The sequence below is a fragment of the Cupriavidus sp. SHE genome, from assembly GCF_000812445.1.
Lineage (GTDB): Bacteria > Pseudomonadota > Gammaproteobacteria > Burkholderiales > Burkholderiaceae > Cupriavidus > Cupriavidus metallidurans.
Genome location: NZ_JWMB01000036.1, coordinates 1 through 56606, shown reverse-complemented (window position 1 = coordinate 56606; position 56606 = coordinate 1). Strand labels below are relative to the sequence as shown.

The 56606-nt window shown below is 64.0% G+C and carries 56 protein-coding genes (1 of these 56 running past the window's edge); 24 read left to right on the top strand and 32 right to left on the bottom strand.

What is annotated here, in order from left to right:
- Positions 1-1200 carry the 3' portion of an HDOD domain-containing protein gene (locus tag RN01_RS18125; protein ID WP_024570168.1) on the top strand. Its footprint begins 243 nt before the window's first position, so 1200 of the gene's 1443 nt are visible here — the last part of the coding sequence; its start codon lies beyond the left edge, outside the window; the stop codon is at positions 1198-1200.
- A gap of 19 nt (positions 1201-1219) precedes the next feature.
- Here RN01_RS18125 and RN01_RS18120 read toward each other — a convergent pair whose 3' ends face one another.
- On the bottom strand, positions 1220-1870 hold the full coding sequence (locus RN01_RS18120) for a carbonic anhydrase (protein ID WP_024570169.1): 651 nt from the start codon (positions 1868-1870) through the stop codon (positions 1220-1222).
- 107 nt (positions 1871-1977) lie between these two features.
- Between RN01_RS18120 and cynR the strand changes: the two genes are divergently transcribed.
- Positions 1978-2880 (top strand): transcriptional regulator CynR, encoded by a 903-nt coding sequence (gene cynR / locus RN01_RS18115; RefSeq protein ID WP_017513934.1) that lies wholly within the window; start codon positions 1978-1980, stop codon positions 2878-2880.
- On the opposite strand, the gene RN01_RS18110 is transcribed toward cynR, so the two are convergent.
- Positions 2849-4168 (bottom strand): MFS transporter, encoded by a 1320-nt coding sequence (locus RN01_RS18110; RefSeq protein WP_011520014.1) that lies wholly within the window; start codon positions 4166-4168, stop codon positions 2849-2851. The genes cynR and RN01_RS18110 overlap by 32 nt on opposite strands.
- 149 nt (positions 4169-4317) lie before the next feature.
- Between RN01_RS18110 and cyoA the strand changes: the two genes are divergently transcribed.
- The 4 genes from cyoA to cyoD all read left to right on the top strand — a co-directional run bounded on the left by cyoA (position 4318) and on the right by cyoD (position 8526).
- Positions 4318-5367, top strand: a complete 1050-nt coding sequence (gene cyoA, locus RN01_RS18105; RefSeq protein WP_024570170.1) for a ubiquinol oxidase subunit II — start codon at positions 4318-4320, stop codon at positions 5365-5367.
- Between the two features lie 81 nt (positions 5368-5448).
- Complete coding sequence (gene cyoB, locus RN01_RS18100) at positions 5449-7452, top strand: cytochrome o ubiquinol oxidase subunit I (protein WP_008643182.1); 2004 nt, start codon at positions 5449-5451, stop codon at positions 7450-7452.
- Positions 7445-8101, top strand: coding sequence for a cytochrome o ubiquinol oxidase subunit III (gene cyoC, locus RN01_RS18095; protein WP_008643180.1), 657 nt, complete (start codon positions 7445-7447; stop codon positions 8099-8101). Before cyoB ends, cyoC begins: the two co-directional genes overlap by 8 nt.
- Positions 8098-8526, top strand: a complete 429-nt coding sequence (cyoD, locus tag RN01_RS18090) for a cytochrome o ubiquinol oxidase subunit IV (protein ID WP_008643179.1) — start codon at positions 8098-8100, stop codon at positions 8524-8526. The genes cyoC and cyoD overlap by 4 nt, the downstream gene beginning before the upstream one ends.
- Positions 8527-8552: 26 nt before the next feature.
- On the opposite strand, the gene RN01_RS18085 is transcribed toward cyoD, so the two are convergent.
- From RN01_RS18085 to RN01_RS18065, 5 genes are all read right to left on the bottom strand, one after another.
- Positions 8553-10094 (bottom strand): methyl-accepting chemotaxis protein, encoded by a 1542-nt coding sequence (locus RN01_RS18085; protein ID WP_017511610.1) that lies wholly within the window; start codon positions 10092-10094, stop codon positions 8553-8555.
- 212 nt (positions 10095-10306) lie between these two features.
- Entirely contained in the window at positions 10307-11557 is a 1251-nt protein-coding gene (locus RN01_RS18080; RefSeq protein WP_017511611.1) for an MFS transporter, read from the bottom strand.
- 154 nt (positions 11558-11711) lie between these two features.
- The gene (locus RN01_RS18075) at positions 11712-12482 is read right to left on the bottom strand and encodes a CDP-diacylglycerol diphosphatase (RefSeq protein ID WP_017511612.1); all 771 of its coding nucleotides are present in this window, start codon (positions 12480-12482) and stop codon (positions 11712-11714) included.
- Between the two features lie 21 nt (positions 12483-12503).
- The gene (locus RN01_RS18070) at positions 12504-12737 is read right to left on the bottom strand and encodes a hypothetical protein (protein WP_008643166.1); all 234 of its coding nucleotides are present in this window, start codon (positions 12735-12737) and stop codon (positions 12504-12506) included.
- A 382-nt stretch (positions 12738-13119) separates the two neighbouring features.
- Positions 13120-14109 carry a tripartite tricarboxylate transporter substrate binding protein gene (locus tag RN01_RS18065; protein WP_017511613.1) on the bottom strand — a complete coding sequence of 330 codons (990 nt, stop codon included), beginning with the start codon at positions 14107-14109 and terminating at the stop codon, positions 13120-13122.
- 182 nt (positions 14110-14291) lie between these two features.
- Here RN01_RS18065 and RN01_RS18060 point away from each other — a divergent pair, with 182 nt between their 5' ends.
- A complete protein-coding gene (locus RN01_RS18060) occupies positions 14292-15353 on the top strand; it encodes a phytoene/squalene synthase family protein (protein ID WP_024570171.1) in 1062 nt (353 codons plus the stop codon).
- A 20-nt stretch (positions 15354-15373) separates the two neighbouring features.
- Here the strand turns inward: RN01_RS18060 and RN01_RS18055 are convergent, their stop codons facing one another.
- The 6 genes from RN01_RS18055 to RN01_RS18030 all read right to left on the bottom strand — a co-directional run bounded on the left by RN01_RS18055 (position 15374) and on the right by RN01_RS18030 (position 20521).
- Positions 15374-16444, bottom strand: coding sequence for a glycosyltransferase (locus RN01_RS18055; protein ID WP_017511614.1), 1071 nt, complete (start codon positions 16442-16444; stop codon positions 15374-15376).
- Between the two features lie 128 nt (positions 16445-16572).
- Positions 16573-17877 (bottom strand): collagen-like protein, encoded by a 1305-nt coding sequence (locus tag RN01_RS18050; protein ID WP_024570172.1) that lies wholly within the window; start codon positions 17875-17877, stop codon positions 16573-16575.
- Between the two features lie 711 nt (positions 17878-18588).
- Complete coding sequence (locus tag RN01_RS18045; RefSeq protein ID WP_008643159.1) at positions 18589-18912, bottom strand: hypothetical protein; 324 nt, start codon at positions 18910-18912, stop codon at positions 18589-18591.
- A gap of 139 nt (positions 18913-19051) precedes the next feature.
- The gene (locus RN01_RS34335; protein ID WP_011520027.1) at positions 19052-19189 is read right to left on the bottom strand and encodes a hypothetical protein; all 138 of its coding nucleotides are present in this window, start codon (positions 19187-19189) and stop codon (positions 19052-19054) included.
- Positions 19190-19280: 91 nt separating this feature from the next.
- Positions 19281-20027, bottom strand: a complete 747-nt coding sequence (locus RN01_RS18035) for a sulfite exporter TauE/SafE family protein (protein ID WP_017511616.1) — start codon at positions 20025-20027, stop codon at positions 19281-19283.
- A 98-nt stretch (positions 20028-20125) separates the two neighbouring features.
- Positions 20126-20521, bottom strand: a complete 396-nt coding sequence (locus RN01_RS18030; protein ID WP_008643156.1) for an FKBP-type peptidyl-prolyl cis-trans isomerase — start codon at positions 20519-20521, stop codon at positions 20126-20128.
- Between the two features lie 171 nt (positions 20522-20692).
- Here RN01_RS18030 and RN01_RS18025 point away from each other — a divergent pair, with 171 nt between their 5' ends.
- Positions 20693-21310 carry a hemolysin III family protein gene (locus RN01_RS18025; protein WP_017511617.1) on the top strand — a complete coding sequence of 206 codons (618 nt, stop codon included), beginning with the start codon at positions 20693-20695 and terminating at the stop codon, positions 21308-21310.
- Between the two features lie 16 nt (positions 21311-21326).
- Here RN01_RS18025 and RN01_RS18020 read toward each other — a convergent pair whose 3' ends face one another.
- From RN01_RS18020 to RN01_RS17995, 6 genes are all read right to left on the bottom strand, one after another.
- Positions 21327-22574, bottom strand: a complete 1248-nt coding sequence (locus tag RN01_RS18020) for a CaiB/BaiF CoA-transferase family protein (protein WP_017511618.1) — start codon at positions 22572-22574, stop codon at positions 21327-21329.
- 15 nt (positions 22575-22589) lie between these two features.
- A complete protein-coding gene (locus tag RN01_RS18015; protein ID WP_011520031.1) occupies positions 22590-23387 on the bottom strand; it encodes an enoyl-CoA hydratase/isomerase family protein in 798 nt (265 codons plus the stop codon).
- Positions 23384-24910, bottom strand: a complete 1527-nt coding sequence (locus RN01_RS18010; RefSeq protein WP_008643148.1) for a tripartite tricarboxylate transporter permease — start codon at positions 24908-24910, stop codon at positions 23384-23386. The genes RN01_RS18015 and RN01_RS18010 overlap by 4 nt, the downstream gene beginning before the upstream one ends.
- An 11-nt stretch (positions 24911-24921) precedes the next feature.
- Complete coding sequence (locus RN01_RS18005) at positions 24922-25425, bottom strand: tripartite tricarboxylate transporter TctB family protein (RefSeq protein ID WP_017514743.1); 504 nt, start codon at positions 25423-25425, stop codon at positions 24922-24924.
- 77 nt (positions 25426-25502) lie between these two features.
- Positions 25503-26504, bottom strand: a complete 1002-nt coding sequence (locus RN01_RS18000; RefSeq protein ID WP_008641542.1) for a tripartite tricarboxylate transporter substrate binding protein — start codon at positions 26502-26504, stop codon at positions 25503-25505.
- A gap of 102 nt (positions 26505-26606) precedes the next feature.
- A complete protein-coding gene (locus RN01_RS17995) occupies positions 26607-27812 on the bottom strand; it encodes an alanine--glyoxylate aminotransferase family protein (protein WP_024570173.1) in 1206 nt (401 codons plus the stop codon).
- A 250-nt stretch (positions 27813-28062) separates the two neighbouring features.
- On the opposite strand from RN01_RS17995, the gene RN01_RS17990 reads away from it, so the two are divergent.
- The 4 genes from RN01_RS17990 to RN01_RS17975 all read left to right on the top strand — a co-directional run bounded on the left by RN01_RS17990 (position 28063) and on the right by RN01_RS17975 (position 33468).
- The gene (locus RN01_RS17990) at positions 28063-28752 is read left to right on the top strand and encodes a GntR family transcriptional regulator (protein WP_017512465.1); all 690 of its coding nucleotides are present in this window, start codon (positions 28063-28065) and stop codon (positions 28750-28752) included.
- Between the two features lie 86 nt (positions 28753-28838).
- Positions 28839-31862 carry an FAD-binding and (Fe-S)-binding domain-containing protein gene (locus RN01_RS17985; RefSeq protein ID WP_017512464.1) on the top strand — a complete coding sequence of 1008 codons (3024 nt, stop codon included), beginning with the start codon at positions 28839-28841 and terminating at the stop codon, positions 31860-31862.
- An 86-nt stretch (positions 31863-31948) separates the two neighbouring features.
- Positions 31949-32884: an aromatic amino acid DMT transporter YddG gene (gene yddG / locus RN01_RS17980; RefSeq protein WP_017512463.1), complete on the top strand. Its 936-nt coding sequence runs from the start codon at positions 31949-31951 to the stop codon at positions 32882-32884.
- 248 nt (positions 32885-33132) lie between these two features.
- Positions 33133-33468, top strand: coding sequence for a hypothetical protein (locus RN01_RS17975; protein WP_011520037.1), 336 nt, complete (start codon positions 33133-33135; stop codon positions 33466-33468).
- A 119-nt stretch (positions 33469-33587) separates the two neighbouring features.
- Here RN01_RS17975 and RN01_RS17970 read toward each other — a convergent pair whose 3' ends face one another.
- The 6 genes from RN01_RS17970 to RN01_RS17945 form a co-directional block, all read right to left on the bottom strand.
- Positions 33588-36026, bottom strand: coding sequence for a penicillin acylase family protein (locus RN01_RS17970; RefSeq protein ID WP_017512462.1), 2439 nt, complete (start codon positions 36024-36026; stop codon positions 33588-33590).
- Positions 36027-36153: 127 nt separating this feature from the next.
- A complete protein-coding gene (locus RN01_RS17965) occupies positions 36154-37755 on the bottom strand; it encodes a sulfite reductase flavoprotein subunit alpha (RefSeq protein WP_024570174.1) in 1602 nt (533 codons plus the stop codon).
- Positions 37752-38774 (bottom strand): FAD:protein FMN transferase, encoded by a 1023-nt coding sequence (locus RN01_RS17960; protein WP_017512460.1) that lies wholly within the window; start codon positions 38772-38774, stop codon positions 37752-37754. Before RN01_RS17960 ends, RN01_RS17965 begins: the two co-directional genes overlap by 4 nt.
- A gap of 22 nt (positions 38775-38796) precedes the next feature.
- Positions 38797-39630 (bottom strand): DUF4198 domain-containing protein, encoded by an 834-nt coding sequence (locus RN01_RS17955; protein ID WP_024570175.1) that lies wholly within the window; start codon positions 39628-39630, stop codon positions 38797-38799.
- Between the two features lie 51 nt (positions 39631-39681).
- Positions 39682-40203 (bottom strand): DUF2271 domain-containing protein, encoded by a 522-nt coding sequence (locus RN01_RS17950; protein ID WP_017511773.1) that lies wholly within the window; start codon positions 40201-40203, stop codon positions 39682-39684.
- Positions 40204-40230: 27 nt separating this feature from the next.
- A complete protein-coding gene (locus RN01_RS17945) occupies positions 40231-40902 on the bottom strand; it encodes a PepSY-associated TM helix domain-containing protein (protein ID WP_011520043.1) in 672 nt (223 codons plus the stop codon).
- Positions 40903-40958: 56 nt separating this feature from the next.
- Here RN01_RS17945 and RN01_RS33140 point away from each other — a divergent pair, with 56 nt between their 5' ends.
- Both RN01_RS33140 and RN01_RS17940 read left to right on the top strand, forming a co-directional pair.
- Complete coding sequence (locus RN01_RS33140) at positions 40959-41264, top strand: hypothetical protein (RefSeq protein ID WP_080672827.1); 306 nt, start codon at positions 40959-40961, stop codon at positions 41262-41264.
- Positions 41265-41277: 13 nt separating this feature from the next.
- Complete coding sequence (locus tag RN01_RS17940) at positions 41278-42837, top strand: methyl-accepting chemotaxis protein (RefSeq protein ID WP_017511774.1); 1560 nt, start codon at positions 41278-41280, stop codon at positions 42835-42837.
- A gap of 188 nt (positions 42838-43025) precedes the next feature.
- Here the strand turns inward: RN01_RS17940 and fliD are convergent, their stop codons facing one another.
- The 3 genes from fliD to RN01_RS17925 form a co-directional block, all read right to left on the bottom strand.
- Positions 43026-44489, bottom strand: a complete 1464-nt coding sequence (gene fliD, locus RN01_RS17935) for a flagellar filament capping protein FliD (protein ID WP_017511775.1) — start codon at positions 44487-44489, stop codon at positions 43026-43028.
- A 210-nt stretch (positions 44490-44699) separates the two neighbouring features.
- The gene (locus RN01_RS17930; RefSeq protein WP_011520047.1) at positions 44700-45398 is read right to left on the bottom strand and encodes a TetR/AcrR family transcriptional regulator; all 699 of its coding nucleotides are present in this window, start codon (positions 45396-45398) and stop codon (positions 44700-44702) included.
- Positions 45399-45414: 16 nt separating this feature from the next.
- On the bottom strand, positions 45415-46863 hold the full coding sequence (locus RN01_RS17925) for a carotenoid oxygenase family protein (protein WP_082019913.1): 1449 nt from the start codon (positions 46861-46863) through the stop codon (positions 45415-45417).
- Positions 46864-47075: 212 nt separating this feature from the next.
- Here RN01_RS17925 and RN01_RS17920 point away from each other — a divergent pair, with 212 nt between their 5' ends.
- Both RN01_RS17920 and RN01_RS17915 read left to right on the top strand, forming a co-directional pair.
- Entirely contained in the window at positions 47076-48149 is a 1074-nt protein-coding gene (locus RN01_RS17920; RefSeq protein ID WP_011520049.1) for an NAD(P)-dependent alcohol dehydrogenase, read from the top strand.
- A gap of 192 nt (positions 48150-48341) precedes the next feature.
- On the top strand, positions 48342-49037 hold the full coding sequence (locus RN01_RS17915; RefSeq protein ID WP_008641518.1) for a response regulator transcription factor: 696 nt from the start codon (positions 48342-48344) through the stop codon (positions 49035-49037).
- A gap of 46 nt (positions 49038-49083) precedes the next feature.
- On the opposite strand, the gene RN01_RS17910 is transcribed toward RN01_RS17915, so the two are convergent.
- Positions 49084-49605 (bottom strand): universal stress protein, encoded by a 522-nt coding sequence (locus tag RN01_RS17910; RefSeq protein WP_017511777.1) that lies wholly within the window; start codon positions 49603-49605, stop codon positions 49084-49086.
- A 236-nt stretch (positions 49606-49841) separates the two neighbouring features.
- Here RN01_RS17910 and RN01_RS17905 point away from each other — a divergent pair, with 236 nt between their 5' ends.
- A complete protein-coding gene (locus RN01_RS17905; RefSeq protein WP_008641514.1) occupies positions 49842-50264 on the top strand; it encodes an Lrp/AsnC family transcriptional regulator in 423 nt (140 codons plus the stop codon).
- 19 nt (positions 50265-50283) lie between these two features.
- Here the strand turns inward: RN01_RS17905 and RN01_RS17900 are convergent, their stop codons facing one another.
- A complete protein-coding gene (locus tag RN01_RS17900; protein ID WP_017511778.1) occupies positions 50284-50652 on the bottom strand; it encodes a hypothetical protein in 369 nt (122 codons plus the stop codon).
- A gap of 462 nt (positions 50653-51114) precedes the next feature.
- Here RN01_RS17900 and RN01_RS17895 point away from each other — a divergent pair, with 462 nt between their 5' ends.
- The 6 genes from RN01_RS17895 to RN01_RS17875 all read left to right on the top strand — a co-directional run bounded on the left by RN01_RS17895 (position 51115) and on the right by RN01_RS17875 (position 55286).
- Entirely contained in the window at positions 51115-51420 is a 306-nt protein-coding gene (locus tag RN01_RS17895; protein WP_051068954.1) for a hypothetical protein, read from the top strand.
- Between the two features lie 176 nt (positions 51421-51596).
- Positions 51597-51803 (top strand): DUF1214 domain-containing protein, encoded by a 207-nt coding sequence (locus RN01_RS33135; RefSeq protein WP_080672828.1) that lies wholly within the window; start codon positions 51597-51599, stop codon positions 51801-51803.
- A gap of 444 nt (positions 51804-52247) precedes the next feature.
- Complete coding sequence (locus RN01_RS17890) at positions 52248-52730, top strand: tripartite tricarboxylate transporter TctB family protein (RefSeq protein ID WP_008641504.1); 483 nt, start codon at positions 52248-52250, stop codon at positions 52728-52730.
- A gap of 5 nt (positions 52731-52735) precedes the next feature.
- A complete protein-coding gene (locus RN01_RS17885; RefSeq protein ID WP_017511780.1) occupies positions 52736-54277 on the top strand; it encodes a tripartite tricarboxylate transporter permease in 1542 nt (513 codons plus the stop codon).
- A gap of 184 nt (positions 54278-54461) precedes the next feature.
- A complete protein-coding gene (locus RN01_RS17880) occupies positions 54462-54851 on the top strand; it encodes a nuclear transport factor 2 family protein (RefSeq protein WP_008641502.1) in 390 nt (129 codons plus the stop codon).
- A gap of 102 nt (positions 54852-54953) precedes the next feature.
- Positions 54954-55286, top strand: a complete 333-nt coding sequence (locus RN01_RS17875; protein ID WP_008641501.1) for a hypothetical protein — start codon at positions 54954-54956, stop codon at positions 55284-55286.
- 12 nt (positions 55287-55298) lie between these two features.
- On the opposite strand, the gene RN01_RS17870 is transcribed toward RN01_RS17875, so the two are convergent.
- Positions 55299-55685: a CzcE family metal-binding protein gene (locus RN01_RS17870; protein WP_024570177.1), complete on the bottom strand. Its 387-nt coding sequence runs from the start codon at positions 55683-55685 to the stop codon at positions 55299-55301.
- 208 nt (positions 55686-55893) lie between these two features.
- Positions 55894-56085: a hypothetical protein gene (locus tag RN01_RS17865; RefSeq protein WP_035835413.1), complete on the bottom strand. Its 192-nt coding sequence runs from the start codon at positions 56083-56085 to the stop codon at positions 55894-55896.
- On the opposite strand from RN01_RS17865, the gene RN01_RS17860 reads away from it, so the two are divergent.
- A partial coding sequence (locus tag RN01_RS17860) for an Hsp70 family protein (protein ID WP_039016711.1) occupies positions 56084-56606 on the top strand: 523 nt, incomplete at its 3' end. The two genes, RN01_RS17865 and RN01_RS17860, sit on opposite strands and share 2 nt — an antisense overlap.

Below are 56606 nucleotides of genomic sequence, written 5' to 3'. Positions count from 1 at the left end.
GTGCTGGGCGTGGAGGCGATCAGCCACCTGACGCTCGGCATCCAGCTGCTCGACTACTTCCACGGCGTGGCGCCAAATCGCCCGCAGGCCACGCGCGCGTTGCAACGCGCGCTGGTGGCCGGCGAGATCACGCGGGCGCTGAGCCAGGCACGCGGCATCAACGAGGGCGAGGAAGCCGTCGTCTGCACGCTGATGCACCATATGAGCCGGCTGCTCGTCGTGTTCTATTTCCCCGAAGAATGGGAACGCGTGGAGGCCATGTGCGCCGCGCATCCGATGACGGAGAACGAGGCCTGCCAGGAAGTGCTCGGTGTGTCGATGGTGGAGATCGCCGAGGCGGCCGCGCGCAAATGGCGACTCCCGGGCCTGATCGCGCACGCCATGAAGCCACGCGCGCTGTCCACGGATACCGTACTGGAAACCCATTCCGACTGGCTCGCCGCCATCGCGCAGGTCTCCGCGCAGGCCGCGGCCACGATGGTGCGCGACGGCAATCAGGCATCGGTCGAGGCGTTGCTGCTGTCGCACGCGAAGGTGCTCGGCCTGGACGCCAGCGACGTCTCCGTGGCCGTGCGCCAGGCCGAGGTGCTCAATGCGTCGATTGTCGAATCCGAATCGCCGGCGCAGGATGCCACAACACTTGCCCACGGCGCGCGCCCGGACAACGTCCTGGAGCGACTGCGGCAAGGCATCGCCGAGGTGCAGCGCGAAGGCGCGGGCCGGACAGTATCGCAACTGGCGCCGATGGTGCTGGAATCGTCGATGCGCGCGCTGGACTTCTCGCGCTGTTTCCTGATGATGCTGAACCCCTCGACGCGGCACTTTCACGCGCGGCTGGGCTTCGGCGAGGGAATGCGTGAAAGGCTGTCCGCGCTGTCCTTCGAGGAAGGCTTCGTGCCCGATGTGTTCCACTTTGCCGCGCTGGCGTCCAAGCCGCTGCTGGTGGAGGACACAACGGACGCCGAAGTGGCGCGCCGTCTGCCACGGTGGTATCGCGATGCGATTCCCGACGCGCGGTCGATCCTGCTGGCACCGGTAAGAATCCGCAATCGCTGCATCGCCATGGTCTATGGCGACTGGGGCACCGCCCGCGCGCCCGCCGGCCTGGGCGAGGCCGAGCTCGAGACCGTCGATGAGCTGATGCGCGAAATCGCCGCAGGCGTGCTGCGCGCGGCGCCTGCGCAATCGCCCTCGCGCTGATACCTGCCAATCCCTGGCGTCAGGCAACCCGCTCCAACGTGGCGGTGACATCAGGCTGTTCCCGCAGCGGCACGAACTTCCCCGTACGCCCATCGAGGGCATCGATCTCACCGGTTTCGATGTCATAGACCCAGCCATGCAGGTCGACACGCCCTTCGGCCAGCGCCTGCGCCACCGACGGATGCGTCCGCAGGTGGTCAAGCTGCTCGATCACGTTCTCACGCACCATGTCGTCCACCCGTGCCCGGTCCGATGCGTGCGGACGGGCCAGACTGATCCGCCGGGCGCCGCTGGCATGTTCGAGCCACTCTTCGACGGCGGGCATGTGGTCCAGGCATTGGCAGGTGGCCACGGCCGTCATGGCCCCGCAATCGGAATGGCCACAGATCACGATGTCGCGCACCTTGAGCCCCGCCACCGCGTATTCGACGCTGGCGGACACGCCGCCTGGCTGCACCGCGTAGGCCGGGACGATATTGCCGGCGTTGCGGATCACGAACAGCTCCCCGGGCTCGCATTGTGTCAGCAACGCCGGCACGACGCGGCTGTCCGAACACGCGATGAACAACGTCTTGGGATTCTGCTGCGTGGCCAGGTGCTTGAACAGCGCCGACCGCTTCGGGAATTCTTCCCGCTGGAACTTCAGAATGCCCTGGATCAGATCTTTCACGCCGACGCCCCCATCGTCACTGGATGGCTCCAGCATGGCGGCGAACAGCTATTGGGTCAAAGACCGGTTTATTATCCTCGTCATTGGCAACACCAATAGTTACCACCATGCTGCTGCGCCACGTTCGCTATTTCCTGGCCGTCGCCGACGCCGGCAACTTCACCCGAGCGGCCGAGGCACTCCATGTCTCGCAGCCGACACTGTCGCAGCAGATCCGCCAGCTCGAGGAATCACTCGGCGCGCCGCTGTTCGATCGCAGCGGCCGCACCGTGCGACTGACTGACGCCGGCGAGGCGTACTACGTGCACGCGCGCCGCGCGCTGCAGGACCTCGAAGCAGGGCGACGCGCCATCCATGACGTGGGAGAACTCACGCGCGGCAACCTCCGGCTGGCGATCACGCCGACGTTCACGCCCTATCTGGTGGCGCCGCTGATCGTGGCGTTTAACTCGGCGTATCCGAATATCACGCTGAGTCTGCGCGAAATGCCGCAAGAGCGCGTGGAACCATTGCTGGCCGATGACGAGGTCGATATCGGCATCGCCTTCGACGATATCCATCTGCCCGATCTGGACGCCACACCGTTGATGGAGGAACCGCTGGCCTACATGGTCGGCGCCACACACGCGCTGGCACGCCGACGCACGGCACTGCGCGCCGACGTGCTCGCGGCGCAATCCATGGCCATGCTGACGCGGGAATTTGCCACGCGGGGCTATATCGCCCGCTACTTCGGGGCGCTAGGGATCGAGCCGCGTATCACGTTCGAGGCCAACTCGGTCAGCGCCGTGCTTGACGCCGTGCGCAGCGGACGCCACGCCACGGTGCTGCCGGCGGCCATTGCCGCCGGACATCCGGATCTGTGCGTCCTCAAGCTGGAACTGCCGCTGCCGCCGCGCCGTGCCGCGCTACTGCAACGGCGTGGCGCCTATCGCACTGCCGCGGCGCGCGCGTTCGTGGCATTTGCGCTCGATGAGGTCAATCGTCGGGGGTCCCCAGCGCACGGTTGATCCGCAGCGCCACCAGCGTTCCCACCACCCCTGACAGCAGGTACAGACTAACCGCGACCAGGCCGAACAGCGACGACAGTCCCAGCGCCACCAGTGGCGCAAATGCGGCGCCAAACAGCCACGCGAAATCGGTCGTCAGCGCGGCGCCCGTATAGCGATAGCGGGTCTCGAAGTTCGACGTCACCACGCCGGCCGCCTGCCCGTACGACAAACCCAGCAGGCCGAAGCCGATCAGGATGAACAGGTTCTGGCCAGTCGCGCCGCCATCGAGCAGCCACGGACTGAACAGGCTAAAGATGCCAATCAACACGGCCATTGTCGCCAACGTGGTACGCCGGCCGATGCGGTCGGCAAGCCATCCGGAGATCAACGTGCCGATGAACGCAATGACCGCACCCACGATCTGGACCGCGAGCACGTCTGTGATGTTCTGCGTCTTGTGCAGGCTCACCCATGACAGCGGAAACACGGTGACGAGGTGGAACAGCGCATAGCTGGCCAGTGCCGCGAAGGCGCCGAGGAAGATGTTGAAGCCCTGCGCATTGACCATCTGCAGCGTGCTGATCGGCTCGAGTTCATCCTCCTCGAGCAGTCGGGTGTATTCATGCGTGACCACCAGGCGCAGCCGCGCGAACAGCGCCACCACGTTGATGGCGAAGGCCACATAGAACGGATACCGCCACCCCCAATCGATGAACTCTTCCGGCGTCAGGCTCGAGCGCAGGAACAGGAACAACGCACCCGCCACGATGAAGCCAGTCGGCGCGCCAAGCTGCCCCACCATCGCGTACCACCCGCGCTTGTTTTCCGGCGCATTGAGCGCCAGCAGCGACGGCAGGCCATCCCACGAACCGCCGAAGGCAATGCCCTGCAGGAAGCGGAACAGCGCCAGCAGGTAGATGGCCGAACTGCCGATCGACGCGTATGACGGCAGGAACGCGATACCCACCGTGGCGGTGCCGAGCAGGAACAGCGAGGCCGTCAGCTTGATGCCGCGGCCCCAGCGTCGCTGGATTCGCATGAACAGCGTCGTCCCGAACGGCCGTCCGACGAATGCGAAGGAGAAGATCGCGAAGCTGTAGAGCAGACCAGCCAGCTCGCTCGCAAACGGGAAATAGACCGATGGGAAGACGAGCACCGAGGCGATGCCGTACGTGAAGAAGTCGAAGTACTCGGAGGCGCGCCCGATCACCACGCCTGTAGCGATCTCGGCTGGCGCCACGTCATGATGACCGGGTGCCGGAGGTGCAGTGGGCGACGCGCGATGCTGGTGGGACAGACTGGCCATCGTGGAGTCTCCTTGATGTGCGAGAGGAGGATGTCGTACTGCACTTAAAGTCCCGCAATCACAAGAATAGCGCCTAAACTGCAACTGGAAATCGAAAGATCGTTGGGGCCACCCCAATGCGACGTTAACCAGACGCCACTTCCGAGACCATGCCACGCTTCGATGCAGCAGTGACACCCATCAGGGTGACGGGAAGGTTGCTTTTGCGTTGTACCGCAATCGCGCTATTGGCGAGTCTGGCCGGGTGCAACGCTGTGCTGCTTTCGCCATCCGGCGATATGGCCATGCGCCAGCGTGACCTGATCATCATCGCCACATGTCTGATGCTGCTGATCATCGTCCCGGTGATCTTCCTCACGTTGCTGTTCGCGTGGCGATACCGCGAGAGCGCCCCCGATTCTCCATACAACCCGGAGTGGGACCACTCCACGGTGCTCGAACTGGCGATCTGGGCCGCACCGCTGCTGATCATCATCGCGCTCGGCGCGGTGACCTGGGTCAGCACCCATCAGCTTGATCCCTACCGGCCACTGACACGGCTCGACGAAGGCCGCCCCGTTCCCACCGAGGTGAAGCCGCTCACGGTGGAAGTCGTGGCGCTGGACTGGAAGTGGCTGTTCCTGTATCCCGAACAAGGCATTGCCACGGTGAACGAACTGGCCGCGCCGGTCGATCGCCCGATCGCCTTCCGGATCACCGCCACCTCGGTGATGAACGCCTTCTTCGTGCCTTCGCTGGCCGGCATGGTCTACGCCATGCCTGGCATGGAAACCAAGCTCCATGCGGTGATCAACAAACCCGGCATCTATGACGGCTTCTCGTCCAACTACAGTGGCGCGGGCTTCTCGCATATGCGGTTCAAGTTCCACGGCATGTCGAGCGAGGACTTCGATCGCTGGATCGCGCAGGCCAAGTCATCGGGCAGCACCCTGTCGAAGGACGCCTACCTGAAGCTGGCCCAGCCCAGCGAACGTGAGCCGGTGCAACGCTATGCGAGCGTGGCGCCCGAACTCTACGACCAGATCCTGAACCGTTGCGTGGATGGCGGCGCCTGCATGGCCGACACCATGGCGCTCGATCGCAGCCGCGGCAAGTTCGACCCGTCCGGCGAAATCTGCACGGCAAGCAACACACCGGTCGATTCGCCGCTGTTTGCGCCGGACGTCGTGCTCAACGACGGTAGACGACTGCTGCGGTGAAGCGGGGATTCGCCCCCATTTTTCCGGTTCCCGCCAATCTTCATCGGTCAATTTTGGCCAACACAGGCCCAGGTGACAAACATGCCCGAGCGCTCCGAACTCGCCAACCTGATTTTCGGCCGACTGTCATGGGAGGCCATTCCCTACCATGAGCCGATCCTGATCGCCACCTTCGCCGCCGTGGCGATAGGCGGACTGGCACTGGTGGCGCTGCTGACGTACTTCCGCGCGTGGGGCTATCTCTGGCGAGAGTGGTTCACCAGCATCGACCACAAGAAGATCGGCATCATGTACATCGTGCTGGGCATCGTGATGCTGCTGCGCGGCTTTGCCGACGCGGTCATGATGCGGATGCAGCAGGCCGTAGCATTTGGCGACAACGCCGGGTTCCTGCCGCCTCACCACTACGACCAGATCTTCACCGCGCACGGCGTGATCATGATCTTCTTCGTGGCCATGCCGCTGGTCACCGGGCTGATGAACTTCGTCATGCCGCTGCAGATCGGCGCGCGCGACGTGGCATTCCCGTTCCTCAACAACTTCAGCTTCTGGATGACCACGGGCGGCGCGATTCTGGTCATGATGTCGCTGTTCGTGGGCGAATTCGCGCGCACGGGCTGGCTGGCCTATCCTCCGCTGTCGGGCATCCTCCACAGTCCCGACGTTGGCGTGGATTACTACATATGGGCGCTACAGATAGCAGGGGTGGGGACGCTGTTATCAGGGATCAACCTGCTGGTCACCATCGTCAAGATGCGCGCCCCTGGCATGACGCTGATGCGGATGCCGATCTTCACGTGGACGTCGCTGTGCACGAACGTGCTGATCATCGCCGCCTTCCCGGTGCTGACCGCCGCGCTGGCGCTGCTGGCGCTGGATCGCTACGCCGGCACGAACTTCTTCACAGCCGACCAGGGCGGCAGCGCGATGATGTACGTGAACCTGATCTGGATCTGGGGTCACCCCGAGGTCTACATCCTGGTATTGCCGGTGTTCGGCGTGTTCTCGGAAGTGGTGGCCACGTTCGCGCGCAAGCGCCTGTTCGGCTACGCGTCGATGGTCTATGCGACGGTGGTGATCACCGTGCTCTCCTACCTGGTCTGGCTGCACCACTTCTTCACGATGGGCTCCGGCGCCAGCGTCAATTCGTTCTTCGGGATCACGACGATGATCATCTCGATCCCGACCGGCGCCAAGATCTTCAACTGGCTGTTCACGATGTACCACGGCAAGATCCGCTTCGAGCCACCGATGCTGTGGACAGTCGGCTTCATGGTCACGTTCGTGATCGGCGGCATGACCGGCGTGCTGCTGGCCGTGCCTCCGGCGGACTTCTCGCTGCACAACAGCCTGTTCCTGATCGCCCACTTCCATAACGTGATCATCGGCGGCGTGCTGTTCGGACTGATGGCCGGCATCACGTACTGGTTCCCCAAGGCATTCGGCTATCGCCTGGTGTCATCGTGGGGCAAGGCGTCGTTCTGGTTCTGGTTCGTCGGCTTCTACTTCGCGTTCATGCCGCTGTACTGGCTCGGCCTGCTCGGCGTGACCCGCCGCATGAACCATTTCGACGATCCGTCGCTGCAGATCTGGTTCCAGATCGCCGCGTTCGGCGCGCTGCTGATCGCCATCGGCATCGCCTGCTTCCTGATCCAGCTCGTGGTGAGCTTCATGCGCCGCGAGGAACTTCGCGACACCACCGGCGACCCCTGGGGCGGCCGCACGCTCGAGTGGTCGACCTCGTCGCCGCCGCCTCAGTACAACTTCGCATTCACGCCGGTCGTGCACGACACCGATGCCTGGTGGCACATGAAACACAACGGCTTCCAGCGACCGGAGCAGGGCTTCATCCCGATCCACATGCCGAAGGGCACGGCGGCCGGCATCGTACTGGCCGGGCTCTCCACGATATGCGGCTTCGCGTTGATCTGGCACATCTGGTGGCTGGTCATCGCGTCGTTCGCGGCCACGATCATTACAGCGATCATCCATACCTTCAACTACAAGCGCGACTACTACATTTCGGCAGAGCAGGTGGTCCGGACTGAAGCGGCGCGCACCCAACTGATGGCCGGCCATGGTTGATACGACCCTACCCCTGCACGCGCACGGCACGGCCGATGCGGACCAAGCGCCCCCCGGCGGCTATCAGTTCTACCTGACCGAGGAGGTACATCCTCAGAACGGCACGCTGCTCGGGTTCTGGCTCTACCTGATGAGCGACTGCCTGATATTCGCGTGCCTGTTCGCTGCCTACGGGGTGCTGGGGCGCGAGTACGCGGGGGGACCGAGCGGCGCCGAGCTGTTCGAGCTGCCACTGGTGGCGCTGAACACCTCGTTCCTGCTGATATCGTCGATCACGTATGGCTTCGCCATGCTGCAGATGCAGCAGAACCGCGTCGCCAGCACGCAGATCTGGCTGGCCATCACCGGCGTGTTCGGCGCGGCCTTCCTCACGGTGGAACTCTACGAGTTCGCGCACTTGATCCATGAGGGAGCCGGCCCGCAACGCAGCGCGTTCCTGACATCGTTCTTTTCGCTGGTGGGCACGCACGGGCTGCACGTGACGTTCGGCATCATCTGGCTGATCGTCCTGATGACGCAGGTGGCGCGGCACGGACTGATCACGGCGAACAAGCGCAGGCTGATGTGCCTGTCGATGTTCTGGCACTTTCTCGACGTCGTGTGGATCGGCGTCTTTACCTTTGTCTACCTGATGGGGTCGCTGCCATGAGCGCGCAAGACCACGCGATGGACGGCCACGGGCATGGCCATGAGCACGAAGAGGAAGTGGGGCCGCACGCCACGCTGGGTGGCTATCTGACGGGCTTCGTGCTGTCGGTGTTCCTGACAGCGGTGCCGTTCTGGCTGGTGATGGGCAAGGTGTTCGAAAAGTCGTCCACCACCGCCATCGCCATCCTGCTGATCGGCGCGGTGCAAATCGTGGTGCACATGATCTACTTCCTGCACATGAACGCCAAGTCGGAAGGCGGCTGGAACATGCTTTCCCTGATGTTCACGCTGACACTGGTCGTGATCACGCTGACCGGATCGCTATGGGTGATGTTCCACCTGAACAGCAACATGATGCCGCAGATGCGGCACACGCAGCAGGCAGCGGAATCGGGTGGCACGATCGTGCCACCCAGAACCAAATAGCGAGATACCGAGACAGCCGAGGGACTTCAGGCGGCCAGGCGGAACGTCGCCACCGCTTCCTTGAGCCGCTGGGCCTGCTCTTCGAGCGAGCCCGCGGCCGCCGCAGCCTGTTCCACCAGCGCCGCGTTCTGCTGCGTCACGGTGTCCATCTGCGTCACGGCCTGATTGACCTGCTCGATGCCGGCGCTCTGCTCGACCGACGCCGCGCTGATTTCGCCCATGATGTCGGTTACGCGCTTCACCGCGCTGACGATCTCTTCCATCGTCTGGCCAGCCTGCGCCACCAGTTGCGAACCACGTTCGACGCGATCGGCCGAATCTCCGATCAATGACTTGATCTCCTTGGCCGCCGTCGCGCTGCGCTGCGCGAGGCTGCGCACCTCGCCCGCCACCACGGCAAATCCCCGGCCTTGTTCCCCGGCGCGCGCGGCTTCAACTGCCGCGTTCAGCGCCAGGATGTTGGTCTGGAACGCGATGCCTTCGATCACCGAGATGATCTCGACCACCTTGCGTGAGGCGGCATTGATCTCGTCCATCGTGTGCACCACCTGGCCCACTACCTCGCCGCCCTGCGTGGCCACGTCGGAGGCATTGACCGCCAGGCCGCTGGCCTGCTTCGCGCTGTCGGCGTTCTGGCGCACGATGCTGGTCAGTTCTTCCATGCTCGACGCGGTCTCCTGCAGCGACGACGCCTGCTCTTCCGTCCGTTGCGAAAGGTCGGTATTGCCGGCGGCAATCTGGCTCGTGCCGGTGGCAATCGCCTCGGTGCCTTTGCGCACTTCCTTGACGATGCCAAGGATGTTCTCGTTCATCTCACGCAGCGCCGCCAAGAGCTGGCCGGTTTCGTCGCGGCTGTCCACGTCGATTCGGCCGGTCAGGTCGCCAGCAGCCACGGTCCGGGCAAAGCCAACGGCACGATGCAACGGGCGCGTGATGCCGATGGTGAGCCACCATGCGAATGCCACACCAATTGCCAATGCGATCACGCCAAGCGCGATCAACCCATTGCGCGCGCTCTCGTAGATCCGGTTGATCTCCTCGGCCGTGGCGTCGATGGACGTGCGCTGGATGTCCAGCAGCTTCTGGATCTCAGCCAGGTAGGCATCACCGGCCGGCACGAACTCGTTCTCCAGCACCTTGACGGCATCCTCGGCCTGTCCGTCCTGCTTGAGCTTGGCGATCTTGTCGCGCGACTCGTTGTAGGGATTGCGTACGACCAGAATGCGCTCGAAGGACGCCTTTTCCGCGTCGGACGTCAGCATCGGCTTTATCTTGTCGCGCATCGCGGCAATCGTCTCGGCCGAGGTCTTGGTCTCTGCGGCGAAGAACTGGCCAAGCGAGGGATCGCTGCTGCGCGTGATGGCCGTGGTACGGCGCACGCTGGCGTACATCAGGCGATACCAGTCGCTGACGATGCGCTCCTTGGCGAGCGGCTGCTGCATCATCGCGTGCGTGCGGCCCGCGACATCTTCCAGACGCAGCACGCCCAGAACCGTCATGAATGTGGACAACAGCAAGACCACGCCGAAGCCGATGCCAAGGCGTACACCAATACCAAGATTCTTCATGCCTTCTTCTACCTGATTGACTGGTTGGCGGCTGACTGACCGCACGCGGTGGCGGCCGATCACTGCTTTGCCTGCGGCGCAACTGGGTATGCGCTCGAACGGACATGGGAAAAGCTAACGGCAGTCAGTACAGGAACTTGAGAAAAATCAGGGAAAGTGCGAATTGCGGGCGCTACCCGGATGACGGGCCGCCCGCAAGGACTCTGGCGCGGTCAACGTCGCGGCGCAGGCGCCGAAATGGGGCTGAAGTAGTACGGCACCAGTGAAAGCGCCACCACCACCACGGCGGAGAGAAAGATCGCCGAGTAGGTATGGGCGACAGGCCAGTCGCGCAGATGACCGACGTTGGCAATCAGGCCGAATCCCCACGACGTAAGCGCCGAGCCCAGGAACACGAACGTGTTGAGCAGGCCGAGACCCCGGCCACGCGCAGGCGCGGGAATCAACGCACGCCCTTGCGCCATCACCAGCGGATGAAGCATGCCGATCGTGGACAGCAGCGCCATCATGCCAACGCCGCTGGCCACCCCTGCATCGGGCCAGATCGTCAGCGCGATACCGCCGGCGGTTGCCAGGCATCCCCATATGCCAATCGCCGCCTTGAGCGAACTGCGCCGGACAAGCACGGGCAACGCAAACGCGGTGAGAAAGCCGGCCAGGCTCAGCAGCATCAGCGCCATCCCGCGCGTGCCGGCCTGGAGGCCGAACACGTCGGCCAGATACGGACCGCTCCATGCATTACGAAAACCGGTGCCGGCGGACATCGCCACGCATAGCGGAATCAGCGTCCATAGCGGCCAGTATCCGAGCAGCTTGCCGCTCTCGACCAGCATCGCGCTCATGGGCGCCTGACGCGCCTGCTCGTGACCGTCATCGCGAACAAAACGCCATACGCCGTAGCACGCGACCACCATGCAGACCGCCGCGAGTGCCATGGCGGGGCGCCAGCCGACGTGCTGCGAAGCCCAGCCAAGCGGGGCCGTGGCGCAAAGTGCCCCGATCATGCCCAGCGCATTCGAGCGGCTGCCCACACGCATGTACTGTCGCTCCGAAAGCTGTTCCGACGCATAGTGCAGCAGGCCCATGAACACCGGCGCGCAGGCCAGCCCAAGGCCCATCTGCACCAGCATGGCCATGCCGGCATTGGGCGCGACCACGAAACCGATTGCCGACACGGCGCCGACACCGAGCAGCACGGCCGTGGGGCGGCCTACGCCGTAGCGGTCGAAAGCGATGCCTACAGGGATCTGCGCGACGGCGAAAGCGAGGAAGAAGCAGGAAGATAGCGCGCCGAATCCCGCCGGGGACAGTCCGAAGTCATGCTGCAGTTCGGGCGCGATAACGGCGAGGCAGCTTCGATAGAACTGACTCAGGATGAATGCGAACGTCAGCAGGGCGATGCCTCGCGACGTGTTTGTCTCCGCGGCTGCGGCGGTGCTTTCCTGTTGGAAAGTCGTATTCACTTTTGTCTCTTGCTGGAGGGGCTCGCGGGCTATTCTACGCGGGCACGTCCCTTGTAAGACGTCAGACGAAATGATCGGGGGAAACAAAGCGGCGAATATCGGCCATTTGTGCAACGGTCATCACCGCTACGTTCTGGCAGGCAGAATTTTTCGGCTACCGCCCTGGCTGCGCCCGGCCCAGCTTGCAGCCGCGATCCAGAAAATCGCTGGCATGGCCGTTTGCGCCGCCCGCCTTGTCGACGGGTTCATCGACCACGACGAAGCCGGCCTGTCCCTGCAAGGGACGCACATAGCCCAGGAATACGCCCCGGTCGGCGATCTTGCCGTCGGCGCCGAGGTCCTCGCGCACCACGTCGAACGGATCCACCGCAAGAACCGGATCGTCCGAGGGAATCAGCCTGACACGCACTGGCTTGCCGCGAAACGTCAGGCTGCGCCACTGCCTGTCGAACGCGCCGCTGGCAAGGAAGTCGCGCGCGCTTTCGCTGATGCAGTCCAGATGAATGTGAAGCTGATCCTGGCTGCGCGCCGCCCTCGCGTTGATGGCCAGCCCCAGGAGGGTGTCCGGCAGCGCGCGGCCAATGGCCTTGCCCACGGTGTCGCGCGCGGCCCAGCCAAAGGCCCAGGCATTGTGCTCGCGATCGGACCAGACACGCGCGTCGTCGACGCCGCTGACCGGCCGCACGGGAATGACAAGGTAATGCGAGGCGCCAATCATGTCCTTGTAGAGGACAAAGCCTCGCTGGCGATCAACGATGACGCAATCGGAGTGTGTGGGAGTCGCCGGCGTCAGGCAGCGCTCCTGGACGTTCTTCCAGAGGCTGTCGCGCGAAAATCCGCCGACCATGCGTTCGAGCAGGCCAGCGTCGGCACAAGCCTGCCCCGACGCAATCAGCGCCAGACACCACAGCAGCAGGCGTTTCACGGCGTCATGCGGGCGCTGGAATCAACGCGCGGTGCGTCCACCGTAATACGTGCCGTTGCGGGGATTCGATACCTGATAAGCATGGTTGCGCGCCCAGCGCTGGGCGGCGAGAAATGCTTCGGGTTCACGTTGACTCCACGCACTGACCATCAGCGGCGAGGCATCTTCCTCGGTATTGAGGTAGACCGCCGCGCGATGAAGTGCAGCTCGGTCAGGAGCTCCGGGAATCGTCGTGGTTCGAATCGTCACACGCATCAATACAATCCTTGAGGCCCAGATTCAGGAAATTATGCATAAGCACCCATGACATGGGAATGACCTCGATGCAGTAGTTTTGCGTAGGTGGACGGTTCTTTCCCCTTGCTGGCCAGACGGCCGCGTCAGGCCTGGCTTTGCGGGTAGGCGCGGATTCCTCGGGCGTGGCGTGCGCGCCACGCATGTACCGCACAGGGAACTCGGACGGATCTGCGCCTGAGGCAGGACACTGCCTTGTAGCCAAGGGAAAACACTGATCCCAACTACGCGCAAGAGAAACAGCATACCTGACAAGCAGCGCCATCATCAGGAATTCGCCGCATCGGCGCGCCGACACCCGGGACACCGCGCCGATGGAGTGCTTCTTCAGGACTATGCCGAATCAGCTTTCGATCTTGAAGTTGGTTTCCTTCACCACTTGCTTCCAGCGATCGGTTTCCGCCTGGATCTCCTTGCCAAACGCTTCCGGCGTGCTGTTGGCCATGACATAGTCATACTGCTTGAGCTTGGCGACCACGTCCGGCATCTGTTTTGCTTTTTCGACGTTCTGCGCCAGCGCGGTGACGATCTCCTTGGGCGTCCCTTTGGGTGCCAGCAGCCCTGCCCAGGAATTGAACTCCATGTCCTTGATACCCAGTTCCTTGAACGTAGGTACGTCTGGAAAAGACCCGGCGCGCTGCGGCAGAATAACCGCCAGCGCCTTGACGCGACCCGCCTTGATCAATTCCACTGCGGCAAAGGAGTCGAACGAAAAATCGACTTCCCCCGAAGCCACGGCCTGCATTTGCAGGCTTGTGCCTTTGTATTGCACGTTGGTGACATTCGGTGCATCGACCACGCGCTTGAACTGCTCGGTGATCAGGTTGATCATGCTGCTGCCGGACGAGGCCGCGAGCGGCTTGTCCGCTTTCCGGGCCAAAGCGATCAAGTCGGCCATGTTCTTGACCGGCAGATCCTTGCGCACGATGACGATAAAGCCAACATCGCACACCCGCGCCACCGGCGCAAAGCTGGACGCTGCCTCATATGGGGCCTTGTAGATCACGGGGCTTAGCGTTTGGGCGCCGGCGGTGTTGAACAACAGCGTATAGCCATCCGCCGCAGCACGGGCCACCTCGCCCGTACCGATGATGCCGTTGGCACCCCCCTTGTTCTCGATCACAAACGAGGCCTTCATCAGCTCCCCCACCTTTTGCATGATGAGGCGAGCTACCACATCGGTCGTGCCCCCCGCTGCAAAGGGCACAATCACGCGCACTGGTTTATTCGGGTATGCCGCTTGCGCGTAAGCCCATCGCGGCAGGCTACCTACAGCGGCGGCTCCCACCAGGCTCGTCAGGAATTGGCGACGTTGGATACTGAGATTGTTCATGCCTTGTCTCCTTAGTACCGGTTATCCGGCCCGATGTGTTGTCATTTGAGAGAATGCATCACCTCATTGAGGTTCGATACTAGGTTTAATACGCGCAGGCTTGGCAGGGCCAAGTTGAGGCCAGACGAGTTCGTCAGCTTTGGCGGATACAATGCGCCGTCCCATCGTGCGATCACCATGCCATGCCAAATCCGAACCGAGCCTTTCTGCTCGGCCCGCTGCTGAAGGGGGTTTCCCGTTCGTTCTACCTGACGCTTCGCATCCTGCCCGAGGGCATGCGCGACCCCGTCGGCCTGGCCTATCTGCTGGCACGCGCCGCGGACACCATCGCGGATACCTCGCTGATTCCGCCCGTGCAACGACTAGACCTGCTGCTGGCGCTACGGCAGCACGTCAACGGCACCCAGAACGACGGTTCGCTCGCGCAACGGCTGAGCGCGGAAGTTGCCAGCCAGCAAACCCAATCCGACGAGAAGGTACTGCTGGAATCGATCGGCCCCGCGCTTGGCGTGCTGAGCCAACTCGATGCATCTGATCGCACGGCCGTTCGCGGTATCGTCGATACGCTGACCGAAGGCATGGAATTCGACCTGCGCACGTTCCCCGACGAGCGCTCGGGCCAGGTTGCCGCGCTGCGGACGATGGACGAGCTCGATCGCTACACGTATCTCGTAGCCGGTTGCGTGGGGGAGTTCTGGACCACGATGACCTATGCCCACCAGCCGGGCACGCTGACGGCAGCGCCGGAGGCGATGCTGCGCCGAGGTGTCCGCTTCGGCAAGGCATTGCAGATGGTCAATGTGCTGCGTGATTGCGGCAAGGATCTGCGCATCGGCCGATGCTATCTGCCGACCGAGGTCCTGGAACGACATGGCATGACGCCACGCGACCTGATGGACCCGGCCAATGCGCTGCGCGCGCGGCCAATTCTGGACGAACTGCTACACGTCTCGCTCGCGCATTTCCGCGAAGCGATGGCCTATACGTTCGCGATTCCGCGCACGGCGATCCGGTTGCGGCTGGCCTGCCTGTGGCCGATCCTGATTGGCCTGGAGACGCTGCTGCTGTTGGCCGGCAACAAGGCGTGGCCCGACCCGGCGCACATCTCGAAAATCCCGCGCGGCAAGGTGTACCGGGTACTTGCGCGAAGCACGGCAACGGTCATGTCGGACACGCTGCTGCGGCGCTGGATGGAAGACCTGATCGCGCGGATCGAGGCCAGCCTCGGCGATTCCACCCGATAGACGCTGCTTCGTCGGCAGCTTCAGCCCGGGACATCGCCGATTGCAAAGGCGAGGTTTCGCGTCACGCGATCGTGCTGCTCGCGCGGCAGGCGCGGATCGGCAAGCAGTTCCCGGCAGAGCCGCGCGCTTTCATCGCGTTCATTGCACCAGTACAGCGCGATCGACAGCTCGTCACGCGCGCGCCAGTCATAGACGGTCTGATCCATAAAGAGCCGGTCATCGGGCTGGGCGATGCCGGTGGCAACACGCGCGAAGTCGCGGGCCAGGACATGGCGCTGCCGCAGCCTGAAATAGCGCGCGAGCTCGCAAGGCGCTTCGGCCCGTGTCGGCCGATAGTTGTAGGCGTCCAGGTAGGCGTCGACGATGTCCCCGGGCGACGCTCCGCCGCCCTCCTTCAGCACCGCCATCTGCAACATCGAGTAATAGACTTCCTCATCCCACCCGCCCATGGTGGCGCGGTTCGCATAGGCGGCAATGGCCTTGTCCACCAGGCCGCCATCACGATAGCTCTGGGCGAGATAGAACTGGTAACGCGTATTGCCGGGATCGGCTGCGAGCGCCTTCTCCAATATCCCTGCGTCTTCCACGAACTTTCTGCCGCTCACGCGCCGCGCGCCGTCGTCGCCGATGCGATAGATCGCGTTCTTCAAGGTGTCGCGACGATACGGACGGTTGCAGTCGATGTATTCGTGGGTCACGCCCGTATAGAAGAACCCATGGCCCAGCCGGATCAGATGTGGCTGGCTGTAGGTCAGCGAGCGAAACTGGACGACCAGGTCATAGCAGTCGGCAGTCAGTTTGCCGAAGTCCGAAGCCTCGATGGTGTCGTCGGCATCGATCAGCAACGCATAGTCACCGTGCTTGGCCGCCAGCGCGAGCGCTTCATTGCGGTTGGTCGAGAAATCCACCCATGGACGTTCGATCAGTTCACCCGGCAGGTCACCGAGCGTATTGCGAATAATGTCCTGTGTCCCGTCCGTCGACCCCGTATCCGAAATCGCCCAGGCGTGAATGTGCGGGCGCACCGCGCGCAGACAGCGCTCGATCACGGCGGCCTCATTCTTGACGATCATCGACAGGCAGATTCGCATTGGCTTTGGTTCTCCATGCTGGCGTGGCAGCGATTGTTGAAGCGGGATGACTCGGAGCATCGGTGGCGCTTGCATCACCGTGCTCCGAGCCCTCCGCAGCTACGCGGTCCTCAGTCGGGCGCGTTCGATCATTGGCACGTCAGCGTGGCATAGACGGCACCGACCCACGTGTTCAACACGACATTGCCGGAGAACTGAACCTGCAGCACATTGCCTGCCTGAACCATACTGCCGATAGTCTGAGTGCAGGTACCCGAGCCGCTGCCGGCCTGACACTGAAGGCCCGTAGCGAAACTGGCACCCGAGCCTGTCAGTAATTCGTTGACGGAGATCGTATAGGGTGTCGAGGGCGCGTTGCCGGTCACAGCCGTCGACAAGGTTACTGTGTTGCAGGCGATCGGCACCATGACGCCGAAATAGGGCTGTAATGACAGGGGGGTTAATCCCGCCCCGGTCATTACGAAGTCACCATTGCCAGCGCCGGCGCCCGACTGGGCGCTAACTACGAAATTCGCCGTATAGAGCGCAGGCCCCGTAGCACCGGTCGCGCCCGTCACACCTATCATACCTGTCGCCCCCGTTGCACCAGTAGCACCAGTGGGACCCGTCACACCTTGGACGCCTTGCATTCCCGTAGCGCCTGCCGCTCCTGTCACGCCCGTTGCGCCGGTCACACCCGTGGCGCCAGTCACTCCCGTGGCACCAGTCGGCCCTGCAGCACCGGCAGGGCCGGTGGGGCCCTGAATACCCTGAATGCCCTGCGGTCCTGTCACGCCAGCGCCGGTGGCACCGGTTGCACCCGTCATACCCGTTGGGCCGGTAACGCCCTGGATCCCCTGCAGACCGGTGGCACCGGAAGCGCCGGTAGCGCCGGTAGCACCCGTCACACCCGTTGGGCCGGTAACTCCCTGGCCCCCCTGGATCCCCTGCAGACCCGTAGCACCGGAAGCGCCGGTAGCGCCGGTTGCTCCCGTGGCGCCAGTAGCACCGACCGCCCCCGTGGCACCGATCAGCGATTTGCCGGGCATCGGCCACGCTCCGGCCGCCTTCGGTCCGAACAGCGTGCTGGAGGCGGTGTTCAGGTAGAAGTCACCATCGTTGCCGTCGCTGGCAATCGGGTCACGCGTCCCATAGCGGATCAGCGTGCCTGCCGGCCCGATCAGCGATACGCCTGCGGACCAGGCGCCATTTGCCTTCGGGCCGAACAGCGTGGACGTGGCCGAATTGAGATAGAAATCACCGTTGACGCCAATGCTGCTCGTGGGGTCGGTAACACCGGTATAAATCATGCTGCCGGCAGGCGTCGCGGCCGGCGTACTGGTGGGCGTGGCTGCGGCCGCGCTCGGCTCCGAGGAATCGCCGCCGCACGCTGCCAGCGTGGCGGCAAGGCATGCCAAGGGGAGTACAGCCAGCTTCCGTTGAGTGTTTTTCATTGGTACTTCTTGGATGAGGTGGAAATGCTGCAAACGGAATCGCTGGCCGCGTCACAAGACGAGCTTTCGTGGAAGCAAAGCGGGTATCGCTAGTTCGGACAGGACTCCGGGGCGCTTGAAGCGAACTGCCGGGGTACTGAAACTACGAAAAGGATGTCAATCCAGTCGGCGATGACGGCGTCGTAGAAGGCGCCGGCATGGAGAGGAGGGCGTGCGGCCGGGGCCGCCGTTGCGGGGCGGCATGATGTCAGGCACCTGCCACGGACATGAGCCGGGCAGCGTGCTGGTACCGCAGAAATTTCGTCGCGCAGAACGCAAAATGCCGGGCAAGCGCTGCCCGGCCGACCTTGTTGGCGTGTTCAACCCGTTTCTCCCGTTCCCTGTTCGGTGACAGGGTGAATATTCTTTTGATTCTTTTTCTTGCTTGCCCGATTCGCCCGGGCGTTTTGTTGGCGTGCGCGACAGCGTCGGCGCAGTTGTCGATGGACTGTGTCCAGCCCGGCAAAATAATCGAACAATGTTGACAACACAATGAAAGAAGCGCCACACCCTGCTTCAGGGGGGGCAAGCTTTTATCACCGCCGCCGTCTGGCGCCCTGTCCGGCGGCTGCCGGCGGGCATTGGACCAAGGCTGCCCTCAGGACCCTGCGAAGGCCCCAAAAAAAGAAGCCCCGCATTTGCGGGGCCTTGTTTCCAACCAGATCTCGTCGCTCATTGGGTCGCCGCCGTCGGTGCAGCAGGCGCCTTCTTGTGAGACTTGCTCGACTTCTTGGTGGTGCTCTTGCTATCGGTCAGCGCTGATGACGTGCTCTGGTTCGCGCCCTGTGTGTAGGGATCGAACTTGTCGCCGGCCCGGGCGGCGTCTGGCGTGTAGCCATCCTTGTTGCTCGTGCGCGCCGGGTCGGGCACATAGCCGTCCTTGTTAGTCGTATGCATATCGTAGTCATAGCGATCAGAGGGACTTGCCGGTCCCGCCGCAAACGCCAGCCCGGGTACAAAGACTGCAACTGCCACTGCAATGGTGAGTGCCTTCATCGGGATTCTCCTGCGGGAACGGTTGAGACCATCGTGCGCTGAGTACGCACAATCCATCACCAAGCCTATGCCGCGGGCATCGAAAATGCCATGAACCAATGGTGTTAACGCGATGCGCGCGGGCGTCGCCGCCAAGCACTCAGGGACGAAGCAGATCGAAGCCGGCCAGCGCGATCACGCCACTCAGCGCATCCGTGGCCATGGAACCCTGACCCAGGATCAGCACGGCAGCCGCGGCCCACGTGGTGGCACAGAAGAGATAGAAGCGCTTGTTCATGGTGAAGCCGATCACTTGCTGCGGGCAAAAGAAGGACGTCAGTATAAACCCTGATATCCACCCACGACAAAGAGCCTGATACGGCGCTTTTTTACAGTTTCGGGACTGCCGCGACCAGCATGGCAATACCCGAGCAGGTCAGCAGCGTCAGCACGATGCGCCGGAACGCGATGTCGCTGATACCAATGTAGACCCGCGTGCCGAGCAATGTGGGAATCAGCATGGCCGGAGCCACGATGGCGAACATCGGCAACATGTCGCTCGTGATGATGCCGGTGCCCACATACACGGCCATCGTCACCAGCAATGCGCCGAGATTGAAGTTCTGGATCACCACCCGCTGCTTGTCCTTGTCGAAGCCTCGCAGCGTGCACCAGAGCGTTGGCGCAATGCCGGTGAACCCGCCAATGCCACCCATGATGCCGCCGATGGCGCCGACCACGGCATCGGCCAGCCGGCCGCCACGGCGGATCGGCGGAATGCGGTTCGAGAACAGCATGATCGGGCACCAGATCACCAGGACGATGCCAAGGCACAGCTTGAACAGATGGACGTCGAGGCGGGGCAGGATGCTGACCCCGATGGGAATGCCGACGATGCCGCCAAGCAGGAACGGCAGCACGGTGGCCAGATGGAACTTGCGGCGCACGGTGAAGGCTGCAAGCAGTTGGCCGGTCAGCGCGCCGAACACCGACATCGCCGAAGCCAGCCGTGGTTCGACGCCCCAGGCCCAGAACGACATGGCAACCATGCCAAACGCGAAGCCCGACAGGCCCTGCACGAATCCGGCAACGATGGCGCCGAGGGCGACAATGAGAAGAACCGAGTCTACCGGCATGTTCTTGTTTTTATGGTTTGCGCCCCGTTCCCGGTCTATACACGAGGGAACGGGGGTGGAGCGAGAGCCGGCCCTGAATCCGCCGGCCCCTTCAATCGTCAGCCGCCAATCCCCAGCAGCTCCACTTCAAAGTTCAGCGTCGCGTTCGGCGGGATCGTGCCCGGCACGCCGCGCTCGCCGTAGGCCGTGGAGGCCGGGCAAGTCAGCTTGGCCTTGCCGCCGACCTGCATCTTCTGCACGCCCTCGGTCCAGCACGGGATCACACGGTTCAGGGGGAACGAGATCGGCTGGCCGCGCTTGTAGGAGCTGTCGAACTCCTTGCCGTCGGTCAGCGTGCCGCGGTAGTGGACCTTGACCGTATCCGTTGCTTTCGGCGAAGCGCCGGTGCCCTTGGTCACATGCTCGATCACCACGCCGGACGGCAGCGTTTCAGCCTGCGCGATACCTGCGGCGCCCAGCGCCACGGCGGCGAGGATCAGGGAGAGTTTCTTCATGGGATATTCGTCGTGTCAGGTTCTCGGGAGTGACGCCTACGCCAGGCAAACCCAGTGCGGACGCCAGCCGGCAAGTGTACATGACCCTGTTGTTTGCGCGGATCGGCCTGCACGCCGGGTGATCCGTGACAGAATGGCCACTTGTCCACAGCGCAGACGGAGGCATTGGGGATGTATCGCGGCGAACGGTTCAACGGATATAGCCACCTGGCAGGAGCGGTGCTCTCGGCGGCTGGCATGGCGGTGCTAGTGACTTCATCGGCACTCCACAGCGACGCCTGGAAGGTCGTCAGCTCCGTCGTCTACGGCACCACGCTGGTGCTGCTCTACACCATCTCCACCGTCTACCACAGCGTTCGCGGCCCCGCGAAGGACATCTTCCGCCGCCTCGACTATTGCGCGATCTACCTGCTGATCGCCGGCAGCTATACCCCGTTCGCATTGGTCACATTACGTGGCCCCTGGGGCTGGACCCTGTTCGGCGTCAACTGGGGGCTGGCCGTGGCCGGCATCATTCAGGAACTCTGGATCGGCCATCGCACGCGCATCTTCTCGCTGGCCATCTACGTCGTCATGGGCTGGCTCGTGCTGATCGCATTCGGCCCGCTGGCGGCGGCCCTGCCGCCCGTAGGCCTGTACTGGCTCGTGGCCGGCGGCGCCATCTACACTGCCGGCATCGGCTTCTTCCTGTTCGACGAGAAGGTGCGCCACTTCCACGGCATCTGGCACCTGTTCGTGCTGGGCGGCAGCATGTGCCAGTTCATCAGCATCCTGTTCTACGTCGGGTAAGCGCCCGATACTCGCCCTATATCTCGGTCACGGTCGCCGCTGATGCGGCCGTCTCCGTGACCACGCCGGCTTCGAGCATCGCCTCGATCTCCGCCTCGCCATAGCCGCATTCCGCCAGCAACGTCCGCGTATGTTCGCCCAGCCTCGGTGACGGGCGATGGTACTGCGCCGGCGTTTCCGATAGCTGTATCGGCAGCCCCAGCGTCCGGATGGGCCCGGCTTCCGCGTGCTGTTGCCGTACCACCATGCCACGCGCCAGCGTCTGCGGATGGTTCAGTGCCTCGCCAATCGAATGCACGGGTCCGGCCGGGACGCCCGCTGCATCGAATGCCGCCAGCCAGTCAGCCGACGGGCGCGTCATCAGGATGCCGGCCATCTCCGGAAGCAACGTGTCACGATGACGCATCCGGTCGGCGTTGCGCCGAAAACGTGGGTCTTCGACCCATTCCGGATGTCCGAGCACCTGCGCGATACGCGCCCAGTTCTTCTCGTTCGCGCCGCCAACGATGATATGGCCGTCCTGCGTCTGAAATGCCTGGTATGGCGTGGCCAGCACGTGCGCCGACCCGCTCGGCCCCGGCGACTCGCCCGTGGCGAAATGGATCGCCGCGTGCCAGTAGAGTTGCTGCAAGCCGGCCTCGATCAGCGACGTTTCCACGATCTGCCCGCGCCCGGTCTTCTGCCGATGCTGATACGCGGCAAGAATGCCGAACGCCGCCAGGATGCCCGCATTGATATCGGCGATGGAGTTCCCGGTGCGCAACGGCGGCCCGCCCTCCTCGCCCGTGATGCTCATGAGCCCCGTGTAACCCTGCGCGATCAGATCGAAGCCGCCCTTGTCGGCGAACGGCCCGGTGCGGCCATAGCCCGAGATCGCGCAATAAATCAGGCCCGGGTTCTCGCGCGACAGCGTGTCGTAGCCAAGCCCGAGCTTCTCCAGTGTGCCCTTGCGGAAGTTCTCAATCACCACGTCGGCGTTGCGCACCATGCGCAGGAACACCTCGCGGCCTTCGGGTGTCTTCAGGTCAAGGGCGATGCCGCGCTTGTTGCGGTTCAGCATCAGGAACGGCGCCGACACGCCGTTGATGGTCGGCTCGCGATAGCCACGCGCGTCGTCGCCACCATCGATCTTCTCGATCTTGATCACGTCGGCGCCGAGATCGGCCAGCATCATGCCGCAGGTGGGCCCGGCCATGATCTGCGCGAGTTCCAACACACGCAGGCCGGACAACGCACCCGGTGCGATTGCAGGGGAATCGGACATCGGTCTGCTCCCAGGTTAGCGACCGCTGAACTTCGGCGTCTCCTTGGCCAGGAACGCGCGATAGCCAGTGCGGAAATCCTCGGTATCGAAACAGTCGAACGCAGCGTCGAGATCGGCGGCCGATAGCGGCTTGCCTTCGGCCAGTTGCCGGGCGAAGCGCTTGTGCCAACGGGCCACCAGCGGCGCGCCGGAAGCGATCCGCTGCGCCGTGGCGCGCGCCTCGTCGGCCACGCGGTCATCGGGCACCACGCGCGAGACCAGCCCCATCGCGTACGCCTCGGCCGCATCGACGATGCGCCCTTCGAACAGCAGTTCGAGCGTGCGCGACGTGCCGATCAGCCGGACCAGCGGCGCCATCTCCGCATGCGCCATCACCAGCCCGAGATTCTTGATCGGCGCGCCAAAGCGGCTGCTCTGGCCACAGATGCGGATATCGGCCATGGCTGCGACCTCAAGCCCGCCTCCCACGCAGATGCCGTGGATCTGCGCCACCACCGGATGCGGGCAGTCCTGCATCGCCTGCGCGGTGCCATGCATGACCGCACCATAGGCCGTGGCCTGTTGCTTGTTGGAACGCGTGGTGGCGAACTCGCCGATATCGTTGCCCGGCGAAAACGCGCGGTCCCCCGCGCCACGCACGACAACGCAGCGCACCGTGTCATCGGCGGAAAGCTCGCGGAACGCCTCGCCAAGCTGCCGCCACATATCGAGCGTGAAGGCATTGAGCTTCGCGGGCCGGTTCAGGACGATGGTGGCGACGGCATCCTCGCGCGTCACCAGCAACGTCCCTTCCTGCTGAATGTCATCGCTCATTCGGACGCTCCCTGATGGGCCGACACGACCTTGCGGCGCCGGGTTTTCTCCAGCAGGCTGCCGAACATCGGCCAGACCAGGATCACCACCGCCAGCGCCATGATCGTGCCGACGAGCCCGTTGGACCAGAACACGTTGAGTTCGCCCTGCGACATCAGCATGGTCTGCCGGAATGCATCCTCCGCGCGATCGCCCAGTACCAATGCCAGCACCAGCGGCGCCAGCGGATACTCGAGCTTCTTGAGCACATACCCGATCACGCCGAAGATCAGCATGAGCCAGACGTCGAACATCGCGTTATGCACTGTGAACGCGCCGATCGCGCAGACCACAAGGATCAGCGGCGCGATGATCGCAAATGGAATGCGCAGGATGGCGGCGAACAGCGGCACCGTGGAAAGCACCACGATCAGGCCCGCCAGATTGCCCAGGTACATACTCGCGATCAGCCCCCAGACGAAGGTCTTCTGCTCGGTGAACAGCAACGGCCCCGGCTGCAGCCCCCAGATCATCAGCCCACCCAGCAGCACCGCCGCCGTGGCTGACCCCGGAATGCCAAGCGCCAGCATTGGCAGCAACGCGCTGGTACCGGCCGCGTGCGCGGCGCACTCCGGCGCGATCACGCCTTCGACGTTGCCGCGCCCGAACGTCTCACGCTTGCGCGAGAAACGCTTGGCCACGCCATAGCCCATGAACGATGCGGCCGTCGCGCCGCCCGGCGTCACGCCAAGCCAGCAACCGATGATCGACGAACGGATCAGCGTCATCCAGTAACGCGGCAGTTCGGCCCAGGTCTTCAGCACCACCTTGAGGTCGATGCTGGCCCGCTTGCCACGGAAGGCTACGCCCTCCTCCATCGTCATCAGGATTTCGCTGATGCCGAACAGGCCGATAACAGCCACCAGGAAGTCGAACCCGCGCAGCAGTTCGGTGGAGCCGAACGTCATGCGCAGCGTGCCGGAAACCGTATCCATGCCGACCGCCGCCAGCGCGAACCCGATGCACATCGCGATCACGATCTTGGCCTTGGCTTCCTTGCCCATGCCGACGAAGCTGCAGAACGTCAGAAAGTACACCGCGAAGAATTCCGGCGGCCCGAAGCGCAACGCGAACTTCGCCACCAGCGGCGCCAGGAACGTGATCAGCAGCACGCCGGCCAGCGCGCCGAGAAACGACCCGGTGAAGGCCGACGTCAGCGCGCGTCCCGCCTCACCCTGCTGCGCGAGCGGGTAGCCATCGAACGTGGTGGCCACGGACCACGCCTCGCCGGGAATGTTGAACAGGATCGACGTGATCGCGCCACCGAACAGCGCGCCCCAGTAGATGCACGACAGCATGATGATGGCCGACGTCGGCTCCATCGAAAACGTCAGCGGCAGCAGGATCGCCACGCCGTTGGGGCCACCCAGACCGGGCAGCACGCCCACGACGATGCCGAGCAGGATGCCCACCAGCATCAGTCCGACGTTGTGCCATGACATCGCCACAGCAAAGCCGCCCATCAACGCATTGAGTTCTTCCATGCCGGTCCCCTTCAGAATCCGAGGGCCGCTTCGAGCGGTCCCTTGGGCAACGGCACGCGGAACTGCATCTCGAAGATCCAGAACAGCACCAGATTGATGGCCACGCCAGTCAGCACCGCGCGCCACCATGCGAACTTGCCGATCACGCGCATGAAACCCGCAATGAAGATCGCCGATGCCACGTAGATGCCCAGGAAGGCGATCAGCGCGACGTAGACCGTCAGCGGCACCAGGATCACCGCCACCTGGCGCAATTGCGGCCACGTGACGAAGACCTTGTCTTTCTCGCCATGCCACGCCTGCCACAGCACCACCATGCACGCGATGAAGATGATCGCGCCAATCCGCATCGGAAAATAGCCGGCCTGCGGGCCGTCCGGCTCCCACCCCGCGCCAATCTGGTAGTTGCTGACCATCACCACCACCGCGCCGATGGCGATCAGCAGCGCGGTGGCGATTTCCGCCGCACGCACCGTGATCGCCGCCGGCGCGGTGTCATGTAATTGTTCGCTCATGAATGTGTCCCCCCGGATCGTTGCCCCCCATCCCATTCAAGGGAGAGGGGCAAGCCATCAGCACTCGCTCTACGGTCTTACTTCGCCGCCAGGAATCCCGCTTCCTTGATGATGTCCTTGTGGCGCGTTTCATCGGCCGTCAGGAACTCGGTCAACTTCTGGCCCGTGAGGAAATCGTTCTTGAGCGCGTTCTTCTCCAGATACTCCTTCCACTCCGGCGTCGCCACCACCTTCTGCATCAGATCCACGTAGTACTTCTGCTGATCTGGCGTGACACCGCCGGGCAGCATGAACACACGCAGCATCTGGTATTGCACGTCCAGCCCCTGCTCCTTGCAGGTGGGGATGTCACCCCAGCTTTGCGTGCCGGTGATCTTGTTCGTGTACTGCATGCGGTCCGGCGCAAACACGCACAGCGCGCGATGCTCGCCGGCGCGCCACTGACCGATCGATTCGGAGGGGTTGTTGACGTTGGAGTCGATATGCTTGCCCGAGAGCTGGGTCGCCGCTTCGCCGCCGCCCTTGTACGGGATGTAGATGAAGCGCACACCGGCCTTGCGCTCGACCTGCGCGGTGATGATCTGGTCCTCGCGCTTGGAGCTGGTGCCGCCCATCTTGAGCTTGCCCGGCTGCTTCTTCGCCTCGGCGATGTAGTCTGCCGGCGTCTTGTACGGCGCCTCGGCGTTGGTCCAGAGCACGAACTCGTCCATCGCCACCATGGCCACCGGCGTCAGGTCGCGCCAGTTAAAGGGCAACTGGCTGATCATCGGCACCGTGTAGAGCGCGGACGAGGTCACCAGCAGCTTGTGCGCGTCACCTTTCGACGCCTTGGTGTCCATCAGCCCTTCGGCCCCGCTGGCGCCAGCCTTGTTCACGACGATCATCGGCTGGTTCATCAGCTTGTGCTTGGCGATGATGCCCTGGATGGAACGCGCCATCTGATCCGATGCCCCGCCCGCGCTGAACGGCACGACAACCTCGACCGGTTTGGTAGGCTCCCACGCGAACGCGGGGCTGGCCCACGCAACACCTAGCAACGAAGCGCACGCGAGCGCGCGTGCGGCATAACGCAACGTCATGGTCTGTCTCCTTTGGGTGGCGGCCGTGCGCTCTGTGGTGCATCGGCCTTGTAGTCGGGAGCGCCTCTGCTGGACGCTCTCTTCTTGCTGCTGCTTGAAACCTCAGGCCGCGCGCAGCGACGGCTGCGATGCCGCGGCGCGCAGGCTGTCCATGGCGGCCAGTACACCGCCTGCATGGTGCGGCACGCCCGCCAGTGCGAAGCCCATCTCCACGCCGGCCAGCGTGCCCATCAGCGTCAGGTCATTGAAATCGCCCAGATGCCCGATGCGGAAGACCTTGCCGGACAGCTTCGACAGGCCCTGCCCGAGCGACATGTTGAAGTGCTCGAGCACGATCTTGCGGAACGTGTCGGCGCTATGGCCTTCCGGCATCACCACGGCAGTCAGCGCCGGGCTGTACTCGGACGGGTTCTGGCACAGGATCTCGAGCCCCCATGCGTTGACGCAGGCGCGCGTGGCCTCGGCATGGCGGCGATGGCGCGCGAACACGTTCTGCAGGCCCTCTTCGAGCAGCATGTCGCACGCTTCCGACAGGCCATAGAGCAGGTTCGTGGCCGGCGTATAGGGCCAGAATCCGTTCTTGTTGGCTTCGATGATTTCATCCCAGCCCCAGAACGCCCTGGGCAACCTGGCCTTGGCCGATGCGGCGATCGCCTTCGCGCTGACGGCGTTGAACGAGATGCCGGGCGGCAACATCAACCCCTTCTGCGAGCCCGACACCGTCACGTCGACACCCCATTCGTCATGGCGATAGTCGACCGAACCGAGCGAGGAAATCGTATCGACCAGCAGTAGCGCGGGGTGGCCAGCCGCGTCGATCGCGCGGCGCACCGCGGCAATGTCGGACGTCACGCCGGTCGAGGTTTCATTGTGGACCACGCAGACGGCCTTGATCTCGTGGTTACGATCCTCGGCCAGGCGCGCGCCGATTGCAGCGGCATCCACGCCATGACGCCAGTCGCCCACGATGAACTCGGCGTTCACGCCGAGCTTGTCGGCCATCTTCTTCCAGAGCGACGCGAAATGGCCGGTCTCATACATCAGCACCTTGTCGCCGGGGGACAGCGTATTGACCAGCGCGGCCTCCCACGCCCCCGTCCCCGACGCCGGATAGATCACCACGGGCTGGGTCGTCTGGAAGATCTTGCGGATATCGGCCAGCACCTTCTTGCCCAGTTGCTGGAATTCGGGGCCCCGGTGATCAATCGTCGGGTAATCCATCGCGCGCAGCACGCGGTCGGGCACGTTGGTGGGTCCGGGGATCTGCAGGAAATGCCGGCCACTGGGATGTGAGTTCAATCGGAGCATGTCGCCTCGTATCCTTATATTTGAATTTTGTATTCAAAAAACAGAGATGCACTGCGCGTCCGTCATGCGGGATAATGTTGGCGGACGCAAGTGCCTGCCTCTCCGCAATAAATCCTTAAAAATCAATGGTTATCTGGATTTCATTGCACCGACTGCGTTGTTTCTGGCGCAACCTGAGGCACCAAATTGCAGTTCGAGCTTGCCCAAGATTAGGTTTTGAATACAATACTGTCAAGCCACACGATCCCTGATGAGCACAAACCCGACCCCCCCTTCGCAAGCCGTCGACCGCCAGATCCTGCATGTGGCGGTGGCTCAGCGCCTGCGCACGATGATCATGGAGGGCGACCTCGCACCGGGCACGCGGCTCAACGAGCGCGTGCTGTGCGACTTGCTCCAGGTTTCGCGCACGCCGCTGCGTGAAGCCTTCAAGGTCCTGGCCGGTGACGGGCTGGTGACGCTGCTGCCGAACCGGGGCGCCGAGGTAGTAGTGCTGTCGCAGGAGGCGATCAACCACCTGTTCGAGATGATGGGCGCGCTCGAGGCGATGTCCGGCGAGCTGGCCTGCCAGCGCATCACCGATGCCGAGCTGAACGAGATTCGCGCGCTCCACTACGAAATGCTCGCTTGCCACGCGCGGCGGGACCTGCCCAATTACTACGCGCTGAACCGCCGCATCCATGACGCGATCAATGCGGCGGCGCGCAATCCGATCCTCGAGGAGACCTATCGACGCATCAACCTGCGCATTCAGGCGCTGCGCTTCCGCTCGAACTTCGATCAGGACAAATGGGACATGGCCGTGCGCGAGCACGGCGCGATGCTCGATGCCTTGTCGAGGCGCGATGGGGCCGCGCTGCGTGACATCCTGCGCGCGCACCTGCAACACAAGCACGACGCGCTGATCGCCGAACTAGAACGCGCGCAGGACGCCGCCTGACCTGACGCGACACGCGCACCCGGTGCGCATCGTCGCACGGCCATGACGGCGTCTCCCAGCGCACGCAACCGGAGACATAGAAGTCCATGGCCTTGCCAACCACCCCCACGCCACCCGGCGTGCAACCGCTGCGCTTCATGCCCGGCGCGGCGGCACCCGCCCTGCAATCGCCGCTGTACCGGCGCCTGGCCGCCGAACTGCGCGGCGAAGTGTTGTTCGATAACGCCAGCCGTGGCCGCTATGCCACCGATGCGTCGATCTACCAGGTCATGCCGATCGGCGTGGTGGTACCGCGCGACGAAGCCGATGCGCGGCTGGCGCTGGACATCGCCCGGGACTTCAAGGCGCCGCTGCTGCCGCGCGGCGGCGGCACCAGCCAGTGCGGGCAGACCGTGGGCGAGGCGCTGGTCATCGACAACAGCAAGTACCTGAACCAGATCATCGACTTCGATCCGGTGGCGCGCACCGTGACCGTGCAGCCCGGCATCGTGCTCGACCACCTGAACGCATGGCTCAAGCCCCACGGGCTCTGGTTCCCGGTCGATGTATCGACCGCCGCGCAATGCACGATTGGCGGCATGACCGGCAACAACTCGTGCGGTTCACGCTCGATCCAGTACGGCAACATGGTGCACAACGTGCTCGGCGTCCAGGCCATCCTGGCCAGCGGCGAGGACGTGCGCTTTGATGCCAGTTGGCCGGCCGAGTCGGCGCCACACCGGGCCATTGCCGACGGCGTGCGCCGCATCGCCATGCGCGAGCGCGAGGCCATCGCGCAGATGTATCCGACCGTGCTGCGCCGCGTGGGCGGCTACAACCTTGATATCTTCGCGCCGCGCAGCGAACGGCCCTATACCACGGACGGCAGCGTCAATCTGGCGCATCTGCTCGTGGGATCGGAAGGCACCCTCGCCTATTTCCGCCACATCACGCTGCAACTCGCGCCACTACCGGCGCACAAGACCCTGGGTGTGGTGAATTTCCCGACGTTCTATCAGTCGATGGATCTCACGCGCCATATCGTGGCGCTGAAGCCGGCGGCCGTGGAACTGGTCGATCGCACCATGATCGACCTGGCCCGCAACAATCCCGCATTCCGCCCCGTGATCGACCGCGCGCTGGTGGGCGAGCCGGAAGCGATTCTGCTGGTTGAGTTCGCCGGCGAGGATCGCGCGGCCACGCTGCAGGGACTGGCCCAACTGGTCGAGCTGATGGCCGATCTTGGCCTGCCGGGCTCGGTGGTGGAAATGCCGGAGCCTGGCCCGCAGAAGGCGCTGTGGGAAGTGCGCAAGGCCGGCCTCAATATCATGATGAGCATGAAAGGCGACGGCAAGCCGGTATCGTTCATCGAAGACTGCGCCGTGCCGCTCGAGCATCTGGCCGCGTACACGTCCCGGCTGACAGAGGTGTTTCACAAGCACGGCACGCGCGGCACCTGGTACGCCCATGCCAGCGTCGGCACGCTGCACGTGCGGCCAATCCTCGACATGCGGCGCGACGGCGCGGCCAAGATGCGCGCCATTGCCGAGGAAGCCGCCGCGATGGTACGCGAGTACAAGGGCGCGTACTCGGGCGAGCATGGCGACGGCATCTGCCGCGGCGAATGGGTGGCCTGGCAGTTCGGCCCATCGCTGGCGCGCGCGTTCGAGGAGGTCAAGGCACTGTTCGACCCCGAGAACCGCTGCAATCCCGGCAAGATCGTGCGCACGCCAAAGATGGATGACACATCGCTGTTCCGTTTCCCACCGAGCTACTCGGTCAAGCCGATTCGGCCGGCGCTCGACTGGTCGGCATGGAACGTCACGCGGGACCCGGTCACCGAGGCCGAGAGCGCGCCGGGCACCGGCACCGATCCGGCAAACGGGCTGGCTGCGGCGGTGGAGATGTGCAACAACAACGGCCATTGCCGCAAGTTCGACGCCGGCACCATGTGCCCGAGTTACCGCGTCACACGTGACGAGCAGCACCTGACGCGTGGCCGCGCCAACACGTTGCGGCTCGCCCTGTCCGGTCAGCTTGGCACCGAGGGACTGCTCGACGCCGCGGTCAGGGACACGATGGACCTGTGTATCTCCTGCAAGGGATGCAAGCGCGACTGCCCGACCGGCATCGACATGGCGAAGATGAAGATCGAGGTCCGCGCCGCCAACGCCAGCGCAGGCCGGCTGCGCGCGCGTGACAGGCTCGTGGCCTTCCTGCCGCGCTACGCGGGCACCGCCAGCCGGCTGCGCTGGTTGTTCAACCTGCGCGACCGCGTGCCCGGCCTGCCGCAACTGACTGAACGCCTGCTCGGCCTGTCGGCCAGACGCTCGCTGCCCCGCTGGCAATCGGCGTTCCTGCGCGATGACTACGTGTCCCGGCCCGTCGGCGGCAAGGAAGTCGTGCTGTTCGTCGATACCTTCAACAATCACATGGAACCGGAGAACGCGCGCGCGGCGCAACGCGTGCTCGAAGCGGCCGGATACACCGTGCATCTGTCCGGGGTGCCGGGAGAGCGGCCTTTGTGCTGCGGCCGCACGTTCCTGGCGGCCGGGCTGGTCGATGAAGCCAGGGCCGAAGCCCGGCGCGCGCTCGATACGCTTTTGCCGTTCGTCTCGCGCGGCGTGGCCGTGGTGGGCCTGGAGCCGTCCTGCCTGCTCTCCATGCGCGACGAATTCCTGCAGTACGGCTATGGCGACGCGGCGCGGCTGCTGGCGAACAATGCGTTCCTGTTCGAGGAGTTCCTGGTGCGCGAACATGCGGCCGGTCGATTCGCTCCCACGCTGAAGCCAATCGGCCGCACCGAGGCCCTGCTGCATGGACACTGCCACCAGAAGGCGTTCGATGCCGTGCGGCCGGTGGAGCAGGTACTCGGATGGATTCCGGAACTCAAGACCTCGCTGATCGAATCGTCATGCTGTGGCATGGCGGGCAACTTCGGATACGAGGCCGAGCACCACGATGTGTCGATGAAGATGGGCGAGCTTGCGTTGTTGCCGGCGGTGCGCGGCGCCGATGCGCGGACGCTGGTGGTCGCCGATGGCACGAGCTGCCGCCATCAGATCCATGACGGTGCCGACAGGCAGGCGCTGCACGTGGCACGGGTGCTGGAGATGGCACTCGGGGCGTGAACCCCGGTTGCGTGGCCCGATCGATAAGGCGGACATGACGCAGTAGAATCGCGTCTCTCCCGTCCACATCGATCGTTCCACGCAACATGGCAGTCACGCGAAGCAGCAAACAGGCAACCCTGATCGGGCTTGTCGCGGTCCTATTCTGGAGCGCGATCGTCGGCCTGATCCGCGGCGTCAGCCAGAGCTTCGGCGCGACCGGTGGGGCGGCACTGATCTACACGATCGCTTCGGCGCTGCTCTGGTTGACGGTCGGCGCGCCCCGGACGCGGGCGCTGCCTCGAATCTATCTGCTCTGGGGAAGCGTGCTGTTTGTTTCCTACGAGCTGTGCCTGTCGCTGTCCATTGGCTATGCCAATACCGGCAGGCAGGCCATCGAGGTCGGCATGGTCAACTATCTCTGGCCGTCCTTCACGATGCTGGCCGCCATCCTGTTCAATCGTCAGCGCGCCAACTGGCTGATCCTGCCCGGCTTTCTGGTGGCCCTGCTGGGTATTGCATCGGTGCTCGGTGGCGATCAGGGCCTGGACCTGCCGAGCATGGCCGCCAATATTCAGGACAACCCCCTCAGCTACGGGCTGGCCTTCGCCGGCGCGATGATCTGGGCGGGCTACTGCACGGTGACGAGCCGGTACGCGCAGGGCAAGAACGCGGTCACGCTGTTCTTCATGCTGACGGCGCTCGCACTCTGGGGGAAGTATCTGTTCACGGACGGTGAAACGATGGTCCTCAGCATGACGGGCGCGATCTACCTGCTGCTGGCCGCCTGCGCCATGGGCTTCGGCTATGCCGCGTGGAACATCGGCATTCTCCACGGCAATATGACGGTGCTGGCTGGCGCGTCGTACTTCATCCCGGTGTTGTCGGCCGCATTGGCCGCCACGCTGTTGCACGCACCGCTGTCGTTCGCATTCTGGAAAGGCGCGGCGATGGTATGCGCGGGATCCATCCTTTGCTGGCTCGCAACACGTGGCAAGGGCGCTCGCTCAGCAGGTTCGTCAGGTTCGGACAACCCGACTTAGAGGCGCATATCCGGCAACGCCGACGCATCACATGCTGGAATCCCGACAATCGGCCAGAGGTAGCGCCGCGCGCACGCGCACATGCGCCGTGCACGACCGATGGATCACCCTGCGGGATATTTCACCCGGGTCGCGAGTGCGGCTTTTCCGGATGCCTGGCAATCCTGACTAGACTGGAACTGGAGCGGATAACACTCCACTACCTGCAACCTGAACACATCCACAAGGATGTTCAAGAAGGGGGCACCATGCTACAAGCCAGTGAAATCCAGACACGTTTTTCGCATCTGCAGCGCACGGTCAGCGAGACATCGAAGACCATCCACGCCGATTCGGCGATTCCCAAGGACTTGATGAGCTGCATGGACGAGCTCGACAAGGAATGCAAGTCCGCGAAGAAGATCATGTCGTCCCGGAACGAGGGTCGCATCCGTCAGTGCGTCGATGATCTCGAACGGATGGGCGATCGCGCTGAGCGCGTTTGCCACGATACCGACGGCCTCCACCATCGGGTCATGGATGCAGTCAGCGCCATGCACCTCGAGCTTGCCGACCTGAAGCGCGATATGCACGAAATGCACTGAGCCGCGAACGGCCGGGACCTGGCCTGATCAGGTAAGGCCCCGCAAAGAGAAAAGGGCCGAGCCCTGCAATGCAGGACTCGGCCCCAGTCAGGCCACCCGGCAGGCCGTGCCACGATCCATCACTGCGGCACCAGTTCCAGCCTCTCCTTGCTTTCCTTCTCCACCGCCTTGCGCGAGTACAGCAGCGGGAAATACTCGCCCTTCGCCCACAGCGGCGCCAGATCGCGATAGTGCGGATTGGCCGGGTTGCCCGACTGGCCCGGTGTGTTCACCACGCGCGACGCATCCCAGTTGCCGACATCGACCACCATGCGGAACGACGCGCCCGCGGTGAGCTGGAAGTCGCTGTTGCGGTAGCTCGTATTCATCGGCGTGAACGAAGACCCGCCGATCGGCCCCGCATTCACGTCGAACTGCTGGCGCTGCTGCGCGTCGAGGATCGCATGCAGCGGATGCTCGAACACCGCCGTGTGAAGCTTGCCCCATTGCCATGTCTTCGGGTCAGGGCCCAGCTTCTTCTCGACCTCGACCATTGCCGACTTCAGCGAGGCCAGCATGACGTCGTTGCGCTTCTCGACGCTCATCCAGCTGTCAGGCCGCTCCAGCACGGCGATCACGCGGCTCGGATCGCCCGCGCCAACCAGCCGCGCAGCCTCCGGTGCGAGCGCGGCCCGCACCACCGCAGTACGCAGATGCTTGCTGAACCAGATCTCGAACAGCGCGGCGGGCGCGCTGTCGGCACGCTCGTTGCCATCCCAGCCGCGCAGCAGATCCAGCCCGCGCTGAATCTGCGCATCGCTGCTGGTGAGCGGCTTGAGCAACGTCACCATCCGCTGCGCGGGCAGCGACACCGTGTCGTTCTGCCATGCCATCGAGTCCTCCACCGAACTGCGCGGATTGGCCGACACCAGCGCCCTGAGCCGGCGCGCGCGCGAGCTTTCGGCCCATTCGTAGCCGACGCCGAGCTTGGCTGCCGGGTGATTCGGCGGGATCGTGTTCTCGTTGGCAGTGACCACGAACCCCGGCGCCGGATTGAACGCCCACGGCAGTTCGTCCATGTTGCGATGGCCGGCCCATTCGTAGCGTCCGTCCCCGGGCACCGGCATCAGGCCATCCCAGTTCGGCCGATTGACGGTCAACCCGCCCGGGAGCCAGCCGATGTTGCCGAAGCGGTCCGCATAGACCTGGTTCTCGCCAGGAGCGCCCCAGCGGTTCATCGCCGCGCGGAACTGATCCCAGTTCTGGGCACGCATGTAGTCCATCGACCCGAAGTACGGTGCCATACCGAGGTCAAGCCATGCCGCGCGCAGCGCCCAGGCGCGGTTGTTCTTCGTGTCGGCATAGAGCACCGGGCCGTGGCGCGTGAAGTCGATCGTGACCTTGCGCGGCGTCGCCTCGCCGCGCACCGCGATCTGCTCGGTCACCGTCTCCATCGGCTCCCAGCGGCCCTTGTACTTGTACTCGTGCGGCTGGGCGGGATCGGTCTCATAGGCATAGAGGTCTTCCTGGTCGATGTAGAACCGCGTCAGGCCGAAAGCAATCGTGCCGTTGTGACCGATGGAGATACCGGGCAGGAACGGCTCGCCCGCGCCGATTACCGACAGGCCCGGCGCGTTCAGGTGGGAGATATAGCGCAGGCTCGGCGCACCGTGCGCGCGATGTGGATCGTTGGCCAGGATCGGTCGCCCCGTGGCAGTGCGGCTGCCCGCGATCACCCAGTTGTTCGACCCCAGGCTGCGCGCGGTATCGCTCGACGCATCGACCGTCGCATAGAGCTGGTCCACCGGGATGTTCTCGGCACGCGTGCCCGATTGCCACACGTCCTTCGGGAAGCGCGGCGCGGCCGTGGCAAGCTCATACGCCTTGCGCAACTCGGCAGCGGGGACCGTGCACGGGTCGAGCCCGTCTGGCACCTTCGGCTCGATCTGCGGATCGAGTTCGCGGCGAACCCAGTCCGCCCGTACCGCGTTCGGCTTCGCGTAGCAGAAGATCTGCGCCCGGTCGATCTCGCCAGTGAGGTTCAACGTCAGCCCGTGATGACGGATACGCACGATATCCTCGGCACGCCAGCGCGACGGCTTGTAGTTGATCAGCTTGAACTCGGGAGGCAGCAGTTCCGGATGGGCCTCGGTCTGCGCGATGTACGCGTTGACGCCCGCCACGAAGGCCTCGGCCACACGCTTGGCATCCGATCCATAGGCCAGCCATTCGCGGTACATATCGCCACGGAACAGCACGGCGCGCGCCATGCGATCGCCTTCCACATAGGCCGGACCGAAGTCTTTCGCCATTTCGCCCAGCCCACGCTTGCGCCACAGATCGATCTGGAAGAGCCGGTCCCGCGCGGCCACGAAGCCTTGCACGAAGAACGCGTCATAGAGCGTGTTGGCGTAGATATGCGGCACGCCCCAGCGGTCGATCAATACCGTTGCAGGCTTTTCCAGTCCGGGGACGGCGAACTTGTCCGGGCCGGCCGCCAGCGCGGGGGCGGTGGATGCGGCGGCAAGCCATGCCGCGGCGACGGCGGCGCGCCGCAGGGAACGGGTCGGGCGAAACATCGGATCTCCTCGTCGGATGCAGACCTGCGAGGATAGCGGAATGTGACGCTGCCGGCGACGCTGCGCCGCCGCAAATCATGCCGTCCGCGATGGCTTCCGCGGCGTCAGCGACGTAACACCGACGACATCAGTACACGTCGCGGCGATAACTGCCTGCTTCGGTCAGTTGCTGTAGTGTGGACTCACCGAGGATGCGCAGGAGCGCCTCCTGCACGCCAGCGGCCATGCCCTGCAGGCTGCCGCAAACGTAGATCGACGCACCCTGCTCCACCCACGCAGCGATCGTCGCAGCCTGCGCGGACACGGCGTCTTGGACGTAGCGCGGCATCGCGCCATCACGCGACCATGCATGGTCGACCCGCTGCAGCACGCCCTGCAATAGCCACGCCGTCAGTTCTTCGGCGTGGAAGTTATCGTGCACGGCGGAGCGCTCGCCGAACAGCAGCCAGTTGCGGTGATGGCCCGCCTCCGCGCGCGCCTTGATCAGGGCACGCAGGCCCGCAAGGCCGGTACCGTTGCCGATCAGGATCAGCGGCCGCCCGTCTTCGGGCGGATGGAAGCTGCGATTGGTGCGGACGCGCAGCGCGATCGACGCGCCCTCGCGTGCGAATTCTGTCAGCCAGCCAGAGGCGAGACCAAGCCGCCCATCGGCATGACGGGTCTGACGTACCAGCAATTCCAGCCGGCCATCGGCGGGCAGCGATGCGACAGAGTACTCGCGGTGCGGCAGCGCGGGCAACGCGTCGACCAGTCGCTGTGGCGTGAATCCGGTCAATATATCCAGCTGGCTATCCGGCAGCGGCAGCCGCGTGGCCAACGCCTCGGACAAGGTCATCGGACGACTGTCGCAGCGAACCGGCGCGGTTCCGTCGAGCGACAGGCGAGCCAGCAACCGGTCTACGACGTCAGGCGACTGGCATGGACCAATCTCGGCAATATCGCCGGCGCGCCATGCCAGTTGCGACGCGTCCTCGGGTTCGAGCGCCAGATGAAAGGCAGCCTCGCCCTGGCTGCCCGGATTGAGCAGCCTGCGCTCCACCAGCCGCCAGCGGCCATAGCGCGGGCGTTCCCAGTCCGCGATTTCCGCACCGCCGCTCAACGCGGACAAATGGTTCTGCCAGTGACGTAACGCGCCGGGGTCGCCGTTGTCGACCTCGACCCTATCGAACAACGGCTGTGCATGATGGCTCTCCAGCCACCCCGACAGCGCGCGGCCGAACGCGCAGAAGTGCGCATAGCTGCTATCGCCCAGTGCAAGGACGCCATAGCGCAACTGGCGCAGCGCATCGGGCGTGGTGCCGGCCAGCAAGCGGCGCGCGAACCCCGACGCCATGTCGGGCGCATCGCCCTCACCCGTGGTGCTGACCAGGAACAGGGCCTGATCGCACGCAGCCAGACGCGCACCATCAAGTTCGGCAAAGGACACGAGTTGCACCGGACGGCCCGCGCCTTGCAACGCGCGGGCCGTTTGCACGGCGAGCTGTTCGGCAAAGCCGGTCTGGCTTGCGTAGGCGACGAGCGTCGGATGCGCGTCTTCGGTCGCGCCATCATTTGCGACATTGGCAAGCGCGGCACGGGCGGCGCGGTGGCGGCGATGCCCGTCGAGCACGCCCCAGCAGAAACCAACGTACGCGATGACCACGCCGGCTGCGATGGCATCACGACCGTGCGCGAGCACGGACAGCGCCACACCGGCGACAAGCATTACCCACGGTAGAAGACGCATCATGTTTGCATCGCGGCGAACGCCGGGGTGACCCGCTCATCAAAGCCGTGCGGCGTGCGCACCAGGAAGCGGGCAGCCAGGCCCTGGCGCGTGGCGAAGGTGATGCCGGCTTCTGGCCCGAGCACGGTCAGTGCGGTGGACAACGCGTCGGCCAGCATGCATTCGCGATGGAGCACCGTGACGGACGCCAACGCATGCGCGGCCGGGTAGCCGGTGCGTGGATCGATCGTATGCGCGTACCGCCGCCCATCGTGTTCGAAGTAGCGGCGGTAGTCGCCCGACGTGGCGATCGACAGGCCGAGCAACGCCACCAGCGTGCGCAGCGTGCGTCCAGTCCCGCCCTCGGCAGTGGCGGATGCCGAAGGGGACTCCAGTTCGATCCACCACGGCATCCCATCCGGCTTCAGCCCCTGGCCACGCAACTCGCCGCCGATCTCGACCAGATGATGGGGCACGCCCTGGGCCAGGAGATAGCGCGATACCGCATCGACGGCAAACCCCTTCGCGATCGCGCAGAAATCGAGTGACAGTCCGCCCGGCTGGCGCGCGCGACGCGCCGATGCGTCGATCTCGATCCGTTGCCAGCCGCAATGCTGGCGCGCCCGCGCCACGTCATCGGCCGTAGGCGCGGTGTGCCGCTTGCCAGCCGGGCCGAAGCCCCAGAGATCGACGAGCGGGCCGGCGCTGGGATCGTAGGCGCCACCGCTGTCGCGCGCGGTGTCCAGCGCCGCCTGCAGGACCGTGAAGCAATCCTCGGGCAGCGTGACCCAGGCACTGGCGTCGGCCCGATTGAAACGGCTCAGGTCCGATATCTCCGACCAGTTGCTCATCTGCGCGATAACCTCGTCGAGCACCGCGCGGATGCCTGCCTCCAGGCCGCCGCCGTCCTGCCCGCGCGCCAGCACGGCGCGGACAGCCCAGGTCGTCCCCATCGTCTCGTCCGCCCACTGCGCGATCGAGCCTTGCGGCTCGGGCACGGGCTGGGGTAGGTCCAGCGTGACGGGAATAAGAACGCGATTCATCGGCGATATCGTAGCGGCCGTCTTACTGCGGCAGCACTTCCACCGTCACGGCGTAGGTAATGCGGCGAGCCGTGGCGGGCTTGACCGATGTCTTCTGGTCGCGCAGTTCGGCTTCCATCCAGTACATGCCGGCAGCCGGCCACTTCACCGAGAACTTGCCGTCGGCGTCGGTGGTCGTGTCGAACTCGTTGAGACGATCGCGATAACGAACGCCGCCCGGCACCACGGAAACCGTCTGGTTGGCGGCTGGCTTGCCGTCGAGCAACAGACGGAAGCTGGCCGTCTCGCCTGCGGCGAGGTCGTTCGGATGGGTGATCGGCGCAAGCTCCAGGCCACGTCCGGTCGTCGTCAATGCCTGCTTCGACGGCTTGCCGCTAGTGACATACGATTCCACGCGGCTGGCCATCTCGGTCACTTGCAGTTCCTGCGCGTTGGCGGGGACGTTCGCGGCCAGGGCATCGGCGGCGCCGCGCCAGCGCTTGGTCTGCCCGTTCTCTTTCCAGCTTGCGAACAGGCCCTGGTTGACCACGGCGATGCGGTACGTGCCTGGCTGCGTCAGCGGCACGTCGAACGTGCTGCGGTACTTGCCAGTCGACGCATTCTCGGGCTTTACCGCCGCGCCATCGGGGCCGGTGACCACGAGGTTGTCCAGACGCATCGGCATGTGTTCGAAATAGAACAGGTCGTTGGACACCGCGGCGTCCACGGTCACCCACTGGCTGCCGCCGGACAGCACGGTGGTGGACGGCAGCAACCACTGGCGGTGGGCATGAGCGGCCAACGGCGCTAGCGCAGCAAGCGCGAGGACTGCAACGCGGGTGGAAAGTCGGGTGGAGAAGCGGGCAGGCTTGTTCATCGTCAGGCTCCGGTCAGATCAGTTCAATGCGTTTGCGGTGATTGGCGCGGCTCACGGCTTCAGGTCGACAGATACGCCGCCGAGCTCATGCTCGCCCTTGGCGCTCGCGCTTTGCGCGGCCTTGGGCGGCCATGCGAACGGCACACGCACGAGTTCGCGTCCGCCCACTTCGCGCGCGGCTTCCACCACGAGCTGGTAATCGCCGGCTGGCAGCTTGCCCAGCGGCGCCTTGCCATCGCTGAACGTCAGCGCGTGCTCGCCGGGAGCGCGCGTGGCACCCGATACGCCATCGGCCGGAAGCTGCATGTCGCGGCCGGCCTTGCGCCACCACTGGCGCATGTCCTTGAGCCACTTCGTGCCCTGGCTTTCCTTGTTCTTCGCGTCGTACCAGACCGCCAGCGTCGTCACCGGGCTCTGGTCGGCACGCTCGATCCACATGGATACGTAGGGACGGTGGTACTCGGCCACGTTCAGGCGGGGAATCTCCACCTTGACGTTCATGTCGGCGGCCATGGCGGGTGCCAGCGGCGCTGCGGCAAGGCCGGTGATGGTGACGGTCAGGAGTCGGCGCATGTCGAAACTACCTTTCTCGGTTGCGAATCAATGAATGAACAGGATGGCCAGCAGCAGCGGCACAACGAGCCCCGCGCCCACCAGCGGCCACGTGGCCATGCGGCCCCCGGCATGAAGCTTGAGCAGGAACAGCCCGGTGACGCTGAAGATCAGGCAGGCCAGGGCGAATATGTCGATGAACCAGCTCCATGCATGGCCCGTGTTGCGGCCCTTGTGCAGGTCGTTGAAGTAGGAAATCCAGCCCCGCGATGTCACTTCGTACTGGACCTCGCCGTCTTCGAGCGCAACGCTGAGCCAGGCATCGCCGCCGGGGCGTGGCAGGCCAACGTAGATCTCGTCGGCGGACCATTCGGCCTCGCGTCCTGCCGCCTCGATATCCATCGTCTTTGACAGCCAGTCGGCCAGCACGCGCGGCACCGGTCCCTTCTGGTCTTTCTGGTCCTTCTGGTTTCCCGCCAATGCGTTCGCGGGCGCGGCGCGCTTCAGCGCATCCAGCAGTTCGCGCGGCGCGGTCTCGTGGCGCGTGACGACCGACGGCGAGGCCTCGATCTGCCCCGCGTGATTGAGCGTGAATCCCGTGACGGCGAACATCAGCATCCCGATCAGGCAGATCGCGGAACTGATCCAGTGCCACTGGTGAAGATGCTTGAGCCAGAAGGCGCGGCGCTGCTGGCTGGAAGCTGGCGTGGATTCGGTCATCGGGGGTGTTCTGGGCAAGCGTGCATGGCTGGCGGAGAGGCTGCCGCATCGGCGGCATGGCGAAGACGCCACACTCCCGCGGGAAAAACGAAGGAGATGGTAATGGTTCTCATTTAAAAGAACAACCATCTGAAAGGCTTCGGATCGGGCTCGTTGATTACGGTTCGTTACGCGGCACCCTCAAAGTCCCTAACAACGTGCTGCACAGCAGAAATCAAAGCGGCGCGCGCATCACTATTACCTATCGGTGGTATTTCCCGATCAAGTTTGACGATGACGCCGCCGTTATGGCCGGTCAGAGAGGACGCGCGAAGACAAACCATACAAAGACCCGAAAGCGCCCCAATCAACAACCGATGTGAACGGAGGATAAGGATGTTGCATAACCTGAGCCTGAGAAAGAAGCTCATGCTGCCGCTGGTGCTGAGCTGGATTTGCCTGCTGGCCATCACGCTGTGGAATGCATGGCAAATGCGAGAACTGCGTCAGCAGGATCGAGAACTGACGCTGCAGCAGGTCACGGACACTGCCAACTCGGTCGTGGCCGAGTACGAAGCCATGGCGCGCGCAGGCAAGCTGAGCACCGATGAAGCCCAGAAGCAGGCGCTCGACCGCGTGCGCGTGATGCGTTTTGGCGGCGATGGCTACTTCACCGTGATGAGGTCCGACGCTGTCGTTCTGATGCACGCGATCAAGCCCGAACTCGATGGCAAGAACATGTCGGAGATGAAGGACCCTAACGGCGTCTATCTGTTCCGCGATATCGCGCAGATCGGCAAGACCGCCGGCAAGGGCTTCCTTGAATACGCCTGGCCCAAGCCAGGGGCCGAGGCGCCGCAGCCCAAACTGAGCTATGTGCTGAACTTCAAGCCGTGGGACTGGAACTTCATCGCCGGTTTCTATATGGATGACATCCAGGCCGAGTTCCGCACGTCGCTCTGGAAAGCGCTCGGCTGGCTGCTGGGCGTGGGCGCGCTGATGACCGTGGTGATGGTGCGCGTTTCCGCCAGTCTGCAGAAGCAGCTTGGCGGCGAACCATCGCTGACCTCGGAGATCGCCGCGCGCATCGCCGAAGGTGATCTTGCTTCGCACGTGAACGTGGCGCCGAACGATCGGGAAAGCGTGCTGTTCAACATGCAGCAGATGCAGGGGCGGCTGACGGGTGCCATCGGCCAGATTCGCGGTTCGGCGGATGCGATCGCAGGCGCCGCCAAGCAGATTGCGGCCGGCAATGTCGACCTGTCACGCCGCAGCGAGGAACAGGCCGCATCGCTTGAGCAGACCGCGGCCAGCATGGAAGAGCTGACCGGCACAGTTCGCCAGAGCGCTGACAACGCCCGCCAGGCGGCGCGGCTGGCCGAAGGCGCATCGGAGATCGCTGTACGCGGCGGAGCGATCGTGCACCAGGTGGTGGACACGATGGGCGAGATCAAGGCGGCGTCCAGCAAGGTGGTGGACATCATCGGCGTCATCGAGGGCATTGCATTCCAGACCAATATCCTGGCGCTGAACGCGGCGGTGGAGGCCGCGCGCGCCGGCGAGCAGGGACGCGGCTTTGCGGTAGTGGCCGGCGAGGTGCGCAGCCTGGCCCAGCGTAGCGCCACGGCGGCCAAGGAGATCAAGGGATTGATCGACAACTCGGCGCAGCGTGTCGAGGATGGCTCAGTGCTGGTCGAAGACGCAGGCAAGGCGATGGGAGAAATCGTCGAGGCCGTGAAGCGCGTGACCGACCTGATGGGCGAAATGCGTGCGGCCACCGAAGAACAGACCGGCGGGATCGAGCAGGTCAACCAGGCGGTCTCACAGATGGACCAGATGGCGCAGCAGAATGCGGCGCTGGTGGAAGAAGCAACCGCCGCCGCGGCCTCGCTCGAGGATCAGGCTGATGCACTGCACCGCGCAGTCGGCCAGTTCAGGCTGGCGGGCGCGATTTAGGAATGGCCGTTGGGGGAGCACGCCGCACGCGATTCAGATGCGGGCAGTTCGCTCCTCTCTCCAGCCTCGCGAGAGAGCGGAACACCGATGGAACATGCTGACGACTAAACCCCGCCCGCTTCCTCGTAACAAAAAAACGCCGCCCACGAGGGCGGCGTTTTTGCATCGATTGACGACTCGCTGACAGGTTACTTGCTGTTCGTGTTGTTCATCGCCGAGAACTGCTGGGTCAGGTAGTCCTTGGTGCGGTTCATCTGCGAGACTGCCAGATCCAGCGCCTGGAACTGCTTCTGGACGCGCTTGATATTGGCATCGATGTGCTCCGACATCGAGTCATAGCGCTTGCCGAGATCCTTCACGCTCTGCTCGATACCCTTGGTCGCGGAGGTCAGCGGGCCGTTGGTACCCGTCATGGTATCCACCGCTTCAGACAAGCGGCGCGCGATCCCACCCTTCGTGCCGTCGCCGCCGAACAGCGCGGTCACGTCAGCCAGGTTTCCGGCCAACGCGGCATCCAGCTTCTTGGTGTCCACCGACATCGTGCCGTCCTTCTGCAACGTCACGCCAAGCTGGGCCAGCGTTGTCGCGGCGCCATCGCGCATCCCGGCTTCGGGGGTGTTGAGTACCGAGCGCAGTGTCGACTGGATACCGCGCAGCACGCCGTCACCGGTCAGAGCCGCCTTGGTACCGCTCTTCACGTCGAAGGCTGTCAGCTGCTTGGTGGCCGACTGGAGGTTGTTGTAGGCCGTGGCCAGCCCCTGCACCGCGGCCTTGATGCTGTCGAGATCCTGCGTCAGCGTCATCGACGTGGTGCCCGTCTTCTTGAGCGTCATCGTGACGCCCTGCGCGGCATCGGTCACCACATTGCTGGCGCTGGTGATGGCGATATCGTTGATGGTCAGTTGCGCATTCGTGGCACGCACCACTTCCTTCATGCCGCCGGGTTGCGGGCCGGCCACCGGATCGTATCCGGCAAGCGCCTGCAGTTCCGGTGAGGAACCGGTGATGCGCATGCTCATCGCCTCGCCGGTCTTCTCCGAATTGAGCACCAGACGATAAGGCGTGCCGCTGCCGTCGTTGATGATGCTGGCCTTGACGCCCATATTGGCCTTGTTGATCGCATCACGAATCCCTTGCAGCGTCTGGTTGCTGCTGTCGATCGTCACGGTCTTGGCGGAGTCGGCGGTCGGCGTGAACGTCGGGTTCACGTATGTGCCGTACGTCGGCGATGCCGGGTCGGCGTCGTATCCGCCCGTGACGCCGAACTCGAAGGTCAGCGTGCCAGTGCCGATGATCGCATCCTGCTTGAGCTGGCCAGCGCCCGCCAGGGATTGGGCCTGTGCCAGGCTCTTGACGTTTACGTTGTAGTTGCCGGCAATCGCATTGGCGCCAGTGGCGACGGTCATCACATCGCTGTTACTGACTTGCGCCTTGACGGCGCCGAACGTGTCGAGCTTGGCAAGCGAGTTGGCGGAAGCCTGAAAGGCCGACAACATGCTCTTGATCGTGCCATATCCGGATAGCTTGGCCTGGTAGGCCGTATTCTGGGTCTCCAGCGCCTTCAGCGGCAGGCGTTCCGCCGTCGCCAGCTGATCGAGGAGCGTGCCCAGTTGCATGTTGGAGCCAATGCCGAGGAAATCGAGTGCAGCCATTTTCTTCAGGTCCTTCGCCGTACGTAACTTCGATGTAATTCACCCAGACAGGCAAATGAATGTCTTTACATCCAAGGTTTACGGCGCTCGAAAGTGGCTCTTTAGCGTTTTTCGTACAAAGTTGATACAAAACCGATACACAAAGCGCGGCAAGGCGCCGTATGTGAGTGTTTGCTCACGCCCTATGGCTTGATGAGGAGGGGGACGTCTTCAGACGTCGTCTGTGTGCTGAAGCGCAGCCAGACAGAAGGTGGCGACGGTGTCCGCCATCTGCTCGACGGCCCCGGGGGCCGCCGAAATGGCCCGGAAGCGGTCGTGCGTGGCCGTCAGGGTGGCCAGACCATGCGCGGCCGTCCAGACACAAAACGCCAGTTGTTCATGCGTCAGCGCGCCGGGTTCACGTCCGCCCAGACACGCAACGACGGTTTCTCGCACCCGATCGAACGAACCGGACGAGGCTTCCTGCAGTTCGGGGTATTCGTCACGACGTTCTATCGCCGGGCCGAACATCAGGTGAAAGCGCGCCGGGTACATGTGCGCGAATTCGGCGTAACCGACCAGCAGCGCGCGCAGCTTGTTGGCCGGGGTATCGCGCGGAATCAGGCGTGCGCGGTTGCCCTGGAAGGCGCCCAGTTCCCGGAACGCCTGCGCGGCGATGGCCGCAAGCAGGCCGTTGCGGTCCTGGAAATGGTGTGCCGGCGCGCCCGGCGACACGCCGGCCAGCTTGGCGGCTTCGCGCATGCTCATTGCCGCGATGCCTTGCGTATCGAGCAAGTGGAGTCCCCACGCGATCAGCGAGGCGCGCAGGTCGCCGTGATGCCATTGTCCGGCGGGCTTGGTCGTGCCACCCGCCACCTTGCGCGTGCCACCCTTGCGCCCGCCGTTCTGTTTCGTGCCGCCTTCGTTCATCCCTCTCGCTATCCCGCTATTCCGCTACCCAGTTGCCATGGAAGCCGAACGGCACGCGCTGCGGCAGCTCGACGGTTGCCAGCGGACCGCGCGCGACGTGCCGCGCATCGAACACCAGCAATTCACTGCATTGTGCCGCAGCCCGCCACACCACCGCCAACAGCCAGCCATCGCCCTCGCCACCGGGAGCGCCGCCATGAGCGCCACCACGCGGCGCGAACACCGGCTCGGACGTGATATCGCCCCGCGGCAGCCAGTAGGCGTCGCGCGTGCCGTCCTGCATGTCCAGGTGCATGATGCCGTTGAGCGCACCTTCGCCGTACTCGGGATGCGACGCGGCGAACCATCCGTGCCGATAGCGGAAACCCGAAACGCGGTCGTCGATGCGTGGAAACTCGCCCGCCGTATCGTCGAGCCGTTCGGCGGTGAACCGGCGTATGTCCGACGCAAGATCGAACGTCCAGCGCGTCAGGTACGCCTGCTGCCGGGCGGGATCTCCTGGCGATCCGTCGGCGTGGGGGAACAGGGGAGGTTCGTCGTAGACCATGACGTCCGCCAGAATGCGTTGTCCCCCCTCGCCTTCCTCCCACGCGTTCATCACATGGAACACGTAGCAGGCAGGGCCCTCGAACCACCGCACGTCGTCGGCGCCGCCACCACGCGGCAGGATGCCGATCATGGCGGGCTTCTCTGGCTCCCATGCATAGCCAGGGCCGCCGCGCTCCACGCGCGCAAGGCTGCCGGTCAGCGGCAGCACGGGGATCAACAAATGACCCGGCGTGGCCATGAAGTCGTGGATCATGCTCGGGTACGGCGCCTGCAGACGCGCGTAATGCGTCAGGCGGCCCTGTGCATCGATCGCGCCAACCTGCACGCCGGGCGTGAGCTTGCCGTCGGCGTTGTAGCCGAAGAACAGTAGTTCGCCAGTACGGGGGTCGGTCTTCGGATGCGCGGTGAACGGCCCCTTCAGCGGGCCGTATTCCATATAGCCAAGCGTGTCGATCGCGCGCGGCGTCACAGCAGTGGGCAGGTGCGCTTCCTCGAGCGCCAGCAGCGCGCCGCCGTGCCAGATGATGTTGGTATTGGCCACGCCGCCATCGCTGCCCGACCACTCCGGCGCATCGGGCAACTTGCCCGCGAAGGCGCGGAATAGCGGACGCCCGGCACGATCCTCGTCACGCCACTTGGGCGTGCGCACCCAGCGGTTGCGGTAGGACACGCGCCCATCGTCGATGGCGAACACATGCACCATGCCGTCGCCACCGAACCAGTGCGCCTCGGGCTGCGGAAAGCGCGGGTTCGGGCCGATGCGATACAACGTGCCCTGCAACCCCGCTGGCAACACGCCACGCACGGAGAGATCGCTTGCATCGACTTCCTGCGTGACGGGCGCGAAGTTATCCACCTCACCCACGTCACCCACGTCACCCGCTGCACCTTCCACTTCGGACAAGCTGTCTTCCATGCGCGCCCCCATAACTAAACAGTGAATAGTTTAGGAAGTATCGGTGGCAAGTGCCAAGAGGTCAAGGAAGGATTCGGCGAAGGCCGCCGACCGCACATTCTCTGACTTTGACGAGTGTCAACTCTCTGCCGCGCCTGCCTGGCCTAGACTGACTGGATCACCGCCCGCGAGGCTGCGGGCGGCCTTTCAGGCCAACCAGAAGGAGTCTCGACATGGCAGGCATGCAAGCTGCGGTTTTTCAGGGGCCCGGCAAGATCGTGCTGCAGGAAAAGCCGATCCCGGCCGTCGGCCCCACCGACGCACTGATCCGCATCACCACCACCACGATCTGCGGCACCGATATCCACATTCTCAAAGGCGAGTATCCGGTAGAGCGGGGCCTGACGATCGGTCACGAACCGGTGGGCATCATCGAGAAACTCGGCAGTGGCGTGACCGGTTATCACGAGGGTCAGCGCGTCATCGCGGGCGCGATCTGCCCCAGTTTCTATTCCTACGCGTGCCAGGACGGTTGCGCCTCGCAGGACGGACAAGGCCACTCGCACGGCTACAAGCCCATGGGCGGCTGGCGCTTCGGCAATACGATTGACGGCACCCAGGCCGAATACGTGCTCGTGCCGGACGCGCAGGCGAACCTCGCACCCATCCCCGACGGGCTGACCGACGAACAGGTATTGATGTGTCCCGACATCATGTCCACGGGCTTCTCCGGCGCGGAGCACGCCAATATCAAGATCGGCGATATCGTTGCCGTGTTCGCGCAGGGTCCGATCGGACTGTGCGCGACGGCTGGCGCCCGCCTGCGTGGCGCGTCGCTGATCATCGCCGTGGATGGGATCGATGACCGCCTGAACATCTCTCGCCAGATGGGTGCCGACGTCACGCTGAACTTCCGCAATACCGACGTGGTGCAGGAGATCCTGCGTATTACGGGCGGCCGTGGCGTCGACGCGTCGATCGAAGCACTCGGCACGCAGGCCACCTTCGAATCGGCCCTGCGCGTGCTCAAGCCCGGCGGCACGCTGTCGAGCCTTGGCGTCTATTCCAGCGACCTGAAGATTCCCCTGGACGCCTTCGCGGCCGGTCTGGGCGATCACCGCATCATTACGTCGCTGTGCCCGGGCGGCAAGGAGCGGATGCGTCGGCTCATGAACGTGATCGAAACGCAGCGGATCGACCTCGGCCCGCTGGTCACGCACCGCTTCAAGCTCGCCGATATCGAGGCCGCCTACGACCTCTTCGGGCACCAGCGCGACGGCGTGCTCAAGGTAGCCATCACGCCTTGATACCCTGCAGGCGCCCTGCCTGCCAAACCTACCAGTTCCACAGGCCTGCCCCGGGCGTGTTACGTGACACGTAACACGCCCGGGGTTTCTTTTGGCGTGCCGGCGCGGCTTTTACGTGCCTGCGCATATGGAATGCTTCTTGCGGTCTGATTGCTCGCAGTCAAATAACTACAGAAACAAAGGGGAGCAATCATGAGGGCAACGGTGGTCGAATTTCGCCCGCTGGTCGGGCTTGGCATCCAGCGGATTCTCAATCGCATTGCAGACGTGGACGACAGCAGCGTCATCACGCCACGACCAGAGACCCCGTGTTCTCTGCACGGTACCGAGTTGCTGGTACTTGGCGCCTTGCCGCGCGGCGCCAATATCGACATGCACCAGTTACTGGAAACCGCATCGGCCGTGCGCTGCGTGCTATTCCTGGCGCATGGCGGCGAAGTCCAATGGATGCCGCCCAACCCGTTCGCGCCGCTATTGTCGTGGCTACCCGAACACGCGAGTGCCGTTGAGATCGAATGTGCGCTACGCGCCTTGATCGCCTGCGCGCAGGCCGGCATTCACGCGCTGGCGCCAACTCTGCCGATTGCGCCGGCTACCCCGATTGCCGTGCCAACGCCGGTAGGCGTCCACGGCAGCACGCGGGTGCCGGCATACATTTGCGAAGCGCGCCTGCTCAGGCTGACCCTGCGCCAGTACGAGGTGCTCGTGCTGCTGTCGCGAGGACTCTCGGTCAAGTCCATCAGCAGACAACTACGCATCTCCGTCCCGACCGTGAAAAGCCATACGTTGCAGCTCTATCGGCGACTCGCGGCCAAGAACAAGTCGGAGGCGGTCTTCATGGCGCGCGAGAAGGGCGCCGCACTGGCAACCGTCTCGTCCGATCCATGACACCCGTTGCCGTTATCGCTCAGACGATGACATGCAGGCCATGCGTCTACGGATACACGACCAGCATCGGCCTGGCGTGACGATGCGAAGCCGGCAGAACGGGTGGCAAGGGTTGGCTGGTGAGCGCGCCGCTTGCTCCAGCCGACTTCACCACCGTCACGGGCACGGAAGTCTTGCGCATGATGCCCGAGGCAAGTCCGGCGCCGAAGCATGCCTTGATTCTCGACCACAGGTTCACGCCGATCACGATGCCATCGCAGTTCAAAGTCGTCGCCGCGCTAGCCACCGCTTGCGCCGGGCTGCCGACGCCAATCATCGCGGTATAGCGCACGCCGGAGTCGTCGAGGATATTGCTCGCCTGCTCCAGCGCGCACTCACCATCCTGCGATTCCTGCTCGCGCAATGCCGCAAGCGAGTGAAAGGCGCTGGCCCGCGAATGCTCCAGCGGCGGCTGCACGTTCAGCAGCACCACCTCGGCCACGCCGCTCTCTCGATACAGGAACGCCGCATAGCGCACCGCGTCGAGCGCGCATTCCGAGCCATTCACCGGCACTAGTATCTTGATCATGATCTCCTCGGTCCATCCATATCCCTGACTCAAGGGTAAGCATGTGCTTATAGATATCGGATCAAAGGATGGCTGCCAGCAGTAAAAATCCTGTCAAGATTTTCCCGCCGCTGGCCGACCTCATCCCTCCTGGATCGCTCATCTGCCATGGCTGAGCCAAATTGCATGCGGACGATGGGCAGAGATTGATTCTCGCATTACACTTTGCCCAATCTATGAGGCAATCCGCCAGATCCATGGACGATACCGACCGACAACTCATTGCCCTGCTGCGGGATGACGCCCGCATGCCCGTGGTAACGCTTGCCAGGAAGCTGCGCGTGGCGCGCGCCACGGTGCAGAACCGCCTGGCAAAACTGGAGAGCGAGGGGACGATCGTCGGCTACACGATCCGGCTGCGGCCCGAGGCAGAGGCGTTCCGCATCCGTGCCATCATGAGCATCGAAATCGAGGGCAACCACAGTGAGGACGTGCGGCGTGAATTACGCGGTCACCCGAACGTCGTGGCGCTGCACACCACCAACGGTCGCTGGGACCTGATGGCCGAACTGCGCGCGGATACGCTGGAGGCATTCGACCGCATCCTCAGTGCCATCCGCCTGATCCCGGGCATTGCCAATACAGAGACCAGCATCCTGCTGTCGACGCTGAAGCTATAGGTGCCTGCCAGATCCAACCTCAATCCACTGCCTCGGCAAGCGCTGCGTCGAACATGGCGGCGGTCAGCCCAAGCAGCAGTGCAACGGCAGACGCGATAAACCAGCGTACGGTCCTGCGATACTCGGACACCTCGTCGTCCTCGATGCGCAACGCGCGGAACAGCGACAGAATCTGGAGCGCCACGGCGGAGACTAGGCAAAGCGCGGCGAACAACGCGCGGACGCTCCACTTCCCGGGGCTCTCGAAGCCCCAGAAACGCCAGAAGGCCAGCGAAAAACCCAGCAGCACCGTAATGGCCGTGATGATGCCCTGGCGATAGCCGGCCGGCACCATCTGCGGTTTGGGGCGGCCAACGGCGTCATCGGCGTCTTTCACGGACTCAGGCATTGATGGCCTCCAGGATTTGCGTTGGCCTAGTTGCTTGATGCCCTGTAGTCTAGCCCGCGCAATCGCCATGAGCGGCGCTCCCATCTTGTCGGATCAGACTCTGCCACTGCAGCATCGAACGCGCGGCCGTGCCTTCGCGTACACCGCCACGGGCAGGCTCCCGCCTGATGTGTAAATCGGTTTGACTTCGCGGCCTCCGTGGCAGATTGTGAGGAAGGCCGAGCTCCCTCCCTTGCGCGGAACCTGTACGTTCCGCTCACCCCCATCCCTGACACACAGTCGATGCTGGCGCTGACTGCCGGCCATCCTTTTTGTGGATGGTTCGAAGCGTGCTCAGTCGAAGCAGCAGTCACGTCCGCGTCGCGCAGGCCGGTATCCGTGGAAGGCGCCGTCCCATCCCAGCATTGCTGCAGCAATCGCTGCGGCAGGTCGTCGCAATACGTAGTGAAGAAGGAGCTGCTGATGCATCCCAAAGCCTACCTGCTCATCACTTTGGGGCAACCGCTGGCTGTCGGCGCCATCGCGCTGATTGCAGGCGCTGCCGCTTACGCCCAACCCACCGCCACACCGGAGCAGAAGTTCCCACCTGGCTATCTCGAAGCCGTCTCCACCGGCTACGAGAACGGCCAGACCACCACCTCGCCATCGCCGCCCGGCCAAGCCGTGACCGGACCGGCGGCACCACTGTCGCAGGCATCGTTTCTCGTCCCGCCGACACAGGCGACAACGACGTCCACCCAATCTCAGAAGAACAAGAAACACCACTGAAGGTAGTGTGAAAGATCGATGCGTTCCGGCCAGGTGCGCATCGACACAGGTAGACCTTTCCGTATCGCGCAATCCCGGGATCGCGGAACACGGGCTCCAAATCACAATTAATCCATCGCATTAAGAATTGCCTTGCCCGAAATAACGTTTCGGGCTCCGGGCCTTGTCGCTTTACGGTGAAGGACGTGCCGGTCGACGGCTTCTGGTCAGTCAGTGTCTACAACGCCGAAGGCTATCTCCAGAAGAACCCGGCCAACGCGTACATCCTGGCCTCTACAAGTTCCCGGAAGCCCAGCCGGCGGAGTGATCTACACCGAATCCGCCTGTGCCCGCAAGCCACCTGCCGAAGGGGAGACAACGGGTACTGGGGCATGGCTAAATGACGCCATCGTGAATTGACCCCACGATGCAAGCATCTCGCCCGCGATCCCCCGATTTCGCGGGCGTTTTTTTTGCCCTTTTTCTGTCAATTCAAATTGACTGGTCGCAGATACAACCCAACCCTGTACTGCCTGATTCCCCTTTTCCCGACAATACGGAAAGCCCCCTAGGGATTTCACTGAGTTCGGCGCAGAAGAATCTTATGCATCACAAGATGATGTTTCCCGAAAGGTTCGCGCAAGGCTAACGAAAGGCGATTGGAAGACGCTCCTTATAGATTCCCCCAAATCCAACGAGCCGCCGGTTCCTGCCACCAGGGTTCGCGGCCGTTGGCATTCTGAAAGGTAGGAGGAGAGCATGACCAGTCGATGCAGCGGCGTCCGCGCAGTTGAAGCGGACAGAGCCGAAGGACAGCCCGTGTGGCGCAACCAGAGCGGGGCCATCCGATGAGCCACGCCAAAGGATTCAAGAAGGACTACTACGGCGGCACGCTGATGGCACTGGTCGGACTCGCTGCCGTAATGGCCGGTCTGCAGTATCACACCGGCTCGCTCAGCCACATGGGCCCCGGTTTCTTCCCGGTCGCAGTGGGCGCGCTGCTGGCATTCGTCGGCGTCCTCATCGCCGTCTCCGCCCGCAACGACGAGCCCAAGGAAGACAAACCCTCCGGTCATGGACACAGCCACGCTGCGCCGGACCTGCGCGGCACGGTTTGCATCGTGCTGGGCACGCTGGCATTCCTGCTGTTCGGCAAGTACGGCGGCATGATTCCGGCCACGTTCGCCATCGTCTTCATTTCCGCGCTCGGTGATCGCAGCAACAGCATCAAGCAGGCGTTCCTGCTCTCCATTGCCATGTGCGTTATTGCGGCGGTGGTGTTCTCGTGGGCGCTGCAGCTGCAGCTTCCGATGTTTACGTGGGGGGCGTGAGTACCATGGTTTCGAATGCATTACATGATCTCTGGTTCGGCTTTGGGGTAGCGTTCCAGGGCAGCAACCTGATGTGGTCGTTCTTCGGCGTGCTGGTCGGTAACCTGATCGGCGTGCTGCCAGGCATGGGCGCGCTTTCGGCTATCTCGATCCTGCTGCCGCTCACCTACGTCATGCACCCGGTGCCTGCCATCCTGATGCTGGCCGGTATCTTCTACGGCTCGCAGTACGGTGGGGCGATCGGCGCCATTCTGCTGAACCTGCCTTCGCACCCGCCGCACGCGGTGACCTGTATCGACGGGTACCCGATGACCAAGGCAGGCAAAGGTGGCACGGCGCTTGGCATCACGATGATCTGCTCGTTCTTCGCCGCATCGGTGGGCATTCTCGTGATGATCTTCGCATCGCCGCTGCTGACGGCCATCGCCTTCAAGTTCGGTCCCGCCGAGATCTTTTCGATCATGCTGCTGGGTCTGCTTGCCGGTTCGACGATGTCGCGCGGCTCTCCGCTGAAGGGCGTGGCCATGACGCTATTCGGCCTGCTCTGCGGCGTGGTCGGCACCGACGTGAACACTGGCACGTTCCGCTTCGCGCTGGGCATTCCGGAACTGAGCGATGGTCTGGAACTCGTGGCCATCGCAATGGGCCTGTTCGGGGTGGCTGACTTCATCCTGAACGTGAACCGCATGACCGCAGTGACCTCCAACGCCAAGCTTCGCATTCGCGACATGCGTCCGAGCCTGGCCGAGCTGAAAGAGGCCTTCTGGCCGATGGTGCGCGGCACTGGCGTAGGCACGCTGTTCGGCGCGATGCCGGGCACGGGCCCGACGATCACGACGTTCGTGGCCTACGCGCTCGAACGCAAGATCTCCAAGACGCCCGAGAAGTTCGGTACCGGCATGATCGCCGGCGTGGCGGCGCCGGAAGCCTCCTCGCACTCGAAGACGCAGGTGGACTTCATCCCGACGATGAGCCTGGGCATTCCGGGCGACGCCGTGATGGCGCTGATTCTCGGCGCGCTGATGATCCAGGGCATCGCCCCGGGTCCGCAGCTCATCAGCGATCACCCGGACATCTTCTGGGGCCTGATCGCCAGCTTCTGGATCGGCAACGTGATTCTGATGATCCTGAACGTGCCGATGATCGGCGTGTGGGTCAAGCTGCTGCAGGTGCCTTACCGCTACCTGTTCCCGTCGGCGATGTTCTTCATCGCAGTGGGCGTATTCAGCACGCAGAGCAGTCTGTTCCAGATCTGGGAAGTGCTGGCCTTCGGCCTGATCGGCGCCCTGCTGATGTACCTGGAGTTCTCGGTCGCGCCGATCCTGCTCGGCTTCGTACTCGGACCGATGGTGGAAGAGAACTTCCGCCGCGCCCTGCTGCTGTCGCGTGGCGACCTGGCCGTGTTCGTGGAGCGCCCGATCAGCTGCACGTTCGTGGTGATCTCGGCGCTGCTGCTGGCTGGCGTGACGTGGTCGGCCTGGCGCAATCGCGGGCCGAAGAAGACGGCCATCCAGGTGCTGGAATCGGAACTGGCGGTCAACGAGTAAGCTAGCCCATCGGGTTCGCAGTAACTGATGCGGCCGGATGCCTTCAGGGCATCCGGCCGCTTTCTCTTTTGGGCTGCCCAACTCCATTTTGTATGCAATTTACGGATACAATGCAAACCGCCCGCGGACCAACAGCGAGGCGTTTCCGAATACGCACTACGCAATACGCACTGGAGGACACAACATGACGAACCAAGCAATCCCGGCCGAATACCTGGCCGCCCTCGAACCGATCCAGCACTATCTGGAAGCGCACCGCACCGGCCGCGCCGAGTACGTCCGCAAGGCCTTTCATGCCGATGCCCGCATCATCTCGTTCCGTGACGGCACCCTGCATTCGCTGACCGTGGAAGAATTCTCGGCCCGCTTCCAGGGCGAGCCCGCCGCAGACGAAGCGCAGCGCCGGCGCTTTATCGCCAGCTTTGACGTGGTCGGCAATGCCGCCACCGCCAAGGTCGTGCTGCAGTACCCCGAGGTAACGTTCACCGACTACATGAACCTGCTGCAGATCGACGGCGTCTGGAAGATCGCGAACAAAACGTTCAGCGCAGCACCGAAGGCACCAGCGCAGTAACGCCCCGGGGGGCGTAACAAGCCAGTCGAAATCGGCACATTTTCCCGCCGGGGCCACCTAGAATAGGTTCACACCGGCCATGGAAACTGGGAGGGAATCGCCATGACACGCCTGCTTTCGATCTGGACGCTCTGCCTTGGCCTGGCGCTGGCCGGCTGCACCTACTACGGCTACCCTCCCGGCACGGTGCCCGCCAGCTACGACCGCTCGTTCTTCGCCGCCGCCGATGCCATGCGCGATCAGGGTGTGGCGATCGCGGTGCAGAACCAGGTCAGCGGCGAGATTTCCGGCGACCGCGGCGGCGTTCCGGTCTCGGCCTGGGTGCGCCAACAGCCGGACGGGAGCGTGAGAGTGCAATTCAACGCCAACGACTCCCGCGACCCAGACCTGGTGCACCGCATCTCGCAGAGCTATGACCGGCGCATGGGACGTTGATCTCGGCGCGGTTCAACCTGCGCGATAGATCTCGCTGGGTTCGATGAAGACGTAGACATCCCGCGCCTGCGGCACGCCGGGCATCAGCACCGCGAGGTTCATGGCGCTGCCGTTGATGGATTGCAGGAACGTCCAGCCGACGGTACGTCCACCCGCGCGAATCGCCACCGACTCGCCCGATGCAACGGTCAGACGCTTCATCCCGGGCGCCACATCGATGGTGCGGGTCACCGTATCAAGGGCGGCCTGGGAGCCAAACAGCGCGCTGTCATGGGAAAGGACGGCGGCGGGAGCGGCGGCGCTGTCGGCAGGAACCGGGGCGGGGGCGCTCCATGCCAGTGCGGGGGCGAGCAGAAGTGCTGCGGTAAGCAGGGAGATGGTGTTGTTCTTCGAGGTCATGATAAGGATCTTGACCCTGCCCCGGATGGCAGTCCGCGGCAAGGCTGGCTTCGCCGGATTCTTGCCGGGCTGCCGATCGGGCTCTGTCAATCAGGGGCGATGCAGTCGTGGCACGGAGGGGCGATGTCTCCGTCGGGCTTCAGGGTGTCTGGTGTCAACCCGGGTGACAGAGTAGCCCCATCTCGTGAATTCATAAAATGACTTGATTTCACAAAATCCAGTCGTTTTCTTCCGTTTCCTCCTCGTTCATCACGGCATACGCCACATGGGATAGGCCGCGCAATCGCATCGCGCCCGCATTCATACCCGCCGCAAGGAAAACCAATACAATAGCGCCCCGCGCGGCGGACGCCCCTGGCTCCGCCTCTCCTTGCACCTCTGCCCTCATCCGGAATTTCATGATCGCAAACGCATGTGGTGTCGACTTCGGCACGTCCAACTCGACCGTGGGCTGGGTTCGCCCGGGCGCATCGACGCTCCTGCCGCTCGAGGACGACAAGGCGACCCTGCCCTCCGTGATCTTCTTCCATGCGGAAGACCCGCTGGTCAGCTACGGCCGCGCGGCACTGGCCGACTATCTGGCCGGCTACGAGGGGCGCATGATGCGTTCGCTCAAGAGCCTGCTGGGCACGTCGATGATGGATGACAGCACCGAAGTGATGGGCCAGGCCATGCCTTTCCGCAAGCTGCTGGCGCACTTCATCGGCGAACTCAAGGGCCGCGCCGAACGCGCCGCCGGCCGCGAGTTCACGTCGGCCGTACTGGGCCGACCGGTGCATTTCATCGACGAGGATGCCGCCGCCGACCAGCTTGCCGAAGACACGCTGGCGGAGATCGCCCGCGACGCGGGCTTCCGCGATATCGCCTTCCAGTACGAGCCGATTGCCGCAGCCTTCGACTACGAGGCCGGCATTGGCGGGG

Excerpts from the sequence above, each read along its gene's own strand:
- cynR (WP_017513934.1), top strand. The coding sequence starts at position 1,978 with ATGCTGCTGCGCCACGTTCGCTATTTCCTGGCCGTCGCCGACGCCGGC.
- RN01_RS18110 (WP_011520014.1), bottom strand. The coding sequence starts at position 4,168 with ATGGCCAGTCTGTCCCACCAGCATCGCGCGTCGCCCACTGCACCTCCG.
- cyoA (WP_024570170.1), top strand. The coding sequence starts at position 4,318 with ATGCCACGCTTCGATGCAGCAGTGACACCCATCAGGGTGACGGGAAGG.
- cyoB (WP_008643182.1), top strand. The coding sequence starts at position 5,449 with ATGCCCGAGCGCTCCGAACTCGCCAACCTGATTTTCGGCCGACTGTCA.
- cyoC (WP_008643180.1), top strand. The coding sequence starts at position 7,445 with ATGGTTGATACGACCCTACCCCTGCACGCGCACGGCACGGCCGATGCG.
- cyoD (WP_008643179.1), top strand. The coding sequence starts at position 8,098 with ATGAGCGCGCAAGACCACGCGATGGACGGCCACGGGCATGGCCATGAG.
- RN01_RS18085 (WP_017511610.1), bottom strand. The coding sequence starts at position 10,094 with ATGAAGAATCTTGGTATTGGTGTACGCCTTGGCATCGGCTTCGGCGTG.
- RN01_RS18070 (WP_008643166.1), bottom strand. The coding sequence starts at position 12,737 with ATGCGTGTGACGATTCGAACCACGACGATTCCCGGAGCTCCTGACCGA.
- RN01_RS18065 (WP_017511613.1), bottom strand. The coding sequence starts at position 14,109 with ATGAACAATCTCAGTATCCAACGTCGCCAATTCCTGACGAGCCTGGTG.
- RN01_RS18060 (WP_024570171.1), top strand. The coding sequence starts at position 14,292 with ATGCCAAATCCGAACCGAGCCTTTCTGCTCGGCCCGCTGCTGAAGGGG.
- RN01_RS18055 (WP_017511614.1), bottom strand. The coding sequence starts at position 16,444 with ATGCGAATCTGCCTGTCGATGATCGTCAAGAATGAGGCCGCCGTGATC.
- RN01_RS18050 (WP_024570172.1), bottom strand. The coding sequence starts at position 17,877 with ATGAAAAACACTCAACGGAAGCTGGCTGTACTCCCCTTGGCATGCCTT.
- RN01_RS18045 (WP_008643159.1), bottom strand. The coding sequence starts at position 18,912 with ATGAAGGCACTCACCATTGCAGTGGCAGTTGCAGTCTTTGTACCCGGG.
- RN01_RS34335 (WP_011520027.1), bottom strand. The coding sequence starts at position 19,189 with ATGAACAAGCGCTTCTATCTCTTCTGTGCCACCACGTGGGCCGCGGCT.
- RN01_RS18035 (WP_017511616.1), bottom strand. The coding sequence starts at position 20,027 with ATGCCGGTAGACTCGGTTCTTCTCATTGTCGCCCTCGGCGCCATCGTT.
- RN01_RS18030 (WP_008643156.1), bottom strand. The coding sequence starts at position 20,521 with ATGAAGAAACTCTCCCTGATCCTCGCCGCCGTGGCGCTGGGCGCCGCA.
- RN01_RS18025 (WP_017511617.1), top strand. The coding sequence starts at position 20,693 with ATGTATCGCGGCGAACGGTTCAACGGATATAGCCACCTGGCAGGAGCG.
- RN01_RS18020 (WP_017511618.1), bottom strand. The coding sequence starts at position 22,574 with ATGTCCGATTCCCCTGCAATCGCACCGGGTGCGTTGTCCGGCCTGCGT.
- RN01_RS18015 (WP_011520031.1), bottom strand. The coding sequence starts at position 23,387 with ATGAGCGATGACATTCAGCAGGAAGGGACGTTGCTGGTGACGCGCGAG.
- RN01_RS18010 (WP_008643148.1), bottom strand. The coding sequence starts at position 24,910 with ATGGAAGAACTCAATGCGTTGATGGGCGGCTTTGCTGTGGCGATGTCA.
- RN01_RS18005 (WP_017514743.1), bottom strand. The coding sequence starts at position 25,425 with ATGAGCGAACAATTACATGACACCGCGCCGGCGGCGATCACGGTGCGT.
- RN01_RS18000 (WP_008641542.1), bottom strand. The coding sequence starts at position 26,504 with ATGACGTTGCGTTATGCCGCACGCGCGCTCGCGTGCGCTTCGTTGCTA.
- RN01_RS17995 (WP_024570173.1), bottom strand. The coding sequence starts at position 27,812 with ATGCTCCGATTGAACTCACATCCCAGTGGCCGGCATTTCCTGCAGATC.
- RN01_RS17990 (WP_017512465.1), top strand. The coding sequence starts at position 28,063 with ATGAGCACAAACCCGACCCCCCCTTCGCAAGCCGTCGACCGCCAGATC.
- RN01_RS17985 (WP_017512464.1), top strand. The coding sequence starts at position 28,839 with ATGGCCTTGCCAACCACCCCCACGCCACCCGGCGTGCAACCGCTGCGC.
- yddG (WP_017512463.1), top strand. The coding sequence starts at position 31,949 with ATGGCAGTCACGCGAAGCAGCAAACAGGCAACCCTGATCGGGCTTGTC.
- RN01_RS17975 (WP_011520037.1), top strand. The coding sequence starts at position 33,133 with ATGCTACAAGCCAGTGAAATCCAGACACGTTTTTCGCATCTGCAGCGC.
- RN01_RS17970 (WP_017512462.1), bottom strand. The coding sequence starts at position 36,026 with ATGTTTCGCCCGACCCGTTCCCTGCGGCGCGCCGCCGTCGCCGCGGCA.
- RN01_RS17965 (WP_024570174.1), bottom strand. The coding sequence starts at position 37,755 with ATGATGCGTCTTCTACCGTGGGTAATGCTTGTCGCCGGTGTGGCGCTG.
- RN01_RS17960 (WP_017512460.1), bottom strand. The coding sequence starts at position 38,774 with ATGAATCGCGTTCTTATTCCCGTCACGCTGGACCTACCCCAGCCCGTG.
- RN01_RS17955 (WP_024570175.1), bottom strand. The coding sequence starts at position 39,630 with ATGAACAAGCCTGCCCGCTTCTCCACCCGACTTTCCACCCGCGTTGCA.
- RN01_RS17950 (WP_017511773.1), bottom strand. The coding sequence starts at position 40,203 with ATGCGCCGACTCCTGACCGTCACCATCACCGGCCTTGCCGCAGCGCCG.
- RN01_RS17945 (WP_011520043.1), bottom strand. The coding sequence starts at position 40,902 with ATGACCGAATCCACGCCAGCTTCCAGCCAGCAGCGCCGCGCCTTCTGG.
- RN01_RS33140 (WP_080672827.1), top strand. The coding sequence starts at position 40,959 with ATGGCGAAGACGCCACACTCCCGCGGGAAAAACGAAGGAGATGGTAAT.
- RN01_RS17940 (WP_017511774.1), top strand. The coding sequence starts at position 41,278 with ATGTTGCATAACCTGAGCCTGAGAAAGAAGCTCATGCTGCCGCTGGTG.
- fliD (WP_017511775.1), bottom strand. The coding sequence starts at position 44,489 with ATGGCTGCACTCGATTTCCTCGGCATTGGCTCCAACATGCAACTGGGC.
- RN01_RS17930 (WP_011520047.1), bottom strand. The coding sequence starts at position 45,398 with ATGAACGAAGGCGGCACGAAACAGAACGGCGGGCGCAAGGGTGGCACG.
- RN01_RS17925 (WP_082019913.1), bottom strand. The coding sequence starts at position 46,863 with ATGGAAGACAGCTTGTCCGAAGTGGAAGGTGCAGCGGGTGACGTGGGT.
- RN01_RS17920 (WP_011520049.1), top strand. The coding sequence starts at position 47,076 with ATGGCAGGCATGCAAGCTGCGGTTTTTCAGGGGCCCGGCAAGATCGTG.
- RN01_RS17915 (WP_008641518.1), top strand. The coding sequence starts at position 48,342 with ATGAGGGCAACGGTGGTCGAATTTCGCCCGCTGGTCGGGCTTGGCATC.
- RN01_RS17910 (WP_017511777.1), bottom strand. The coding sequence starts at position 49,605 with ATGATCAAGATACTAGTGCCGGTGAATGGCTCGGAATGCGCGCTCGAC.
- RN01_RS17905 (WP_008641514.1), top strand. The coding sequence starts at position 49,842 with ATGGACGATACCGACCGACAACTCATTGCCCTGCTGCGGGATGACGCC.
- RN01_RS17900 (WP_017511778.1), bottom strand. The coding sequence starts at position 50,652 with ATGCCTGAGTCCGTGAAAGACGCCGATGACGCCGTTGGCCGCCCCAAA.
- RN01_RS17895 (WP_051068954.1), top strand. The coding sequence starts at position 51,115 with ATGCATCCCAAAGCCTACCTGCTCATCACTTTGGGGCAACCGCTGGCT.
- RN01_RS17890 (WP_008641504.1), top strand. The coding sequence starts at position 52,248 with ATGAGCCACGCCAAAGGATTCAAGAAGGACTACTACGGCGGCACGCTG.
- RN01_RS17885 (WP_017511780.1), top strand. The coding sequence starts at position 52,736 with ATGGTTTCGAATGCATTACATGATCTCTGGTTCGGCTTTGGGGTAGCG.
- RN01_RS17880 (WP_008641502.1), top strand. The coding sequence starts at position 54,462 with ATGACGAACCAAGCAATCCCGGCCGAATACCTGGCCGCCCTCGAACCG.
- RN01_RS17875 (WP_008641501.1), top strand. The coding sequence starts at position 54,954 with ATGACACGCCTGCTTTCGATCTGGACGCTCTGCCTTGGCCTGGCGCTG.
- RN01_RS17870 (WP_024570177.1), bottom strand. The coding sequence starts at position 55,685 with ATGACCTCGAAGAACAACACCATCTCCCTGCTTACCGCAGCACTTCTG.
- RN01_RS17865 (WP_035835413.1), bottom strand. The coding sequence starts at position 56,085 with ATGAAATTCCGGATGAGGGCAGAGGTGCAAGGAGAGGCGGAGCCAGGG.